At 71.8% G+C, this 49792-nt stretch carries 41 protein-coding genes, 3 tRNA genes and 1 other RNA gene (1 of these 45 cut by a window edge); 23 read left to right on the forward strand and 22 right to left on the reverse strand.

The features are described 5' to 3' along the window. From BN1197_RS15495 to BN1197_RS15510, 4 genes are all read right to left on the reverse strand, one after another. Positions 1 to 302, reverse strand: partial view of a cytochrome P450 gene (locus BN1197_RS15495; RefSeq protein WP_245851978.1) — the start only. Its footprint begins 841 nt before the window's first position; the window shows 302 of its 1143 coding nt (coding positions 1-302); its start codon is at positions 300 to 302; its stop codon lies off the left edge, out of view. Positions 303 to 389: 87 nt separating this feature from the next. Then, positions 390 to 760: RNase P RNA component class A (gene rnpB, locus BN1197_RS15500), an RNA gene on the reverse strand. 67 nt (positions 761 to 827) lie between these two features. Next, positions 828 to 3521: a YhgE/Pip domain-containing protein gene (locus BN1197_RS15505; protein WP_040161089.1), complete on the reverse strand. Its 2694-nt coding sequence runs from the start codon at positions 3519 to 3521 to the stop codon at positions 828 to 830. Beyond that, positions 3521 to 6916, reverse strand: coding sequence for an MMPL family transporter (locus BN1197_RS15510; protein WP_052466813.1), 3396 nt, complete (start codon positions 6914 to 6916; stop codon positions 3521 to 3523). Before BN1197_RS15510 ends, BN1197_RS15505 begins: the two co-directional genes overlap by 1 nt. A 133-nt stretch (positions 6917 to 7049) precedes the next feature. Here BN1197_RS15510 and BN1197_RS15515 point away from each other — a divergent pair, with 133 nt between their 5' ends. Both BN1197_RS15515 and BN1197_RS15520 read left to right on the forward strand, forming a co-directional pair. Further along, complete coding sequence (locus BN1197_RS15515) at positions 7050 to 7742, forward strand: TetR/AcrR family transcriptional regulator (protein WP_052466814.1); 693 nt, start codon at positions 7050 to 7052, stop codon at positions 7740 to 7742. Between the two features lie 127 nt (positions 7743 to 7869). Then, the gene (locus tag BN1197_RS15520) at positions 7870 to 8730 is read left to right on the forward strand and encodes a GDSL-type esterase/lipase family protein (protein WP_040161092.1); all 861 of its coding nucleotides are present in this window, start codon (positions 7870 to 7872) and stop codon (positions 8728 to 8730) included. Positions 8731 to 8950: 220 nt separating this feature from the next. Here the strand turns inward: BN1197_RS15520 and BN1197_RS15525 are convergent, their stop codons facing one another. The 5 genes from BN1197_RS15525 to BN1197_RS15540 form a co-directional block, all read right to left on the reverse strand. Then, positions 8951 to 10399 (reverse strand): RNB domain-containing ribonuclease, encoded by a 1449-nt coding sequence (locus BN1197_RS15525; protein ID WP_040161094.1) that lies wholly within the window; start codon positions 10397 to 10399, stop codon positions 8951 to 8953. A 207-nt stretch (positions 10400 to 10606) separates the two neighbouring features. Next, the gene (locus BN1197_RS15530) at positions 10607 to 11914 is read right to left on the reverse strand and encodes a bifunctional RNase H/acid phosphatase (RefSeq protein WP_040161096.1); all 1308 of its coding nucleotides are present in this window, start codon (positions 11912 to 11914) and stop codon (positions 10607 to 10609) included. Further along, complete coding sequence (locus BN1197_RS17450) at positions 11911 to 12648, reverse strand: zinc ribbon domain-containing protein (protein ID WP_040161099.1); 738 nt, start codon at positions 12646 to 12648, stop codon at positions 11911 to 11913. Before BN1197_RS17450 ends, BN1197_RS15530 begins: the two co-directional genes overlap by 4 nt. Before the next feature lie 63 nt (positions 12649 to 12711). After that, entirely contained in the window at positions 12712 to 13584 is an 873-nt protein-coding gene (locus BN1197_RS15535; RefSeq protein WP_040161101.1) for a Nif3-like dinuclear metal center hexameric protein, read from the reverse strand. Positions 13585 to 13867: 283 nt separating this feature from the next. Then, positions 13868 to 13940, reverse strand: a tRNA-Val gene (locus BN1197_RS15540). Between the two features lie 226 nt (positions 13941 to 14166). Here BN1197_RS15540 and BN1197_RS15545 point away from each other — a divergent pair. After that, entirely contained in the window at positions 14167 to 15102 is a 936-nt protein-coding gene (locus BN1197_RS15545; RefSeq protein WP_052466815.1) for a hypothetical protein, read from the forward strand. A 113-nt stretch (positions 15103 to 15215) separates the two neighbouring features. After that, a complete protein-coding gene (locus BN1197_RS15550; protein ID WP_040161104.1) occupies positions 15216 to 16172 on the forward strand; it encodes an endonuclease/exonuclease/phosphatase family protein in 957 nt (318 codons plus the stop codon). 24 nt (positions 16173 to 16196) lie between these two features. On the opposite strand, the gene BN1197_RS15555 is transcribed toward BN1197_RS15550, so the two are convergent. Together BN1197_RS15555 and BN1197_RS15560 are read right to left on the reverse strand one after the other, a co-directional pair. Then, positions 16197 to 16667 (reverse strand): peroxiredoxin, encoded by a 471-nt coding sequence (locus BN1197_RS15555; protein WP_040161109.1) that lies wholly within the window; start codon positions 16665 to 16667, stop codon positions 16197 to 16199. A 49-nt stretch (positions 16668 to 16716) separates the two neighbouring features. Next, a complete protein-coding gene (locus tag BN1197_RS15560; protein ID WP_040161112.1) occupies positions 16717 to 17133 on the reverse strand; it encodes a DUF3052 domain-containing protein in 417 nt (138 codons plus the stop codon). A 164-nt stretch (positions 17134 to 17297) separates the two neighbouring features. On the opposite strand from BN1197_RS15560, the gene fdhD reads away from it, so the two are divergent. Next, on the forward strand, positions 17298 to 18161 hold the full coding sequence (fdhD, locus tag BN1197_RS15565) for a formate dehydrogenase accessory sulfurtransferase FdhD (RefSeq protein WP_040161114.1): 864 nt from the start codon (positions 17298 to 17300) through the stop codon (positions 18159 to 18161). A 129-nt stretch (positions 18162 to 18290) separates the two neighbouring features. Further along, positions 18291 to 21059 carry a pyruvate dehydrogenase (acetyl-transferring), homodimeric type gene (gene aceE / locus BN1197_RS15570; protein ID WP_040161117.1) on the forward strand — a complete coding sequence of 923 codons (2769 nt, stop codon included), beginning with the start codon at positions 18291 to 18293 and terminating at the stop codon, positions 21057 to 21059. A gap of 102 nt (positions 21060 to 21161) precedes the next feature. Here aceE and BN1197_RS15575 read toward each other — a convergent pair whose 3' ends face one another. Next, positions 21162 to 22361, reverse strand: coding sequence for a glycerophosphodiester phosphodiesterase (locus BN1197_RS15575; RefSeq protein WP_052466816.1), 1200 nt, complete (start codon positions 22359 to 22361; stop codon positions 21162 to 21164). 218 nt (positions 22362 to 22579) lie between these two features. Here BN1197_RS15575 and BN1197_RS15580 point away from each other — a divergent pair, with 218 nt between their 5' ends. The 5 genes from BN1197_RS15580 to BN1197_RS15600 all read left to right on the forward strand — a co-directional run bounded on the left by BN1197_RS15580 (position 22580) and on the right by BN1197_RS15600 (position 27621). Next, on the forward strand, positions 22580 to 23803 hold the full coding sequence (locus BN1197_RS15580) for a PucR family transcriptional regulator (RefSeq protein WP_245851979.1): 1224 nt from the start codon (positions 22580 to 22582) through the stop codon (positions 23801 to 23803). Positions 23804 to 23902: 99 nt separating this feature from the next. Beyond that, positions 23903 to 24856 (forward strand): ACP S-malonyltransferase, encoded by a 954-nt coding sequence (locus tag BN1197_RS15585; protein ID WP_040161119.1) that lies wholly within the window; start codon positions 23903 to 23905, stop codon positions 24854 to 24856. Beyond that, the gene (locus BN1197_RS15590) at positions 24853 to 25905 is read left to right on the forward strand and encodes a beta-ketoacyl-ACP synthase III (protein WP_040161122.1); all 1053 of its coding nucleotides are present in this window, start codon (positions 24853 to 24855) and stop codon (positions 25903 to 25905) included. Before BN1197_RS15585 ends, BN1197_RS15590 begins: the two co-directional genes overlap by 4 nt. A gap of 85 nt (positions 25906 to 25990) precedes the next feature. Beyond that, entirely contained in the window at positions 25991 to 26236 is a 246-nt protein-coding gene (locus BN1197_RS15595) for an acyl carrier protein (protein WP_040161125.1), read from the forward strand. A gap of 134 nt (positions 26237 to 26370) precedes the next feature. Continuing rightward, positions 26371 to 27621 (forward strand): beta-ketoacyl-[acyl-carrier-protein] synthase family protein, encoded by a 1251-nt coding sequence (locus BN1197_RS15600; protein ID WP_040161127.1) that lies wholly within the window; start codon positions 26371 to 26373, stop codon positions 27619 to 27621. Positions 27622 to 27859: 238 nt separating this feature from the next. On the opposite strand, the gene BN1197_RS15605 is transcribed toward BN1197_RS15600, so the two are convergent. Next, positions 27860 to 28369 (reverse strand): DUF3145 domain-containing protein, encoded by a 510-nt coding sequence (locus BN1197_RS15605; protein WP_082043962.1) that lies wholly within the window; start codon positions 28367 to 28369, stop codon positions 27860 to 27862. A gap of 416 nt (positions 28370 to 28785) precedes the next feature. On the opposite strand from BN1197_RS15605, the gene BN1197_RS15610 reads away from it, so the two are divergent. Then, positions 28786 to 29049: a hypothetical protein gene (locus BN1197_RS15610; protein ID WP_040161129.1), complete on the forward strand. Its 264-nt coding sequence runs from the start codon at positions 28786 to 28788 to the stop codon at positions 29047 to 29049. A 73-nt stretch (positions 29050 to 29122) separates the two neighbouring features. Here the strand turns inward: BN1197_RS15610 and BN1197_RS17905 are convergent, their stop codons facing one another. Next, on the reverse strand, positions 29123 to 29659 hold the full coding sequence (locus BN1197_RS17905) for a VldE C-terminal domain-containing protein (RefSeq protein WP_052466817.1): 537 nt from the start codon (positions 29657 to 29659) through the stop codon (positions 29123 to 29125). A 284-nt stretch (positions 29660 to 29943) separates the two neighbouring features. Between BN1197_RS17905 and BN1197_RS15620 the strand changes: the two genes are divergently transcribed. Genes BN1197_RS15620 through BN1197_RS15630 form a run of 3 tightly spaced genes read left to right on the forward strand, consistent with a single transcriptional unit; the run spans position 29944 to position 31041 of the window. Further along, the gene (locus BN1197_RS15620) at positions 29944 to 30285 is read left to right on the forward strand and encodes a WXG100 family type VII secretion target (RefSeq protein ID WP_082043963.1); all 342 of its coding nucleotides are present in this window, start codon (positions 29944 to 29946) and stop codon (positions 30283 to 30285) included. 11 nt (positions 30286 to 30296) lie between these two features. Next, complete coding sequence (locus BN1197_RS15625) at positions 30297 to 30584, forward strand: WXG100 family type VII secretion target (protein ID WP_052466819.1); 288 nt, start codon at positions 30297 to 30299, stop codon at positions 30582 to 30584. A gap of 10 nt (positions 30585 to 30594) precedes the next feature. Beyond that, entirely contained in the window at positions 30595 to 31041 is a 447-nt protein-coding gene (locus tag BN1197_RS15630; RefSeq protein ID WP_141397307.1) for a hypothetical protein, read from the forward strand. On the opposite strand, the gene BN1197_RS15635 is transcribed toward BN1197_RS15630, so the two are convergent. Beyond that, positions 31014 to 32339 (reverse strand): EsaB/YukD family protein, encoded by a 1326-nt coding sequence (locus tag BN1197_RS15635; RefSeq protein ID WP_040161135.1) that lies wholly within the window; start codon positions 32337 to 32339, stop codon positions 31014 to 31016. The genes BN1197_RS15630 and BN1197_RS15635 overlap by 28 nt on opposite strands. 183 nt (positions 32340 to 32522) lie before the next feature. Between BN1197_RS15635 and eccCa the strand changes: the two genes are divergently transcribed. From eccCa to BN1197_RS15670, 7 genes are all read left to right on the forward strand, one after another. Continuing rightward, positions 32523 to 35120: a type VII secretion protein EccCa gene (gene eccCa, locus BN1197_RS15640; protein ID WP_040161137.1), complete on the forward strand. Its 2598-nt coding sequence runs from the start codon at positions 32523 to 32525 to the stop codon at positions 35118 to 35120. Continuing rightward, entirely contained in the window at positions 35074 to 36378 is a 1305-nt protein-coding gene (locus BN1197_RS15645; protein ID WP_342743888.1) for a hypothetical protein, read from the forward strand. The genes eccCa and BN1197_RS15645 overlap by 47 nt, the downstream gene beginning before the upstream one ends. Before the next feature lie 29 nt (positions 36379 to 36407). Further along, on the forward strand, positions 36408 to 37622 hold the full coding sequence (locus tag BN1197_RS15650; RefSeq protein ID WP_141397310.1) for a PQQ-binding-like beta-propeller repeat protein: 1215 nt from the start codon (positions 36408 to 36410) through the stop codon (positions 37620 to 37622). After that, positions 37619 to 38338: a hypothetical protein gene (locus BN1197_RS15655; RefSeq protein WP_040161145.1), complete on the forward strand. Its 720-nt coding sequence runs from the start codon at positions 37619 to 37621 to the stop codon at positions 38336 to 38338. Before BN1197_RS15650 ends, BN1197_RS15655 begins: the two co-directional genes overlap by 4 nt. Before the next feature lie 67 nt (positions 38339 to 38405). Further along, positions 38406 to 39632: a glycoside hydrolase family 26 protein gene (locus tag BN1197_RS15660; RefSeq protein ID WP_052466820.1), complete on the forward strand. Its 1227-nt coding sequence runs from the start codon at positions 38406 to 38408 to the stop codon at positions 39630 to 39632. An 855-nt stretch (positions 39633 to 40487) separates the two neighbouring features. Beyond that, positions 40488 to 41225, forward strand: a complete 738-nt coding sequence (locus BN1197_RS15665; protein WP_141397311.1) for a hypothetical protein — start codon at positions 40488 to 40490, stop codon at positions 41223 to 41225. Between the two features lie 119 nt (positions 41226 to 41344). Further along, on the forward strand, positions 41345 to 42268 hold the full coding sequence (locus BN1197_RS15670; protein ID WP_040161151.1) for an alpha/beta fold hydrolase: 924 nt from the start codon (positions 41345 to 41347) through the stop codon (positions 42266 to 42268). 60 nt (positions 42269 to 42328) lie between these two features. On the opposite strand, the gene BN1197_RS15675 is transcribed toward BN1197_RS15670, so the two are convergent. From BN1197_RS15675 to BN1197_RS15695, 5 genes are all read right to left on the reverse strand, one after another. Next, positions 42329 to 42405: transfer RNA gene (locus tag BN1197_RS15675), tRNA-Ile, on the reverse strand. A 47-nt stretch (positions 42406 to 42452) separates the two neighbouring features. Further along, a tRNA-Asn gene (locus tag BN1197_RS15680) sits at positions 42453 to 42525 on the reverse strand. Positions 42526 to 42617: 92 nt separating this feature from the next. Continuing rightward, positions 42618 to 43139: a hypothetical protein gene (locus BN1197_RS15685; protein ID WP_040161153.1), complete on the reverse strand. Its 522-nt coding sequence runs from the start codon at positions 43137 to 43139 to the stop codon at positions 42618 to 42620. Between the two features lie 22 nt (positions 43140 to 43161). Further along, positions 43162 to 45075 carry a DNA primase gene (dnaG, locus tag BN1197_RS15690; protein WP_040161702.1) on the reverse strand — a complete coding sequence of 638 codons (1914 nt, stop codon included), beginning with the start codon at positions 45073 to 45075 and terminating at the stop codon, positions 43162 to 43164. 114 nt (positions 45076 to 45189) lie between these two features. Then, positions 45190 to 46446, reverse strand: a complete 1257-nt coding sequence (locus BN1197_RS15695) for a deoxyguanosinetriphosphate triphosphohydrolase (RefSeq protein ID WP_040161155.1) — start codon at positions 46444 to 46446, stop codon at positions 45190 to 45192. A gap of 100 nt (positions 46447 to 46546) precedes the next feature. Here BN1197_RS15695 and BN1197_RS15700 point away from each other — a divergent pair, with 100 nt between their 5' ends. Beyond that, on the forward strand, positions 46547 to 47416 hold the full coding sequence (locus BN1197_RS15700) for a sulfurtransferase (protein ID WP_040161158.1): 870 nt from the start codon (positions 46547 to 46549) through the stop codon (positions 47414 to 47416). Between the two features lie 47 nt (positions 47417 to 47463). On the opposite strand, the gene dusB is transcribed toward BN1197_RS15700, so the two are convergent. Together dusB and BN1197_RS15710 are read right to left on the reverse strand one after the other, a co-directional pair. Next, entirely contained in the window at positions 47464 to 48693 is a 1230-nt protein-coding gene (gene dusB / locus BN1197_RS15705) for a tRNA dihydrouridine synthase DusB (protein WP_040161161.1), read from the reverse strand. A gap of 79 nt (positions 48694 to 48772) precedes the next feature. Then, positions 48773 to 49759, reverse strand: a complete 987-nt coding sequence (locus BN1197_RS15710) for a WcbI family polysaccharide biosynthesis putative acetyltransferase (RefSeq protein WP_052466821.1) — start codon at positions 49757 to 49759, stop codon at positions 48773 to 48775. Positions 49760 to 49792 lie beyond the last annotated feature (33 nt).

Below are 49792 nucleotides of genomic sequence, written 5' to 3' on the forward strand. Positions count from 1 at the left end.
CGGCGGACGCCCGGCTCGAGCTCGGCGATGCGTTCGGCGCCGAAGAAGGGGTCGGTGGCGGCCCGGTAGGCGGCATGCTCGGGAGGATCGAGGCTGTTCGGCACCTGCCGCCGCTCGGAGGCGCCCGACGAGAAGGTCACCGGGTCCGCTGCCACGGCGACGACGTCCTCGTGCCGGAAGACCGTGACACCCCGCGGGGATCGGGCCAGCGGGGTGTCCTCGCGGTACGCGTCGTACATCCTGACCTGGTCGGCCTGGGCCGCGTCGTCGAGCGGCTCCCAGTCGGGGATCGAAGAGCGCATACGCCCATCTTGCCGGTCGCGCTTCGCGGCCGGACGAGGGGTGAGTCGTCGGCGCCGAGCGCCCGGACCGCGCCCTCGAGCGTGAAGCGGATGAGCCGGCCGATACGCCGGGTTCTGTCGTTGAGCGGTCATCCATCTAGGCCATGCGTTGCCGCATGGCTCGAGCGACCTACCCGTGTGCTCGGGCGGGCAGCCCTCGAACGCACACTGTCTGGTCTTGCTCCGGGTGGGGTTTACCGAGCCGCCTTCGTCACCGAAGGCGCTGGTGGTCTCTTACACCACCGTTTCACCCTCACCCACGCCTGCTCGCACGCGAGTGGTTCGTGGGCGGTCTGTTCTCTGTGGCACTGTCCCGCGGGTCACCCCGGGTGGCTGTTGGCCACCACCCTGCCCTGTGGAGCCCGGACGTTCCTCGGCGGCGACCCGAAGATCACCGACGCGACCGCCTGGCCGACTCATCCACGCCCCAGTCTACCGGCCGCACACGCACGTCGACGCGCCCGACCGCGCCCGTCAGTGTGCAGGTCAGAGCGCGAGCTGGGGACGCAGTCGCTGCGGGGTCCAGGTGCGTTGTGCGCGAGCGGCGAGGACGGTGACGACGAACGATGCGAGGATCCAGGCGAGGAGGGCGAACACCGCCGATCCCACGTGCAGCCCTCCACCCGCGATGAGCGAGCGGAACGCGTTGACGCCGTAGGTGAGCGGCAGCAGCGGGTGCAGCCACTGGAAGAACGCCGGGGAACTCTCGATGGGATACGTCGCCCCGGCGGCCGAGAGCTGCAGCACGACGATGATGAGCGCCACGAACCTGCCCTTGGTGCCGAGCGCCGCGACGAGCGCCTGGTTGATCGCGACGAACGCCAGCGACGTGAGGGCCGCCAGAGCGAACAGCGCGGGCAGATGCGCGACCGTGAGGTGGACCCAGTAGCGGACGACGAGCACCTGCAGAATCGCCTGGCACAAGCCCAACAGGGCCGGCGGCGCGAACCCGGCGAGCGCGACCCGCCACGACGGTGCGGTCGAGGCGATGGCGCGCCTCGAGATCGGCCGGATGACGAAGAACATGCCCATCGCTCCGACCCACAGGCCGATCGCCATGAAGTACGGCGCGAGTCCGTGACCGTACCCGGGGACGGCGTTGAGGCGGCTCACGTCGGCGCGCACCGGGTCGGGGACGACGTCTTCGAGCCGCTCGCGGTCGCTCTTCGAGTACGACGGCGCCTTCTCGGCACCCTCCTGCAAGCCGTCGGCCAGCTTCTCGGTGTTCGTCGACAGGGTCTTCGAACCCTTCGCGAGTTGGTCGGCGCCGCCGTCGAGCTTGCTCGCGCCGTCACGGGCGCCATGGGCTCCGGTGGCGAGCTGGTCGGCCCCACCTGCCAGTTGCTGAGCGCCCTGCGCGGCCGAGCCGGCGCCGTCGGAGAGCGACGTCGCCCCCGAGGCCACCTTGGCCGAGCCGTCGGCCAGTTGGTTCGCCGCCGACGAGGCCCGGTCGATACCGCCGACCAGTGCCGGCGCGGCGTCCGCGAACCGCTGCAGGCCGCGTGCGAGACGCTCGGCGCCCGTCGCCAACTGGTCGGTGCCGGAGGCGAGGCGGTCGGCACCCGTCGAAGCGGCCGTGATGCCCTCGGAGAGGGCGGGGATGCCCTGGGCGAGCTTCGTCAGCCCGTCGCGCAAGGGCACCGCGCCCTCGCCGAGCTCCGTCGCTCCATCGGCGAGCGCGGTCGCACCCGCCGCGTACTTCGCGGCGCCGTCGGCGTACTTCGTGGCAGCGCCGGCGAACTCGCTGGCGCCCTTCGAGAGGGTGTCTGCGCCCGTGGCGAGGGGCGCCGTGCCGGTGGCCAGCTTCTCTGCGCCGGTGGCGACTTCGCGACTTCCCTCTCGCACCGCGGAGCCCTGCTCGGCGACCGCGGCGAGCTGAGCGCAGTACTGCGGGGCCGCCCCCGACTTCTCGCACGACTGCGAGAGCTGTGAGACCGCACCGGTGTACTTCGCGACGCCGTCGGAGGCATCACGTGCCCCGGTCGAGAGCTCCCGTGTCCCCTGCGCGAGGACGGTCGCTCCGGCGCCGAGCCGATCGGAGGCGTCGGAGAGCTTCTCGGCTCCGGTCGTGAGCCCGGCCGCGCCCGTCTCGAGAGCCTCCGCTGCCGGAGTCAGCTGCCGACCACCCTCACCGAGCCGGGCGGCGCCGTCGGTGAGCTTCGTGGCGCCGTCGGCCAAGGCCTTGGTCTGGGCCGGCAGCTGCGTCACCGGTCCCTGGGCCTTCTTCAGCCCGTCACGCAGTTCGGCAGCGCCGTCGGCGAGCTCGCGGTTACCGGCGGCGAGTCGCGTCGCCCCGGCCTGGAGCTGCCCGATCTGTTCGGGCAGCGCCGAGGCGCCGTTCGACAACTGGCCGAGGCCCTGCGAGAGCTGCGCGTTGCCGCTCGCGACCTGACCGGCCCCCGAGGCGAGTTGGTCGGCGCCACTGGAGAGGCGTCCCACGCCGCCCGCGAGGTCACCGGTGCCGGCGGCGAGACGGTCGGCACCGGAGGCGAGGTCGGTCAGCCCGACGGTGAGTCGACCGGTGCCGGCGTCGAGCTCGCTCGCGCCGTTCGCGAGCTTCTTCGAGCCGTCGGCGAGCTTGCCGGCACCGTCGCCGGCCTCGGTGAGGTTCTTCTTCACCGAGTTCAGTCCGAGGTAGACCTTGTCGAGGTACTGCGCACTAAGGCTGTCGCCCACCTCCGAGGCGACGACGCGGCCGATCGTCGCGGCGATGTTGCCGGACAGGTAGCTCACGGCGTCGTTGGTCTGCAGATCCATCGTGGCCGCTCGCACGGTCTTGGCGTCCTGCGTCGAGACCGCGGCGGCCGAGAAGCCCTTCGGGATCGTCAGGACGGCGTAGTACGTGCCGTCCTCGAGCCCCGCCCGCGCCTTCTCGGCGTCGGTGAGTTCCCAGTTCATGTTCTGGGGGTCGTCGCTCGTCGTCAGCCGCCCCGCCACGAGACGACCGACCATCACCGGTTGCTTCTTGCCCTTCGAGTCGGTGATCTCGACCATCTCGTCCTGGTTGACGACCGCGGCACGCATGCCGTCGAGGTGCGTCGTCACGTCGCGGTTGGCCCACACGAGCAGACCGCCGTAGAGGCTCGGCACGACCATGATCGCCACGAGCACGATGCGGCTGAACCACCCGCCGGTGAAACGGGCGAGCTCGGAGCTGCTGAGCGAGGGGAGCAGAGGCATCAGCGGGTCACCTTCGCGTATCCGTCGTGGTCGTCGTGTCCGTCATCGCCGTATCCGTCATCGCCGTCGTATCCGACGTGGCCGTCATGTCCGTCATGGCCGTCGCGGTCAGCGTGGTGGTCGTCAGCGTGGTGGTCGTCGGAGCCTCCGTCGCGGCCGCCATCGTCGCCGTGATGAGCGTGATCACCCCGCCCACCACCGGCCGGACGATCGTCGATCGCTTCCCCGGGGCCGGCACCGGCGACGGTGAACGAGCTGCGGTGACCGAGGTCGAGGGTCACGATCGACACGTTCTCCAGGGGCACTCCGGCGAGTCGGGCCGGCGCGGCCGGATCGACGGGCGCGGTCGTCGCACCGATCACGGAGACGACGCGACCCGCCTCACGCTCGGTGCGCAGCAGGTGTCCGACGGCCGTCATGACGGCGAGTCGGTCGGCATCGGAGCGCAGTTCGCCGTTCTCGTCGATGACGAGCACCCGTGGGCGCTCGACGAGGGCGAGCACGATGCCGAAGAGCTCGCGCTCGACGCCGTTGAGGTCGCCGACGACCCAGCGCGGATCGATCTCGGTGCGCGGCACGGAGGAACCCTTGACGCCCTTGGCCGCGACGAGCGCTGCCGTGTACTGGTCCATGACCCGCTCGACGTCGCGGGATCGCGCCCAGGGCATGAGGGTGCGCGCCGAGAGCCGCTCGGCGATGTGGTCACCCAGCTTGAGGGAGTTGTCGAGGTCGTTGACGTTGCGCATCTCCGCGAGGGCGACTCGGCGTTGGACGGCCGCCGCCTGCTCGGGCAGCACGTATCCGGCGATCTCGATGCATCCCGACTCGAACGGCATGCGGCCGGCGAGGGTGAGGAGCACCGACGTCTTTCCGGTGCCGTCGGGCCCCTGCACGATGCAGACCCCCGGCTCGTCCACGTGCAGGTCGAGGCCGGTGACGACCGGCCCACGCGCTCCGCGGATGTCGACGTCGCGGGCCTCGACGACGCGGCGGGGATGCTCTCGGATCTGCCGGGATCGCTCGAGGTGATCGTGCACGATTCCGCCTTCGACGTCGACGTGCGGGAGGATCCGGTCGAGCGCCGCCGGGATCATCCAGGTGTGACGACCGCACAACGTGAGAGCCGCGGGGATGAAGATCATCCGGATCACGACCGCGTCGAGCAGCACGCCGATGGCAAGGCCGGCGGCGATCGGCTTGAGGTTGGCGTCGGCGTGCGGGACGAACGAGGCGAAGACCGCGACCATGATTGCGGCGGCCGCGGCGACGACCGGGCCGGAGGAGACGAAGCCGTCGACGACGGCCGCCTTGGGTGAGGCGCCACGCACGTAGGCCTCGCGCATCCGGGAGACGAGGAAGACCTGGTAGTCCATCGCGAGGCCGAAGAGCACGCCCATGACGATGATCGGCATGAAGCTGATGACTGGCCCGAGACGGGTCACGCCGAGCATGTCGGCCAGCCACCCGTGCTCGAAGACGAGGGTGATGACGCCGAATGCGGCCGTCGTCGAGAGTACGAAGCCGATCGTCGCGGTGAGCGGCACGAGCAGCGACCGGAAGACGATGGTCAGCAGCAGCAACGACAGCCCCATGACCACCGCCGCGAAGGGCAGGACGGCCTTGCCGAGCCGGTCGGAGACGTCGATCTGAATGGCGGTGTGGCCGGTGACCGCGAGCGTGGTGTCGTACTTCTCGCCCAGGCCAGGCAGGCGACCGCGCAGGTCTCGCACGAGATCGGCGGTGCGCGCGTCCATCGGGCCGGTCTCGGGCACCGCGACGATCACGCCGGTGTCGGCGTCGCGGTTGGGGGTGGCGAGCGAGATGCGTTCGATGCCCGACACCGCGGCGATCTCCCTCTCGAGGTCGTCCACGAGGCCGACGGGGTCGTCGGAGCCGATGATGTCGGCCGTGACGAGCAGCGGGCCGTTCGCGCCCGGGCCGAAGTGCTCGCCGATGAGGTCGTAGGCACGGCGGGGAGACTCCGTCGTCGGTATCGAGCCGTTGTCGGGCAGCGCCAGGCGTAGACCCAGCGCCGGAACGGCGAGTGCGACGAGACCGGCCGTGACGACGACGAGGGTCAACGCGGGGACCGCGGTGACGGTCCGGGCCCACGCACCCGCCCAGCCGCCCGTCCTCCGCCGGGCCGATGCCCCCGGACCGGTGTCGTCGTCGGCGTTCGTGCGCCGGCCCGGCTCGTGCGCGGCCGACTCGCCGTCCGCGCCCGGACCGGACTCGGGCTCGTCGTCGTGTTCGTCGTCGTGTTCGGGCTGGTCAGTCTGTGTATGGACGTCGCCCTCACGCGACGGCTCCTGAGCGTCGGCCCCTGCTCGAGCGACGGCATCGCGACTCCGGCGGTCGTCCTCGCGGAGGCGCCCGCGGCCCCGCGTGCGCGGTGCGAGTCGCTCTCCCAGGAGGCTCATGAGCGCGGGCAGGAGGGTGATCGACGCGAGGACGGCGACCGCCACCCCGCAGGACCCCGCGATGCCCATCGCCGTGAGGAACGGCAGGCCGGCGAGGCCGAGACCCAACAGGGCGATGAGCACGGTGAGGCCCGCGAAGACGACGGCGCCACCGGCCGTGGCGTTCGACAGTGCGACCGACTCCTCCAGGTCGAGGCCGTCCGCGAGCTGTTCGCGATGACGAGCGAGGATGAAGAGCGCGTAGTCGATCCCCACCGCGATGCCGATCATCAGCGCGAGCAACGGCGCTGTTCCCGGGATCTTCGCGACCGACGTGGCGATCATGACGAGACAGGCCGTCGTGCCGGCTCCGGCCAGCGCGGAGACGACGGGCAGGGCTGCGGCGCGCACCGAACGGAACGTCAGGTACAGCACGAACATCGCGATCCCGAGGCCCACGGCCTCCATCCACGAGATCGTCGGCGGCGGCAGCATGAAGACGCCCCCACCCACCTCGGCGACGTACCCCGCGCGACGCAGTGGATCGACCGAGTTCAGCAACTTCTGCCGAGTCGCCTCGTCGACGTCGGTGGCCTGCGCGTCGAGCTGGGCCTCGACGAGCACCGCGCGTCGGTCGTCGCTCACGGCGACGTTCTCGTCGTAGGGGTCGGCGACCTCAGACACGCCGTCGATACGCTCGAGACGCTGCACGAGGGCGGCGACATCGTGGCGTGTGCGCTCGTCCGCCGCGGTGCGCCCTTCGGGCACCTGGACGACGACCTGCGCTCCGGCGCCGCTCAACTCGGGGAATCGGCCTTCGAGATCGTCGATCGCCTCCTGCCCTTGCGACCCCGGAACGGTGTAGACCTCGCTCGTGCCCTTGGACAGCAGGCCCATTCCGGCGCCCAGCAGGATGAGTAGCACGAACCACACGCCGAGCACCTGCTTGGCGTGTCGGTGGCAATAGCTCCCCAGGTCGAACAGTGACGACGACACGGGCGACTCCTGAATGGCGGGTGGATACGAGTGTGTATCCGAAACGGAACTGTACTGGATACGGTTGTGTATCGTGAACTCAGATCATCGGGATCCCCCGCACGAAAGGCGCCCCGCCAGGGGCTGAATCGCCGTGACACAGTCGAATTCGGGCCTGCCGGCCTCATCGTCGCAGGACGACGTCGCGATCTCCACGCGTCGACTCGCGACTCGCACCCGCCTCCTCGACGCGACGCGAGAGGTCGTCGCCGCCAAAGGAGTGCACGGCGCGAGCGTCGAGGAGATCTGCGAGGTCGCGGGGTTCACGCGCGGTGCCTTCTACTCCAACTACGCCGACAAGGACGAGATCCTGCTGGACCTCGTGCGGCGCGATCAGAGCCGGATCTTCGACCCCGTCGCTCTCGGGGGCGAGGAGGAAGGGATCGATGCGATGGTCGAGGCCGTGCTGGCCGCCGTCGCACAACCCGACCTCGACTACTTCCTCGTGCACGCGGAGATCGCCCTGCACGGTATCCGCACGCCGGAGTTCGCCCCGGTGGCGACGGCCACCGACGGAGCCATGCGTGACCGGATCCGCACGATCCTCGCCGCCGGCCTGGCGCGACTGGACCGTGAACCCCTCGTGCATCTGGACGATCTCGCGGAGTGCGTGAGCGCGGTCAACGAGCGGTCGATCCGGCACGCCGCCCTCGCCGGTGAGCGCGACCTGCGGCGGATGGCCCGCGCCACGCTCCCCCACGTGCTGCGGGGACTCACCCGCCCCCGACAGCACGCGCATTCGCGGGATGACGGCGACGCCGACCGCACCGTGACCGACGACGCCTGACGCGAGCAGGCGCCGGCCGTCGCGTCACGAGCGGTTCGCCTGTGGCACAAGGAGCCTCACGGCTGCCCGGAGACGACGGCATTCCGATTCCCATTGATTCGGCGGCGACGAGGCCGATGGGACGGCGATGGCCGCGAACCCTCCTCCTCGTCTCGGCGCGCACCGGCTCCCGGGAAACCCGAGCCCGCCCGCGCGTCGCTCGGTGCTGCTCGGCGGTCTCGGCGCCGGAGTGCTCGTGCTCGGATCCCGTCTCGCACCGGGCCTTGTCCCGCCGCAGGCCCCCTCTGCCGCCGGTTCCACGACTCCCCTGGCTTCGACGACGAGACGCACCGGGGCAGCTCTGCCCGCTCCACCGCCGCCCCCACCCGCGGGCGCGCGACCGCGGGAGCCGTGGTCGTCGGGCGCGATCGGCGACTGGCGTGCCTCGGCGCACTCCGCCTCCACACCCGAGGAGGACGCGCGAGCCGCGGCGCAGGCCGGGGTCCATCTCGTCGGCGACTCGATCGCGACGCGGCTCCTGCCCGCCCTCCGCAGCCGGCTCGGGAAGCGCCCGCTGTCTCACGACGTGTGGAACGGACGCCCCACCGCCCCCGCGCTCGATCATCTCGAACAGGCCGCCGCCGAGGGCAGACTCGCCCCCACGGTCGTCGCGGTCCTCGGCAGCAACGACATCTTCGACCCATGGGAGTTCGAGAACCAGGTGCAGCGGTGCCGCACGATCGTCGGCGAGCGACGCCTACTGTGGGTCACCCCGTACGTGAGCCGCCCGGCGGCGCCGTCGGCCGACGTGCGCAACTGCGCTCCTCTCGGCCTGGTCCTCGAACGCGCCGCTGCCGGAGGCGGAATCGAACTCGTCCGGTGGTTCGAGTTGCTCGCGCGCACGGCCGACCGCCTCGAGGACCACCTCGACGACGGCGTCCATCCCACCGCTCGCGGCGCCGCCGCGCTGGCCGACCTCGTGACCGCCGTCCTCACGCGCTCCGCCTGAGTCACCCACACCCCTGCGCCCCCGGACGCTCGAACAGGCGGTTCCACCCCACGTCTGCCGCTCGAACAGGCGGTTCCACCCACGCTTGCCGCTGGGACAGGCGGTTTCACCCACGCTTGCCGCTGGGACAGGCGGTTTCACCCACGTTTGTCGCTGGGACAGGCGGCTCCGGCCGGGCGCACGCCGGGTGTCCGGTGGAACCGCCTGTGTGGGCGAAGAGCTACCGGATCGCGAAGCGGATGCGGCGGGTCATGATGTCGGCCTTCGTCAACCGAACCCGCACCCGGGCTCCCGGTTCGGCGGTGCCGTCGGCGACACCCACCACCGCGGGGTCGGCGAGCTGGACGACGAGACCCTTCTCGCCGCGGTCCTCGACGACGACCGCGTCGAACGTCTCGCCGACGCGGCGGGTGAGTTCGGCGGCCTCGGCGGCGTCGGTGCACGCCCGGGCGACCCCCGACGCGCGGCGGTCTCCGTCCTTCATGGCCTCCGGCAGACCCGGCAGTGCCTCGCGCACCCACGCCGGCACCTCCTCGCCGGCGTCGAGTGCGGCGCACACCGCGAGCCCGAACCGGTCGACCAGCCGCCGCAGCGGGGCCGTGACGTGCGCGTACGGCGCCGCGATCGCGGCGTGCTCGGTCTGTTCGGGCGCCTCGCCGTCGACGGCGGTGTACCCGGCGCCGCGAAAGAGACTCGTCGCCGCGTGGAGCAGCGCGAGGTGGCGCGGGTCGTCCCCGTCGAGGGTGCGCAGGAACGCGCCGTACGGCTGATCCGCCGGCCAGTCGAGCCCGAGGGCGCGGGCCTGCAGCCGAAACCGGCGCACGTCCTTCTCGCTCGGGGGCGGCATCGTGCGCAGGATGCCCACGCCCCCGGCGAGCATCATGTCGGCGGCGGCCATGCCGGTGAGCAGGGAGATCTGCGCGTTGTGGTCCTCCGCGGGCACGACGGGCCGGAACTCGAGGCGGTAGGAGCCGTCCTCCTCCCGGACGATCTCCTGATCGGGCATCGGCAGGCTCGCGCCACCCCGCCGCAGCTCGGCCTCCGCACGAAGTTCACCGATGCGCGCGAGCAGCGGCAGTTGCGCGTCGGTCTCCGGCGTCACCCCGCTGCCGTGGCCGTCGAGCAGCTCCTGGACCTGCCCGTAGTCGTAACGGGCGACGCTGCGCACGCGCATGCGGGTGACGTGGGCCTTCGTGAGCTCACCACGCGCGTCGAGCCGCAGGTCCCAGACGTACGCGGCGCGTTCGACACCGGGAAGGAGGCTGCAGGCCCCTTCGCTGAGCACCTGCGGATGCAGGGGGGCCTTCTCGTCGGGCAGATAGATCGTCTGCCCGCGGCGGCGCGCCTCGGCGTCGATCGCGCCGCCGGGCCTCACCGCGTCGGAGAGGTCGGCGATCGCGTAGCGGATGCGAAAGCCCTCCCCCTCGGAGGCGAGGTGCATGGCCTGGTCGAGGTCCATGCTGCCGGGCGGGTCGATCGTGAGGAACGGCAGCTCGGTCGCGTCGGGTAGCGCCGCGGCCACGGCGTCGGCGCGTTCGGCCGCGGCCTGCGCCTCGGTGAGGACGTCGGGCGTGAACTCCCCCGGTACGTCGAACTCGGCACGGATCGCGTCGAACGCCGCCTCGAGGGTGGCGTCCGCGGTGGCCAGGCGATAACTCGGCAGCGGCATGGGGCCAAGGCTACGGAACCCGAGGTCAGGACACGAGACGATCGTCGGGCCGCGACGCTTGCGCTGGCCCTCCCTCACCGCCGGAGAACCCGGGACAGAACCCGTCGAGCACCTCCCCCGACGCGGTCCCCGCTGCGACGTCGAGCACGGAGGCCGGTACCTCGGAGCCGGCGCGACAGCCGAAGAACGTCTGCCCCGGCGCCGGCGTCAGCGCAGGTGAGAGGTGTCGTTGACGAACTCGACGACGACGCCCCCGTCCTTCCACCGGCGGATCGAGGTCATCGAGCACGGGTTGGTGGCCATCCGCCACACGTGGGGCAGGTCGAGCCCGAGGGCCTCGGCGAGGATCACGCCGATCGGCCCGCGATGGGTCACGAGGACGAGCGTGGGGGCGGCCCCCTCGGCGGCGTTCCTTCGCGACTGCTCCACGAGCCGCGCGACGGCAGGCCGCACCCGGTCGGTGAGCTCGCCGTAGCTCTCCCCACCGGGAGGCGGGACGTCCTCGGCGTTGCGCGAGCGCTGCAGCGCCTCCGGATCCGCTCGGGAGATGTCGGCGACCGTGCGCCCTTCCCACTCCCCGAAACACAGTTCGTCGAGGTCGGGCTCGACCTCGGTGCCCACGCCGAGTCTCGCCGCGATGAGCTGGCCGGTCTGCCGGGCCCGTTGCAACGACGAGGTGACGACGCGCACGCCGTCGCCCGTTCCGAGGAACGCCTCCACTCCCTGCCCGGCTGCTCGCGCCTGCGCCGCCCCCTCCACGGTGAGCTGGGGGTCGGCGCCGCCGCGGCCGTCGAGACGTCCTTCGCGGGTGTATTCGGTGACTCCGTGACGCACGAGAACGATGCGCACCGGAGGCGACATGTCCGGCGCCTCGCCCGACGTCGGGGCACCCGGCATCGCGGACAGCGGTGCGGGCGGCGGCACGAGATCCTCGGTGTCGGCCTCGCGTTCGTCGGCGGCGCGGCCCTCCTCGGTCACCTCGGGGCTCGTCCCAGCCTCCTCGCCGACGAGCGCACCCTCCACGGCTGCCGCGTCGGTCGCGCTCGTGCTCGCCGCCTGCTCGTTCGGCGTGCGATCCACGTGGTGCCCGTCCATCCCCTCGTTGGAGAGGGCGTCGGCGTCCTTGTTCCGGGCACGTGGGATCCACGTGAACGTCACCGACCCGCCGTCGTCGCGGATCTCGGCGACGATCTCGCGCGCCTGCGCCGCGAGCCGCTGCATGTCGGCGTGCTTGATCTTCCAGCGGCCCGACATCTGCTCGACGACGAGCTTGGAGTCCATCCGCACGTCCACGGTCACCGGCTCTCCGGCGGCGAGGTCGCGGGCTGCCTCGAGGCCGACGATGAGGCCGGTGTACTCGGCGACGTTGTTGCTGGCCCGCCCGAGAGGGGCGGCAAGCTCGCGCAGGATCCGGCCGTCCTCGCGCACGAGAGCGCCGTAGCCCGCGACGCCGGGGTTGCCCCGAGAGCCGCCGTCGGCCTCGACGACGAGTGTGCGCGTCGAGCGGGTGGTCACAGTCCCGACTCGGCGGTACGCACGAGGATGCGGCGGCACTCGTCGCAGCGGACGACCTCGTCCTCGGCCGCTCGACGGATGCGGTCGAGGTCGGCGGACATGAGTTCGAGGTTGCAGCCCTCGCAGCGACGCTGGGTCAGCGGGGCCGCGCCCATGCCCGTGGTGGCGCGGATCTTCTCGTAGAGAGCGAGCAGTTCTCCGCCGACGCCCGCCGCGATGTTCTCGCGTCGGGTCGCGACGTCGGTGCGCTCCTGGTCGAGCCCGGCAACCGCTGCGTCGCGGGCGTGTTCGGCCTCGGCCAGGGCGGCATCCAGGGGCGCGCGTCGCTCGGTGAGCGCCGTCAGGCGACCCGTGGCCGCCTCGGCCCGTTCCATGATCTCGAGCTCGATCTCCTCGAGCTCGCTCTGGCGCCGGGCGAGCGACTGCAGTTCGTGGGTGAGCGCCTGCATGTCCTTGGCCGAGCCCTGGCCGGCATCGAGTCGCTGCCGGTTGCGTGCGGCGCGATCGCGCACGAGTGCGACGTCGTTCTCGGCCTTGGTGAGTTCTCGCTGCACGTCCTCGTCGTCGACGCGGGCCCGGGCGATCTCGGAGTCGAGCGTGGCGATCTCGGCGGTGCGGGCCTCGACCGCGGCGGCTTCGGGGAGGTTCTTGGCGCGGTGCGCGATCTGGGCGAGGCGCGTGTCGGCGGTCTGCAGGTCGAGCAGGCGCCACTGGAGCTGTGGATCGGCCTTCACCGGGGTCCTTTCGTCGGGCGGGTGTCGCAGGTGCCGGGGGCGTCGGTCACGCCGACGCCGGTTCTATGTCGGGGAGTCGAGGTCGTCGAGGTCATCGAGATCGACGGCGCCGACCGTGAACGTCCACGGGTCGGTGACGAGTTCGCTGATGTGGTGCTCGACGTCCGTGCCCGCCGGGCCGAGGTCGGCGAGGGCGGTGGCGAGCCGGTCCCGCACGTCGGCGAGCCAGAGGTACTCGGTGGCGTAGTGGCCGGCGTCGACGAGGTACGGGGTGCGTCCGCGCGCCTCCTCACGAGCCTCGAGGGCCGGATGATGCCGCAGGTCGGAGGTGACGTAGACGTCGGCGTCACACGCCCGGACGGCGTCGAACAACGAGTCCCCTGCCCCGCCGAGCACGGCGATGCGTCGCACGGGAGCGGCGGGCGGGCCGGAGACGCGGATACCCCCGGCCGTGGCCGGCAGACGCGAGACGAGCCGGCGGGCGAGATCGCCGAGCGAGATGGCCTCGGGCAGGTTGCCGACGCGGCCGAGATCGGCGCCCTCGGAGACGGTGAGCGTCTCGAGCTCGTCGAGCCCGCAGGCGGCGCCGAGCGCGTCGCACACCCCGGGCCACGCGACGTCGGCGTTGGTGTGGGCGGTGAAGAGGGCGATGTCGGCGACGACGAGCGCGGTGACCGTCGCCCCCTTGGCCGTCGTGGTGGCCACCGAGTGCACCCCGCGCAGCAGCAACGGGTGGTGCGTGACGAGCAGGTCGGCACCGGCGTCCCGTGCCTCCTCGACGACGGCGAGCGTCGGGTCGACCGCGTAGTGGACGCGCCGCACGGGCTGCTCGGGGTCTCCGGTGGTCAGCCCGACACGGTCCCACGACTGCGCCGAGTCGTGCGGGTAGAAGCCCTCGAGCACCTCGAGGACCTGCCGCAGGGTCACGGTCTGCATTGCCGGCGCACCTTTCTGTCGGGGTCGGCCCAGCCTACGCAGGACCCACGGGTCACCGCGTCACCGCCGATCACCACCGATCGCCGCCGATCGCCGCGACGCATCGAATCGGGTGATTCGCTCCATCCACCACCGCGCCCATCCGAGACGGCAGACGGGATGGCGACCGGACCGGGGTCATCACCCCACCCTCGCCGCCATCCCATTTCCCATCTCGTGGGAACGGATGACCGGACGCGAGACGGCGGGGACGCCGCACGGTGGGGTGAGGAGAGAACGTGAGTGGGCCCGGCCGGGCTCGAACCGACGACACCCGCGGTGTAAACGCGGTGCTCTACCAACTGAGCTACAGGCCCTCCCACCCGGAGTCGCCGGGTGACCTCGGCCATTGTGACACCTCCGCCCGGTCGCGACGGACGCCACGCGGCCGGATCCCGCTCCGCCACACCACGAACGTCCCTCGAACGCCCCCGACGAGCGTCCCGCCGGGGGATGCGGGGGTGATCACACCGACTTCACCGCGTCACGGCTAGCCCACCTGGGAGGATCGGGGTGGAGGATCGGGGTGGAGGTGGAGTCGGCATGGCCATCACGACCGCGCAGGCCCTCGCACGGGCCGCCGTGACCGGAACGGGTGAGCTGTTGCTGCACGCCTTCACCCCGCCGCGGGTCGGGACCACACCGGCGAGGCAGTCGGGTGCGGCGAACAGACTGCGCCGCCGACTGGCGCTCATCCGCCCGGACGCCGTCGTCGCCTACGACCTCGTCGACGAGTCCGAGCGCACCGCCGCCGAGCGACCTTGCCCCTTCTCCCCGGTCGTCGATCCCGCGGAGTTCGCCCGGATCCACCTCACGGGCTGCACGACGCCACGCGTGCTCTACCGCGGCATCGGCTCCCGCACCGAGCAGGAGTTCACTCGGTGGCTGGCCGGTCTGCCCGCGGGCACCGCGGTCGTACCGGTCGGCGCGGTCGCCCCGGACGCGCGCATGATCACCTCCTTGCCTCGAGCGCACGAGATCGTCCGCATCGCCCGACCCGACATCCTGCTCGGCGGCATCACCGTCCCCGAACGCCACACCCTGGGCCGGGACGAGGACCGTCGTCTGCTGCTCAAACAGCGATCGGGCTGCTCCTTCTTCATCTCCCAGCTCGTCTACGACCCCCTCCCCGCGGCCGCCGTCGCCGAGGCGTACGCGGTACGGGTGCGGGCCGACGGCCTGCGACCGGCCCCGCTGATCTTCGCCCTGGCACCGTGCGGCTCACCCCGTCAGCTGGACCTGCTCCATTGGCTCGGGGTCGCCGTGCCACCGCAGGTCGCGCGCCGTCTGCGTACCTCTCGCGACCCCCGCCGCGACTCCTCCGAGCACTGTCTGGCCGTCGCCCGCGAGTTGGCGGTCGTCTGCCGGGGATTGGGCCTCCCGTTCGGGTTCTCCGTCGAGGGTCTCTCGCAGTCCCCGGCCGACACGGACGCGGCCGTGCGTCTCGCCGCCGAGCTCGGGAGCGTTCTTCGACGGTGAGGCAACCGATGGCACCCGCCCGGCGGCGCCACCTTCGCCTTGCCGTCGATCGTTCCGGCCGTCCAGGACATCCTCAGGTGATCACGGAAGCATCGGGCCCCAAGGGGGTTCGGATGAACTGGTCTGCGGTCGGTCGCGTGCTGGTCTGGCTGCTCGTCGGATGCGGTGTGCTGCTCGCGCCGCTGCCGTACGTCGATGCCGGTGGCCCGCTACCGACCGTGCAGGCGGTGCTTCCGGTCGTCGGACTGTTCGGACTCGCGGTGGCCGCCCTCGCGCTGCTCGTTCGCGCGAGGCTCGCGGCCGCGCTCGCCGTGGTGGCCGCCCTCGCGCTGCTCGCCCCGGCGCTGCCGCTGGCACCCCGCCCGGACACCCCGGCGGCGGGAGGTGACCTGCGGGTCGTCACCCTCAACACCGAGTTCGGTCAGGCCGATCCGACCGGCGTCGTCAAGGCCGTCCACACCCGCGATGCCGACGTACTCGTGCTGCTGGAGGCGACCCCCGCGCACTGGGCGGCGTTGAAGGCCCACGGACTGCGCAGCCTGCTGCCCCACGCCACCGGGACGGTCCACGGGAGCGCCGCCGGGACCGTCGTCGCGACGCGAGAACCCGTCACCTGCCCCGACCCCGCCACCGCGTGTGGCCGGGTCGTCACCGCGACACGGGCGGCGGACGAACCGTTCTCGCAGGTGGACGTGCGCCTGCCCGACGGCACAGTCGTGCGGGGAGCCCACCCGTTCCCGCCCGTCGGCCAGGGCGAGAGATCCTGGCGACTCTCCCTCGGCCGGCTCGACCGATGGATCCACCAGGTTCATGCCGGGGAGCGGATCGTCGTCACCGGCGACTTCAACGCCGGGCCCGTGCACCCCGCCTTCCGCCGAATCGCGGACGGGCTCGTGCAGGCGCCCCGAGCGTGGCCCTGGCAGCCGACATGGCCGCAGGAATCCGGGGTTCCCCCGTTCGTCCAGATCGACCACGTGCTCGCCCGCGGGTTCGCCGTCGCCGAGGAGGGGACGTTCCTCGTGCCCGGCACCGATCACGCGGGGGTGAGCGCCACCCTGCGCCCCCGGTGAGAGGCGGGGTGCCGCGCGGACACCTCAGTCGCCGATGAGCTCGGCGAGGGTGGAGTGAAAGCCCGAGAAGTCGCGTCGCTCACCGGGATCCGTCGTGAGGGTCCAGGCGATCGTGCCGTCGGGCAGGACGAGGAAGGTTCCGCGGGTGGCGAATCCGCCCTGCTCCTCGAACACGCCGTAGGAGCGGGCGACCTCGCCGTGCGGCCAGAAGTCGGAGAGCAGCGGGAAGAAGAACGCCTCCCGGTCGTCGTAGGCGCGCAGGGCGAACATCGGGTCGCAGCTGATCGCGACCGTCGTGACGTGCTCGCTCTGGAACTTGGCGAGGTCGTCGCGGATCTCCTGCAGTTCCCCGGTGCAGATGCCCGAGAACGCGAACGGGTAGAACACGAGTAGGGCGGCCCGCTCGGCCGTGAGCTCCTCGAGGGTCACGACCTTGCCGAACTGGTTCGACAGGGAGAAGGCGGGGGCGTCGTCGCCGACCGTGAGAGGCGTCATGCGCCCAGTGTGCCAGCGCGCGAGCCCGATTCGAGGCAGCTCGAACCGGTCAGCGACGCGCGGTCTTGGGTGCGACGAGCCGCGTGGCCGACCACTCGGGAGTGAGGTTGACGCTCGCGGAGGCGTGCAGCCCGGCGGTGTCGGCGGCCTCCGCCACGTCGCTGGGGTCGACCTCGCCGTTGCGCCCCACCTTGGGCGTGAGCAGCACGATGAAGCCGTGGTCCTCGAGGGTGACGAGGGCGTCGACGAGGGCGTCGGTGAGGTCACCGTCGTTGTCGCGCCACCAGAGGAGAACGGCGTCGACCACGTCCTCGTAGTCCTCGTCCTCGAGCTGGCCGTCGATGACGCCCTCGATCTGCGTGCGGAGCTCGTCGTCGACGTCGTCGTCGTACCCGAGCTCGAGAACTACCTGGTCTTCGGTGAAACCCAGCTTGGAAACCGGTCCCGCCGTGGACGTGCCAACCACGCGTGTCTACCTCTCTGGAGTGGGCGGCATGGCCGTCCCGATGTACCGTTTCGACTCTAGTGCAGCGGCTCACGTGCGATCTTGCAAGCACGTGGGCGTATCCGACGCGGTGATCAACCGGCTCGCAGGGCCCTCGCACCCCTCCCGACAGGACTGAAAGACACATGGGTCGACGCACCACACGCACCCCGTCGGTGCGTGTCGAGCTCACCGACTCCGGCCCCCGACTGCACCGGCGACCCGACACCGTGGCCGTCGAGGAGCCGCTGGAGATCCGCGTCGATGGCGAGTCGCTCTCGACGACGATGCGCACGCCCGGCGACGACTTCGACCTCGCGCTGGGCTGGTTGCTCGGCGAGCGCGCGATCTCCGACGCCGAGGCGGTCGCGGCCATGCGCCACTGCACCGACCTCGACGAATCCGGCCGCCCGACGTTCAACGTCGTCGAGGTGAGCCTGGCCCCCGGCGCGCGACTCGCGCCGGGCGTCTCGGCGCGTCGCTCGTACACCTCCAGCGCCTGCGGCATCTGCGGCACCGAGAGCATCGAGGCCGTGATGCACGGCGACGTGCCCGATCTCCACGCCGACGACTCGTCGGTCGCTCCCGAGGTACTCGCCGGCCTCGTCGAGACGATGCGCGAACACCAGGCGAGCTTCGACCGCACGGGCGGGGTGCACGCGGCGGCCCTCTTCACCGCCGACGGCGAGTTGCTCTGCCTGCGCGAGGACATCGGTCGCCACAACGCCGTCGACAAGGTCGTGGGCTGGGCCGCGCGCGAAGTCGGCCGGATCGGTCGCGCCCCCGCCGATCGCACCGGGCTGCCACACGTGCTGCTCGTCAGCGGGCGCGCCGGGTTCGAACTCGTGCAGAAGTGCGTCGTCGCGGGCATCCCGGTCATGGCCGCGGTCTCGGCGCCCTCGAGCCTGGCCGTCGACCTGGCCGAGCGCGCCAGCCTCACCCTCGTGGGATTCCTCCGCCCTCCGACTTTCACGGTATATTCCGGTCAATACCGTCTCGGCCTCGGTTGACGCGCGCTGCCCATCCGATCGGAGTGCTCGCCCCCTCCAGGGGGCATGCCGCAGTGCGACAACTATTGTGACTGTGACGAAGGTCGCTCGTCGGCGACCGCTGGCTTCACCGGCAGAAAGGACACCCACGTGCGCCCGGTTGATGCAGGCCCGATCATCAACGGCCTTCCGAGCAACTTCCCCGACATCGATCCCGAGGAGACGCAGGAGTGGCGTGACGCCCTCGACCAGCTCATCGCGGCCTACGGCCAGGAGCGGGCTCGCTACATCATGCTCAGCCTCCTCGAGCATTCGCGGGTGCGGCAGGTCGGTGTCCCTTCGCTGACCACGACCGACTACGTCAACACCATCCCGTTCGAGGCCGAGCCGTGGTTCCCCGGCGACGAGGACATGGAACGCTCCTTCCGCCGCCTCATCCGCTGGAACGCCGCGGTGCTCGTGCACCGGGCCCAGCGTCCCGGCATCGGCGTGGGCGGCCACATCTCGACGTACGCCTCCGCGGCGACGCTGTACGAGGTCGGCTTCAACCACTTCTTCCGCGGGCAGGACGCCCCCGGTGGTGGCGACCAGGTGTTCTTCCAGGGTCACGCCTCCCCCGGCATGTACGCTCGCGCGTTCCTCGAGGGCCGCATCCCCGAGGCGCAGATGGACGGGTTCCGACAGGAGCACAGCCACCTCGTCGACGGCAAACCGCTCGCGCTGCCGAGCTACCCGCACCCGCGGCTCATGCCCGACTTCTGGCAGTTCCCGACGGTGTCGATGGGTCTGGGCCCGATCAACGCGATCTATCAGGCGCAGTTCAACAAGTACCTCACCAACCGCGGGCTCAAGGACACCTCCGACCAGCATGTGTGGGCGTTCCTCGGCGACGGCGAGATGGACGAGATCGAGAGCCGCGGCGCCCTGCAGTGGGCGGCGATGGAGGAGCTCGACAACCTCACGTTCGTCATCAACTGCAACCTGCAGCGTCTCGACGGCCCGGTCCGCGGCAACGGCAAGATCATCCAGGAGCTCGAGGCGTTCTTCCGCGGCGCCGGCTGGAACGTCATCAAGGTCATCTGGGGCAGCGGCTGGGACGAGCTGCTCGCCGCCGACAACCAGGGCGCACTGCGGCACGTCATGAACAGCACGCCCGACGGCGACTACCAGACGTTCCGCGCCAACGACGGCAAGTACGTGCGCGACTTCTTCTTCGGCCGCGACCCGCGCACCCGCAAGCTCGTCGAGAACTGGAGCGACGACGACATCTGGTGGAAGCTGCGCCGCGGTGGCCACGACTACCGCAAGGTGTACGCCGCCTACGACCGCGCGGTGCGCCACACGGGCCAGCCGACCGTCATCCTCGCCAAGACGATCAAGGGCTTCACGCTGGGCTCCTCGTTCGCCGGCCGCAACGCGACGCACCAGATGAAGAAGCTCGCGCTCGACGACCTCAAGGCGCTGCGCGACACCCTGCACATCCCGCTCACCGACGAGCAGCTCGAGGCCGACCCCTACCAGCCGCCGTTCTACAACCCCGGGCCCGGCGACGAGCGCATCCAGTACATGCTCGAGCGGCGCGAGAAGCTCGGCGGCTTCGTACCGGAGCGTCGGCACGGTCAGCAGCACATCCACCTGCCCGACTCCTCGGCCTACAACTCGGTCAAGAAGGGCTCGGGCAAGCAGCAGGTCGCCACGACGATGGCGTTCGTGCGTCTGCTCAAGGACCTCATGCGCGACAAGGAGTTCGGCAAGCGCGTCGTGCCGATCATCCCCGACGAGGCCCGCACGTTCGGCATGGACTCGTTCTTCCCGACGGCCAAGATCTACAACCCGCACGGGCAGAACTACACCGCCGTCGACGCCGAGCTGATGCTCGCGTACAAGGAGTCGACCCAGGGCCAGATGCTGCACCTCGGCATCAACGAGGCCGGCTCGGTCGCGGCGTTCACCGCCGTCGGCACGAGCTACTCCACGCACGACGAGCCGATGCTGCCGGTGTACGTCTTCTACTCGATGTTCGGGTTCCAGCGCACCGGTGACGCGATCTGGGCGGCTGCCGACCAGATGGCCCGCGGGTTCCTCATCGGCGCCACCGCCGGACGCACCACCCTGACCGGTGAGGGCCTGCAGCACATGGACGGCCACTCCCCGATCCTCGCGGCCACCAACCCGGCCGTCGTGCACTACGACCCGGCGTTCGCGTTCGAGATCGCCCACATCATGGAGTCGGGCCTGGAGCGCATGTACGGCGACGACCCCGAGGACGTCATCTTCTACCTCACGGTCTACAACGAGCCGATGCAGCAGCCGGCCGAGCCCGATGAGGTCGACGTCGAGGGCATCCTTCGGGGCATGTACCTGTTCCGCGCCGGTGACGGCGAGGGCCTGGACAACCCCGACTCGGCTCCCCACGCGCAGCTCCTCGCCTCGGGCGTGGGCGTGCCGTGGGCCCTCGAGGCGCAGAAGCTCCTCAAGGAGGACTGGGGCGTGATCGCCGACGTCTGGAGCGTCACGAGCTGGGGCGAGCTGCGTCGCGAGGCCCGGGCCTGCGACGAGCAGCGGTTCCTCCACCCCGAGAGTGACGAGCGCGTGCCCTACGTCACCCGCTGCCTGCAGGATCGGCCCGGTCCGGTCGTCGCCACCAGCGACTACGCCAGCGAGCTGCAGGACTTCATCGCCCCGTGGGTGCCCGGTGACTTCTCGGCACTCGGCGCCGACGGCTTCGGGTTCTCCGACACCCGCCAGGCCGCCCGCCGGTTCTTCCACATCGACGGCCCGTCGATGGTCGTGCGCACGCTGCAGATGCTCGCCGAGCGTGGCGAGGTCGAGGACTCGGTGCCGCACGCCGCGGCCACCAAGTACAAGCTGCTCGACGTCACCGCCGGAGCCTCCGGCAACGCGGGCGGGGAGTCCTGAGCCACGGACTGCTCACCCGGCACGACGAAGGCGGGGCCTCCACCGATCTCGGTGGGGGCCCCGCCTCGTGTGCGGTGCTCGCGTCGCGTGGGAGTCAGGGCGTCACTTGGACGACCAGAAGTCGTTGCGCGCGGCGACGCCGGTGTCGGGGTTGTCGGTGAACAGCCCGTCGAGGCCGGTGCGCAGGTAGACGACCTGCTCCTCGATCGCCTTGCCGTGGGCGTTGGGGTCGGTGCCGTTCCAGAAGTCCTTGGCCATGAACTGGTTCTCGTTGCGGAACGTCCAGGGGATGACCTTGAGGCCGACGCGGTGGGCGTCGGCGACGAGGGTCGTGGGTGCGCCGAGGGTGCCGTCGGCCTTCTTGGGGATGACGAAGAACTTCTCCGGGCCGATGCCGTCGGCGAAGCGGGAGATCTCCGCAAGTCCCTTGGGCGTCATCCAGTCGCGGTACTTGCGGGTGTCGCCCTTGGAGATCAGGTCGTACGGGCCGTCGTACTTGCCGTCGCCGGTCCAGGCGAGGAACGTCGACCTGCCGCGGTAGCCCATCGTGCGCACCGACTTGAGGTTGGTGATCTCGAAGGACTGCAGCCAGATATGGGCGCGCTTGGAGTTCAGGCGGTGCTTGCGCACGAGCTCGACGAACGGCTTCTCGGGGTTGAGGCCCTTGTCGTGGAAGTACGTCGAGTGCTTGATCTCGGGGATGACGCCGATCGCGCGGCCGTACTTCTTCGACAGCCGTTCGCGCAGCTCGAGGACCTCCTCGAAGGTGGGCACCTCGTCGCGACCGTCGTAGACGGTGTTGTGCTGACGCACCTTGGGCAGACGTTCCTTGGCCCGCAACGTCTTGAGCTCGGCGAGGGTGAAGTCCTCGGTGAACCAGCCCGTGACGTCGGTGCCGTCGACGTTCTTCGTCGTCTTGCGCGACGCGAACTCGGGGTGAGCGGCGACGTCGGTGGTGCCGGAGATCTCGGGTTCGTGCCGGTCGACGAGGACGCCGTCCTTCGTCATGACCAGGTCGGGCTCGATGTAGTCGGCACCCATCGCGACGGCGAGCTCGTACGCGGAGACGGTGTGTTCGGGGCGGTAACCCGACGCGCCGCGGTGCGCGACGACCAGCGGGCTCGGCATCGAGGAACGATGGGTCATCCGGTCATGATGCCTCCGGTCGTGGCCCCGGTCGTGACCCCGGGAATGTCCGCGGTCGCGGTCGGCGGTAGCGGCCTGGGACGACGTGGCGGCGGCAGGCGTGGCGAGGAGCGCGATGGCCGTCGAGGCGGCCACGAGGGTGAGGAGTCGGGTCATGGGCGCGATCCCACACCCGCACAGGGACTTTCGGGCGTCGAGTGGGCGGCGCTCCGGTGGCGCGTCGGAGAACGGCCGGTGCGACCCACTTCTCACGGCCCGACGCGCCCGGTACGGTCAGCACCGCATCCCGCGGCCCCTGACCCGCCGGCCTCACCTGCGCCTGTCTGCGCACCTGCACGGATTCTCCGCGGTGAGGGCGGGTTAATGTGGCGCTCATGGCCGAGTCGATGGGCGAGACGGCGGGCGAGAGACCGGGCGAGACGAGGTGCAGCGAGGAGACCATCGTCCGGCTCGAACGCTCGATCGGGGCGCTGACCACCGCGGCCAACCGCCATCTCGAGGCGAGCCTGCCCTGGTATCGCGCTCTACCGGCGCAGGAGAGGTCGTGGATCTCCGACGTCGCCCACACCGGCATCACCTCCTTCGCCCGCTGGTGCCGGGGCAGCGACGAACCGGCGCGGCTGCAGTCGGTGGTCTTCGGCGCCGCGCCGACCGAGCTCACGCGATCGATCTCCCTGTCGCAGACCCTCGACCTCATGCGCGGTGTGCTCGAGGTCGTCGAGTCGCGCGTCGGGCAGATCGCCACTCCGGGTGACGAGCCCGCGTTCACCGAGACCGTGCTGCTCTTCTCACGCGAGGTCGCGTTCGCCGCGGCCCACGTCTACGCGCGGGCCTACGAGCGTCGGGGTGCCTGGGACGCCCGGCTCGAATCCCTCGTCGTCGACGCCCTCGTGCGCGGTGACGCCGACGAGGACGTCGCCCTGCGCGCCAATGCCCTGGGCTGGGCCGACACCGCACCCGTCCTCGTCGCCGTGGGCCGCTCCCCCGGCCGCGCGGACGTCGAGATGGACGCCCTCCGCCAGGCGGCGGCCCGACGACGGCTCGCCTGCCTCCTCGCGGTGCAGGGGCGCACGCTCATCGCGGTCGTGGGCGGGCCGGAGGCACGGGCCTCGGTGGGTGCGCTCGCGGAGTACTTCGGTGAGGGCCCCGTCGTCGTCGGTCCCGTCGTCCCCCGCCTCTTCGCGGCCGGACGCTCGGCACGCGCCGCGCTGTCCGGGCTCCTGGCGGCCCCGGCCTGGCCGGGCGCACCGCGCATCGTCGACGCCGACGACCTGCTGCCCGAGCGCGTGCTGCTCGGAGAACGCCCCGCCCGCGCGCAGCTGGTCGAACGCACCTTCACCCCCCTGCAGGCCGCCGGCGGCGGGCTGCTGGAGACCGTCGAGGCCTATCTCGCCTCGGGGCGCGTGCTCGAAGCCGCCGCTCGCAGCCTCTTCGTCCACGCCAACACGGTGCGCTACCGCCTCGGGCGCGTCGCCGAGCTCGTCGGCCTCGACCCCATGACACCGCGGGAGGCGCACACCCTCGCGACCGGTATCGCGCTCGGTCGCCTGGCCGCCTCCGAGCCGCGGTTCCGCCGTTCCCTCCACCTCGAACGCTGACCCGCCCCTGCCGTCGTTGTAGGAATCCTCCAAAAGACCGGCTGGTAATTGTCGTCGTCGGAGGCTGCTCCCGGGTCGAGCGTCCGAGAGGCTGATCTGGTGCTCGTCATCGTCTGCCCTGGACAGGGCGCTCAGGTTCCCGGACTGCTCGCGCCGTGGCTCGAGGTGCCCGGCCTCCGTGAACGGCTGGAGTCGTACGCCGACGCCGCCGGGGTCGACCTCGTCGCCCACGGGACGACCTCCGACGCCGACACGATCCGCGACACGGCCGTCGCCCAGCCACTCATCGTCGCGAGCGGGTTGTTGAGCTACTCCGCTCTCCTCGATCCCGAGAGCTCGAGCGACACCGTTCCCGCGCCCCCGGCCGTGGCCGTGGCCGGGCACTCCGTGGGCGAGTTCACCGCCTCCGCGCTCTGCGGCGCGCTCACCCCCGTCGAGGCCCTCACGCTCGTCGGTGTGCGCGGCCGGGCGATGGCGCAGGCGAGCAACGCGCACCCCACCGGCATGAGCGCCGTGCTCGGCGGCGTCCCCGAGGAGGTGCTCGCCGCGATCGAGGAGCACGGGCTCACCCCCGCCAACGTCAACGGCGCCGGCCAGGTCGTCGCCGCCGGTGATCTGGCCGCGCTCGAGGCGTTCGCCGAGAACCCGCCGGCCCGCGCCCGGGTCAAGTCGTTGGCCGTGGCCGGCGCCTTCCACACCACGTACATGGCCCCCGCGGTCGAGGCCCTCGACGAGGCGGCACAGTCGGCCACCGTCGCCGACCCCGTCGTCCCCCTCGTCTCCAACCGCGACGGGGAGCTCGTCACCAGCGGCACCGACCTCGTCGCCCGCCTGGTCGACCAGGTGAGCAACCCGGTGCGCTGGGACCTGTGCATGGAGCGCTTCGCCGATCTCGGAGTCACCGGCATCCTCGAGCTCGTCCCTTCGGGCACCCTCGTCGGCCTCGCCAAGCGCGCACTCAAGGACGTCGACCGGTTCGCCCTGACCGGCCCCGACTCCCTCGACGAGGCCCGCGCGTTCGTCGAGGCCCACCAGACCAGCGAGGAGTCGTGAGCGAGCCCACGACCCCCCTCGCCCAGCGACGGGGGCACGAGTTCACGGCCATCCTCGGGCTCGGTGACCACCGCCCCGAGCGGATCGTGCCCAACAGCGAGATCGTCGAGGCGATCGACAGCAGCGACGAGTGGATCAAGGAGCGGTCGGGCATCGCCTCGCGCCGTCTCGCCGGTCCCGACGAGACGATCGTGACGATGTCGGCCTCGGCCTCGCGCGCGGCCCTGGAGAACGCCGGGATCACCCCCGAGCAGGTCGACCTCGTCATCGTCGCCAGCGTCACGCACCCATGGCAGACCCCGGCCGCGGCTCCGATGGTCGCCGACGCCCTCGGCGCCACCAATGCGGCCGCCTACGACCTCGGCGCGGCCTGTGCCGGCTTCTGCTACGCCCTCGCGGTGGCCGACGACGCCATCCGCGCCGGCTCGGCCACCCACGCGCTCGTCATCGGTGCCGAGAAGTTCTCCGACTTTCGTGATCCGCACGACCGCACGACGGCGTTCATCTTCGGCGACGGTGCGGCGGCCGCCGTGGTCGGGCCGGCGGACTCCCCCGGCATCTCGGCCTCCGTGCTAGGCGCCGACGGCACGGGGGCGATGCAGATCGCCCAGACGCGCGACTGGACCCGCGTGCGCCACGACTGGGAGCAGATCGCAGCCAGCGGTGAGGTGCCGGCCGACCTCTCCCCGTTCCCCTCGATCGGCATGGAGGGCCCCTCAGTGTTCCGCTGGGCGGTGACCAAGATGGCGCCGGTCGTGCAGCAGATCCTCGACACCGCAGGCGTCACGGCCGACGATCTCGCCGTGTTCGTCCCCCACCAGGCCAACGTGCGCATCATCGACGCGATGGTCAAGCGCGCGCACCTGCCCGAGCACGTCGTCGTCGCCCGCGACGACATCGTCGACATGGCCAACACCTCGGCCGCCTCCGTGCCGCTCGCCCTCACCCGCCTCGTGCGAGAGGGACGCGCCAAGAGCGGCGACCTCGCACTCCTCATGGGCTTCGGCGCCGGCCTCGCGTGGGCGGGCCAGGTCGTCCGCGTGCCATGAGGCCCCACGAACTCCCGCCGTGCGTCGGGTTCCACACGCACGACCCGCAGGACCATCGTTGACACACATCCACAAGGAGAACCCCATGGCTTCCGAGCAGGAGATCCTCGCCGGCCTCGCCGAGATCATCAACGCCGAGACCGGCATCGAGACCGACGCCGTCGAGCCCGGCAAGTCCTTCCAGGAGGACCTCGACATCGACTCGCTCTCGATGATGCAGATCGTCGTCGAGGCCGAGGACAAGTTCGGCGTGAAGATCCCGGACGAGGCGGTCAAGGACCTGCGCACGGTTCAGGACGCGATCGACTTCGTCAAGAACGCTCAGAACTGACCGTCGGTTCACCGCACGACCCGGCCGGGCGAGGTCACACCGACCACGCCCGGCCGGTCTCCACACCGAACACGACCCACCACCGACATTCGACTCGCACCACACCCCGCACCGCCCAGCAGGAGGAACCGACCATGTCCACCACCCGCGACCGGATCGTCGTCACCGGCCTCGGCGCGACGAGCCCGCTCGGGGGCGACGTGCCCTCGACCTGGGATGCGTTGCTCGCCGGCACCTCCGGCGCCCGCCGGCTCGAGGCCGACTGGGTCACCGAGTACGACCTGCCGGTCACCATGGGAGCGCCGCTCGCCGTGCCGTCGGCCGAGGTGCTCACGCGAGTCGAGCTGCGCCGTCAGGATCCCTGCGCCCAGTACGCCCTCATCGCGGCTCGTGAGGCGTGGGCCGACGCCGGGGCTCCGGAGATCGAGCCCGAGCGTCTCGCGGTGGCCATCGGCTCCGGCATCGGCGGCATCGACACGCTCATCACCGCCTGGGAGGCCCTGCGCACGCGCGGCCCGCGGCGCGTCATGCCGACCTCGGTGCCCATGCTGCTCGTCAACAGCCCCACCGGCGCCGTCGCCATGGACCTCAAGGCCCGCGGCGGTGGCCACACCCCGGTGAGCGCCTGTGCCTCCGGCGCCGAGGGCATCGCCAGCGCGATCCGCACCCTGCGCGAGGGTCGTGCCGACATGGTCGTCGCCGGCGGCACCGAGGCCGCCATCCACCCGCTGCCCATCGGCGGTTTCGCGGCCATGCAGGCCCTCTCCACACGCAACGACGAGCCCGAGCGCGCCTCGCGGCCCTACGACGTGGGCCGCGACGGTTTCGTCATCGCCGAGGGCGCCGCCATGCTCGTCCTCGAGACCGAGGAGCACGCCCGGGCGCGTGGCGCGAAGATCTACGCCGAGCTCGTCTCTGCCGGGCTCACCAACGACGCCTTCCACGCCGCCGCCCCCGAGCCGGAGGGCCTCGGCGCCTCGGCCGCCATGCGCCAGGCCCTCGAGATCGGCGACATCGACCCCCGCGAGGTCGTGCACATCAACGCCCACGCCACCTCCACCCCGGTCGGTGACATCGCCGAGTGCAAGGCCATCCACCGGGCCTTCGACGACAAGATCGACGACATCGCCATCAGCGCGACGAAGTCGATGACCGGTCACCTGCTCGGCGCCGCCGGAGCGCTCGAGGCGATCTTCACCGTCAAGGCGCTCGCCGAGCGCCTCGCACCGGCGCAGATCAACCTCGACGAGAAGGATCCGGCGATCGATCTCGACGTCGTGGCCGGCAAGCCCCGAACCCTGCCGGAGGGGGACATCGTCGCGCTCGACAACAGCTTCGGCTTCGGCGGATGCAACGTCGCCCTGGCCTTTCGCAGCATGAGCTGACACGCCTGTTCCGACGCTGCCGCGGACACACCGCGGCGCCGGAACGGCCGACGAGGCCGCCCGGAATCCCCCGAGGGTTCCGGGCGGCCTCGTCGCGTCGGGCCGACCGAAGGGTCGGCCGCGGATCACGCGGGACCGGCCCCATCCCCATGGGCCGGTCGACGCGTGTCGCCGGAGTGACTCACGCAGTCAGCACACCCCGGCGGCGACCCCGGCATCACCGAAGCCGCACGAGGGGTCAGCTCACGCGGTACAACCAGCGCGTGGGCGCGCCGTCGCCGGCGTGACGGAACGGGTCGAGCTCGGCGTCCCAGGCCGTGCCGAGCGCACGATCGATCTCGTCGCGCAGGTGGGCACCGTCGGCCGAACGCAGCACGGCCCGCAGGCGGTCCTCGTTGATGACGGCGTCACCGTTGGCGGCCAGCCACGTGTGATGGATGCCGAGGCTCGGCGTGTGCGTCCACCGCGAGCCGTCGCAGCCCGGGCTGGCGTCCTCGGTGACCTCGAAGCGCACCTGCTCCCAACTGCGCATGCCGCTGGCCAGGCGCGCGCCGGTACCCGCTTCACCGCCCCAGGCGAACTGGGTGCGCATGAGCGAACGACCGAGCGGCTGGGGCTGCCAGTCCAGACGGACGGGCTGACCCAGCACCGATTCGAGTGCCCACCCGATGTGTGGGCACAACGCCACCGGGGATGAGTGCACGAACACCATCCCGGTGGTCATGAGCGTCGACGGCGCGACAGACATCCGGACCTCCTGCGTGTGAGGGACGTCTTCCCCAACGACCTCGATGCAGGACTCCGATGAACTCGACCCGTGGCGGACCCGGCTCATGACTCTCGGATATGGCAGCCGGGCTGCGGCTGCGTCTATGACGAGGGCACGAATGCCATCGATGTCGTTTCATTGTGCCCCAGCGCCCCCGGCAGAACCAAGCCCACCGATCGTCAAGATTCGGCATGTCCGATCCGGTTGCCCACAATCCCTCGACGGGTCATCCTGAACGCCTGACCAGGTCGAATGTCCCGATGCATTCAAAGTCGTCGATCCATGCTGGACAGGCGATCAAGACGTGCGCTTCACTGCTTCTCGACGGGCGACGGCAGGGCCACCTGCACCGCTGGGGAACGGAACGCCCGATAATCCGGGGAGGGAATCATCCGATGAACGAGCACACCACGCCTGCGCCGGGGATGCAGAGCGCCATGGCCATCCTGACCGCACGGCTGCAGAGCATGGACGGCGGCTGCACGGTCAACGAGTACGTCGACGTGCTGCGCGACGAGATGGACGAGCAGGATCCGCTCATCCTCACCTCGGCGATGGCCAGCCTCGCCTCCGCGCTTCTCGCGATCGCCTCCGGCGGCACGAAGATCCCGCCGTACGAGTTGCTCTCGACCATCGGCCTCACCTTGGCCGACGCCTGAGCCCCGCACGACGTTCGCACGACGACGGCCCACCCGGTGTTCCGGGTGGGCCGTCGTCGTCACCGTGGGGGGATCAGGGGCAGGAGCCGCTTCCCGGGTGGAACGAGACGTGAACGTGGTCCCAGTGGTTGGCCGTCTCGCTGCCGCGGTCGGCCATCGGGCGGTAGGAGGTCATGCCCGGGTGCCAGTAGCCCTGCTCCCAGATGACGTACTTGACGTTGAGGGTGCGGGCGTTGGCGCGGAACCAGTCCGCGATCTCGGTGCCGCGCTCCCCGCGAACCATGACGTCGATGGCGTGGCCGGAGTGGTGGTCGCTCGTGCCGTGACCGGGGCGGTAGCCACCGATCTCGGTGATGCCGAACTGGGCGGCGACGCGGGCGCGCACGGTCGAAGGCCAGGCCTGAAGGCCGGTGCTGCCGGGGCCACCGGAGAGGGTGCAGGCCATGGCCTGGGAGTGGGCGGCCGCGACGTGGTTCGTCAGGGCCGAGGCTCGGGGGACGGCGGAGGCGGGGGTCGCTGCGGTCAGGCCCGCGGTCAGCGCCAGGGCAGCGGCGGACACCGCGGCCAGGGCCGAAGGACGGACGAGACCGCTCAGAGGAAAGCGGCTCATGGGCACGAGTGTGATCGGCGTGATGCGTTCGTGACTACCCCGATATCGCAGCGTTATCCGAAGTCGGGTGAAGTCTTGGCCGTCTCGTTGCCTCCCAGACCATTTGGGGAGGCGGCGCTGACCGGCGACTCACCGAACGCTGAGCAAGTGGCGAGGCGCTCGTCCACAGGGTTGGGCGCCGCGTCCGCGTTTTCTCGGCGTCGTCCACAGGCCCGGATTCCGGTCGACCGCGGTGCTGTCTGCGGCTCTAGCGTCGAGGCCCCAGACACCCCGAAGGAGAGATCATGAGTACCAGCAGCAGATATTCGGTGACCGACGGAGCCATCGCCCGGCACGCGGCGGGGCTCGAGAGCACCCACCAGTCCATGAACCAGGCCCTGCAGAAGTTCGGCACGTCGCTCGCGACGCTGCCCGGAGTGTGGCGCGGCGCCTCGTTCGCCTCGTTCGCCGAGGTGCAGGCACGCTGGCAGAACGCGGCCGGCGAGCTCAACCGCGCCCTCGACGACATCAGAGGGCGGGTGGCCACGTCCGCCGCGGTCTACGACGCCGGTGAGGCGGGTCAGGCCGAGGCGCTGCGACAGGTCGGCCGGTCGGTCGACTGGTCCGCCGGGTCCTTCAAAGGCTGAGGAGACGCGCCATGACGATCAGCTACGACTCCGCCGTCGCCACCGAGGCCGAGGGCGGTCTGCGGGCCACCGCCGCGCAGATCGACCTCGCCCTGCAGGAACTCTCGGGTCACGTCACCGCTCTCTGCTCCGGATGGGAGGGCGACGAACGAGTCGCCTACCAGGACATCCAGCGTCGGTGGGATTCGGCCGCTCGCGAGATCCACGAAATCCTCACCCGCATCACGCTCGCTCTCGGCGCCAACACCGAGGCGGTCACCCGCATGCGTGCCCAGGTTCGGGCGACGTTGGCCGGGTGAGGTGAACCGCGTGACCACAGCGGAGACGCTCCTCTCCCCGCCGTCCGGATCGGGCGGCGGGGACGGGTGGCGGGCGCTGCCCGACGCCGACGTCCTCGACGAGCACCGCCTTCGTCGGGCGCGGCTGAGTGCGGCGTTGTGTCGCGGTTCCGCACCGACCCGTCGGGCTGCGGCATGGACGCCGGCGGTCGCCGGGGTCGTGCTCACCCTCGTCGCGCTCGGAGGCACCGCGGTCGGCGCCACCGTGCACCGGCACCTGCCGCGGACCGCGTTCTCGACCCCCGCCGCGGGTGCCGGCGGTGCGTCCATCGAGGCGGATACCGCCACCTCGGCCGCGGGCGACCGGAACGATGACGGCCGGGATGCGGACGCCCGAGGCGAGAGGACGACCGACGAAGAGGTCGCGCGGCCGTACGGGCCGTGGCTGCGTCAGACCATCTCCCACACGGCCCGATAGAGGTCGAAGACCCCCGCGAGCAACAGGGGCACGGCCAACAAGGCCGCCCTCTCCCCCAGGTCGGCGAGCCGCCTCAGGCGGCTCGCCGTGACCGGATGCAGGCCGGCGATCGTGCTCCCGGCGGCACCGAGGAGCACGGTCAGCCCCACGACGAGAGCCGGGACCGCACGGGCCTCGGCGTGCGTCACTCCCGTCACGACCACGACCACCAGGGCGATCACGCCCCCGACCGCGAGGGGCACGACGTGCCGGGCTCGCAACATCGAGCGTGCGCGAGCCGCGACCACCGAAGCGACCGCGGTCGCCAGGCCGGCAGCGCCCGGTCCCCCGTCGGCGAGCGTGAACGCCGTGCCCACCGTCCCGGCCGCGACGACGAGGAGCAACGCGGTGAGGTCGTCGGAGGCGCGGGCGACCGCGGCGAAGACCGTCGCCTCGCGCACCTCTTCGCCGCGGGCGACCCGGTCGTCGAGGAGGCCGAGGCCGGAGACGAGAAGCGCCATGCGAGGTGCGGCCAGGACCGTGACGACGACGCCCACCGCCGCGAGGGCGTTGGCGCGGGTCTCGTCCAGCCCCACGGCAGCGCCCCCGACTCGGATCGCGAGGATCCCGGAGGCGCAGGTCAGAGCGGCAGCAACGGGTCGGGGCCAGGGCAGCGACGACGAGAGGAGCAGCCCGGTGACGACAAGTGCGCAGGCAGTCGCCACGAGCAGCGCCTGGGACGAGGTGCCACCCGCGGCGACGACGGCGAGCGCCACCGACCACACCGCCGCGAGCAGACCCGGCACCGCCGCGACCCGCAGCAGCGCCGGACGAGTCCGCACCGTCAGCAGGCAGGCGAGAACGACGAACGGCGTGGATGCCGCCGGCACGAGCACCGCTCCGCCCTGCACGAGGACGACCGCCACGGCCACCGGTGAGACGAGGACCGCGAGCAGGACGGCGACGACCGACCCGTGGTCGCGGGTCGCCGGAGCGGCGGCGCGCGTGCGTTCGGCGACGTCGTCGACCGGCAGCGTGGGTCCCGACTCCTCACGCGGCCGCAGGTGCAGCACCGATCCGTCCACGACACCGGCCACCTCGTCGACGCGTCGGTCGAGGTCGAGGGGGCCTGCGGCCGGATGTGTCAACAGCCACCCCGCGTCGTCGCCGTCGAAGGACGCGACCGAATGTCGCGCGACGCTCTGCCTCGTCACGCGGACGATCTCGGCGACAGCAGCGTCCGACGCCACGGCGAGATCGACCGCGTCGTCAGGCGTGAGAACGGTGAGGCGGACCACTCGGCGAACGGGGGAGATCATACGGCGGCCTTCGTCGTGGGGGCGGGAACGGCTACCGGTGGGGGCACCGGCCCGGCGAGGACGCGAGCGTATCCCCAGGCCTTCCACTCGTGGTGCCCACGAAAGGCGGCCCCCGACCGATCGTGGGGATCGCGAACCTGCCCTCGGCCGGATCCGCCTCTCGTGTCCCCGTCAGGAGCAGCCATGACCGTGATCGCCCGTCCCGCGCGCCGCGTGACGCCGGCCCCCACGCCGCGCCGGCGCACGCTCGACCGTCCGCCGACGCCACCGGACCCGAGCGCCGCAGGCGGCCTCGTCCAGGTCATCCTCCCCGCCCTCGGCGGCCTGGGAATGGTGCTGTTCATGATCGCGGGGGGCAACCCGCTCCTGCTCGTCGCCGGGCTCGTGATGCTGGTCGTCACGCTCGGGGGCGCGATCGGCATGGCGGTCTCGACACGGTTCGGCCCCCGCCGCCGGTTCGCGCTCGCACGCGAGCGGTATCTCGCGGAGCTGGACGAGGTCCGCGCGGAGCTGCGAACGGAGGCCGCCCGTCAGCGCCGTCACGACGACGACCTGCATCCCGACCCCGTTGCCCTCCTGGCACGGGTGCCGGCGGGGCGGGTCGGGGTGCGTTCGCGTCGCGACCCTCACGCGGCGATGGTGCGCATCGGTGTCGGCCCTGCCGCGCATCCCCTTCAGATCGCTCTGCCCGACGGCGATGCGGATCCCGTCACGTTCCGCGCGATGGCGGCACTCGCCCGCTCCGGCCGCGTGCTGGCCGGAGCTCCACTCGTGGTCGACCTCATGGCCGGGCCATACCTGCTCCTCGGCCGGCTCGACGACATCCGCCTGCTGGCCCGGGCGATTCTCCTCCAGAGCGCGGCTGCGCTGGGCCCCGAGCAGCTCACCCTGGCGATCGTCACGCCGGATCCACAGGCTTACGCCTGGGCACGCTGGCTGCCGCACCTGGCCACCGCCGACGAAGGCGTGTGCATCGGGCCACTGCCGCCCGAGCCGTCCCGCATCCCGGAGACCGGCCCCGACGGGCGCCCCCTCCTGCACCGGATCGTCGTGGTCGAGCACCCCGAGACGGGTGATCTGCCGGCTCCGGCGCCCGGAGGTAGCAGCACCCAGGCGTCTCCGGGCACGTGCGTGCTGCATCTTGCCGCAGGCGACGACATCGATCGGTTGCGGCAGCGCAGCGACCTTCCCGCCTCCGCGATCGAGATCGTCGTCGAGGCCGGCGCTCATCGCGTCCACGTCCTCGCCGATGGTGAGGTCCCCCGGTCGGGCGTGCCCGACCGCGTCGGTATGCCGTTCGCCGAGACTCTCGCGAGGGCGGTGGCGGCCGCGGCCGGGGCACGGCCGCCGCTGGAGGAGGCCGCGAGCGGTCCGCTACCACCAGCCCGCGTGCTCGGCGTCGACCGGCTGGAGGAGTTCGATCCGGGCGTCGCCTGGGCTCGCTCCTCGGCCGGTGAGCTGCTCACCGTGTGTATCGGACGAGATGAGACCGGCCGTGAGGTGCGGCTCGACCTCAAGGAGTCGGCCCGCGGAGGCTCGGGGCCGCACGGGGTCCTCGTCGGCGCGACCGGCTCCGGAAAGTCCGAGCTTCTCCGCAGCCTCGTGTTGGGCCTCGCCGCGACGCACCATCCCGACGACCTCGCGTTCGTCCTCGTCGACTACAAGGGCGGAGCGACGTTCTCGGGTCTCGAGCGCCTCCCCCACGTCGCGGGCGTCGTCACCAACCTCGGCGAGGATCTCGGCCTCGTCGACCGCATGCACGCCGCCCTGCTCGGCGAGATCCGGCGCCGCCAACAGGTGCTGCACGACGCGGGCCGACTCACCGACGTGTACGCGTACCGCGAGGAACGACGCACGTCCGCAGGGCCGGGCCGTCTCGCCCCGCTGCCGCACCTGCTCGTGGTCATCGACGAGTTCGCGGAGTTGCTCACCGCGATGCCCGAGGTCATCGACCTGTTCACGACGATCGGTCGCATCGGACGATCGATCGGGGTACAGCAACTCCTCGCCTCCCAGCGCCTCGACGACGGGCGCCTCAGAGGGCTGGAGGCGTTCCTCTCCTACCGGATCGCGCTGCGCACCTTCACCGCTGAGGAGTCCCGGGCCGTCATCGGTTCGAGCCTTGCCGCCGAGCTGCCCTCGGTGCCCGGATCGGGGTATGTGCGCACGGATCGCACCGTCCGGTTCCGGGCGGCGTACGTCGCCGCGGCGGAGCCCGATGTGAGACGAGGCCGGCCGGCCGCGGAGGTGATCCGGTGGTTCGAGCGGCCCGGCAACTCGGGGCGATTCGGCCCCGACGGCACCGAGGAGCATCACGCGGATCGGGTCGAGGCGCCCCCGCCGCCGGCCCCCGCATCCGTCCTCGAGGTGGCCGTCGACCGCATGGAACACGCCGGCCCGCCGGCGCGTCGGGTGTGGTCCGACCCGCTGCCGGAACGCGTCGGGGTGGACGACGTGTGGTCGCGCTTCGGCGAGCCGGAGCCCTACGTCGCCCGCATCGGCCTCGTCGACCTGCCCTCCGAGCAGACCGTGGCTCCCCTCGATCTCGACCTGCGCCGCGGTAGTTGCCATCTCGCGATTCTCGGAGGCCCCGACACGGGCCGGTCCACCTCGTTGCGCACGCTCGCCTACGCTCTGGCCCGCCGGCACACGCCGGACGAGGTCGTCGTGCACGGGATCGACCTCGACCGGCGATTCCCTGCGGTCTCTCGAGGCGCTGCCGCACGTCGGCTCGATCGCGGGGCGACGCGACGACGAACTCGCGCACCGCACGGTGCGTGAGCTGGTCCGTGAGATCGACCGCCGATCGAGTGGGCGCCTGCCCGGTGCGCCGGAGCTCGTCCTCCTCCTCGACGGCTACGCCACGCTCAAGGCCGACGACCGCCTCCACGACCAGATCCTCGCCATCGCCGCGCGAGGCGTCGACGCCGGTGTCCACCTCGTCCTCACCACCTCTCGCTGGCACGACCTGCGCCCCGCGCTGCAGACCGCGTTGCACGCCCGACTCGAGCTGCGCCTCGGCGACCCCATCGACTCGGTCGTCGACCGTCGCCTCGCGACCCACCTGCCTCCAGACACGCCCGGACGCGCGGTCGTCGGGACGGGGCGGCTCGCGCAGCTCGCCCGGCCGGGTGACGGCCTCGACGAACAGCACGCGTACCGCGTGATCGCCGACCGCCACGGTCGGCGAGCTGCGCCGATTCCTCTGCTTCCCCGCGACCTGCGTCTCGACGCGCTGACCCGCGCGGTGGAGGCGTCGGCGAGTAGCCCGAAGACGGCGAGCGAGGCGATGCCCGAGGCGACGAGCGGGGAGATCCGCTGGTGGATCGGCCTCGACGAGGATCTCGTGCCCGTCGGCCTGGGCCCCGACGAACCCCACCTGCTCGTCATCGGTGATCGGCGTAGCGGACGTACCTCGCTGCTGCGTTCGCTGTTGCGGCAGCATCTCGCCCGGCCCGATGCCGTCGTGGCCCTCGTCGATCCCCGCCGCACTCTCATCGACGAGGTCCCGGCCGACCGGCTCGCCGCCTACGCCACGAACTCCTCCGACGCCCACGAGCTCGTGCTCTCTCTCGCGAGCGAGCTCGACGCGCGTTCCGATGCGGGGCGGAACCCGGGGCGATCTGGGGGGCCGATCACGGTGGCCGGCCCGTCGCCGCACGACCCGGCGCGTGTGGCGTCGTCGGTGCCCGGCGGCCCGCCTCCGGCCGACTCACACATCCTCCTCGTCGTCGACGACGCCGAACTCGTGACTGCCGCGTTGTCGCCGTTCGCGCCGCTCGAACCGCACCTCGCACGCGCCGAGGAACTCGGGTTCTCCCTCGTCGTCGCCCGGCACAGCGGTGGAGCCGCGCGGGCGCTCTACGACCCCGTACTCGGGCGCATCAAGGAGCTCGGCTGCCCGGGGCTCCTCCTCTCCGGCGACCCCGACGAGGGTCCGCTGTGGCCTTCGGCGGCGCTGCGTCCTCTGCCACCCGGTCGTGCCGTCCTCGCCCGCCGCGGACGGTCGCCGGCCCTCGTCCAACTCGCCCGTCCCTGATGCCGTCCACGCCGACCCCGGAGACCCTCATGACCCTCTCGCCACCGATCGCGGCCCGCTCGAGTGGGCGCCACCGCGCCCCAGGAGAGCGACGGCGCCGCCCGCCGCACCGACGTTGGGCGACGCTCATCGCCGCCGTCGTCATCGTCGCGATCGCTCTCGGGCTCGCGGTGTGGTCGTTCCTGCGCGACGAGGACCGCATGGACACCACGTCCACGCGCTATCCGGGCACCGCGCCCGCGGAGTGGGGGCCGCAGGCCTCCTGGTCCTCACCGCCGATCCATCCCGGCACGCGGCCGGTGCCCATCGGCACCGATCGGATCGCGATGCTCACCGCCGACCGGCAACTCGTGCTCGTCGAGGCCGCCGACGGGCGAGTGACGTGGCGGGCGCCGTTGCCGGAGGGCGACGTCCTGGCCCCGCCCACCGCGACCCGCATCGACGGCCGGCAGGTGATCGCTGCGCACGTCGGGTCACGCCTGCTCTGGTGGTCCCTGACCGACGGGAGCCGGGAGTCCGTCGAACTTCCCGCCGGTGCGGTGTTCTCGGCGCTCGGCGAGGTTCCGCTCGTCGCGCTCGGCCCCCAGCGTGTGCTTCCGGTCGCGTCGAAGCGGTCGACGCCGGTGACCGTCCCTGACGGAACCACCGCTCTCGCGGCACACGCCGACGGGCAGGTCACCCTGGCGGGTCCGAACGGGTGGCTGCACGTCGGTCCCGACGGATCGACGCGATCGAGCGGACCGTGGGAGAACCGCAGCCGCACGGCACCGACCGTCGTGGGTTACACCGGTGGGTTCATCCTCCTCGTCCGACCCGGTGACCCGGCGACCGTCGAGGTTCACGCCGATCGAACGACCGACGTCCGCTACGTCTTCTCGGCGCCGATCGTCCTCGCGACCGGTGGTCGCATCACCTGGAGCCCCTCCCCCTCGGGCACGTGGGGAATCCTCGGCCGAGCCCTCGTCGACCTGCGCGACGGCCGTGTGGAGGACCTCGGCGCGTGGAGCACCCGCACCGTCACCGCCGACCGCGCGTACGGCCACATCGACGGGCAGACGGTCGTCGTGGGACCGGGGATCCCGCGCGGCGTCGTCGCCCCCGGCGAGGCCGTGCCCGCCGCGCTCACCGACGCGGGGGCACTCGTCCGCGGGCCGAGCACCGCTGCCACCGCAGACGCCGGAGCCGATCCGCGCCGGCCCGACGACGTCGTCTACCTCCTCCCGGCTCGAAGGAGCGCCTCGTGACCCTGCCACCTTTCCCTCCCCTCCCCGACGTTCCTCGCGGGAGGTCCCTCCGTCGTGCTCTCGACACCGTCGCCGCCCGGCGCACGAGCGTCACGGTGCGCACCCTGACCGCGGTGGTCTCCTGCGCCCTCGCGATCCCCTTCCTCGCGGGCGGAGCGGCCGAGGCGGACGACACCGACGCGGCCACGACGCCGCAGGTGCAGGTCGTTCTGCCGGTCGTGGACGGAGGCATCACGGTCGTCGTCGCTCCCGGCGCCCCGACGACACCCGTCGCTCCGACGGCACTCCCCGGCCCGGTCCACTCGCCGACCCCACCCGGCGAACGCGCCGGGGACGCGCCCCCTCCCGCTTCGCCGGTGAGTCCCGCGACGCCGGCCACAGGGGCGCAACCCCCGGCCGCGACGACGAGCCCACCCGACGCCCCCAGTTCTGCGTCGACCGAACCCGCCACCTCTGCCGGTCCCCCGCCGACGACGGGTCCTACGCCGGCTCCGCCCGGGCGCGACGCCGGCCACAGGGGCGCAACCCCCGGCCGCGACGACGAGCCCACCCGACGCCCCCAGTTCTGCGTCGACCGAACCCGCCACCTCTGCCGGTCCCCCGCCGACGACGGGTCCTACGCCGGCTCCGGCCGGGCCGGATCCATGGCCCGCGTTGCCGAGCGCCCGCCCGACGTTCGTCTCACCCGCGCCGCGGCCGGCTCCGACATCGACTGAGCGGCCGCAGACGCCGGCCGGCGCGGCGTCACCTGCGGCCGGCGCGAACGGCTCGTTCCTGCTCGGGGTGTTCGCCCACTCGACCGACCGGGTCGAGCGGTTCCAGGAGAAAGTCGGGCGGCCGGTCGACGTCCTGGGCGTGTTCCCCGCCCGCGGCTCGTGGGAGTCGATCATGGACACCTGGTGGCTCGATCGGGCACCTGCGGGCTTCACGGGAATCCTCGACGTGGGCGTGCCGCTGTGGCAAGACGACGGCGATCTCGCCACCGCCGCACAGGGCGGGTACGACGCGAACTGGGAGCAGCTCGGCCGCACGATCCACGAGCGGTACCCCGGCTCCACGGTGCGCATCGGCTGGGAGTTCAACCTCGGCGGCTGGAACCATCACGCGACGGACGAGAACGTCGAGCAGTGGAAGCAGGCGTTTCGCAAGGCATCCGTCGCGCTCAAGCGCGGCGGGCCCAGCCTGCTCGTGACGTGGAACCCGAACAAGGGCCGTGGCGACTCCCTCGCCGACGCCGCCAAGGCGTGGCCCGGTGACGATGTCGTCGACATCGTCGCGATCGACGCCTACGACTGGTGGCCCGCCTACAGCGACGCCACGTGGCCCGAACATCGCGACGGCGATCAGGGATGGAAGCAGTGGGTCGACTTCGCCCGCGCCCACGGCAAGAAGTTCGCCGTGCCCGAGTGGGGCGTCGCCCCGGGCAACGATCACGGCGGCGGAGACAACCCCTATTACATCGGCGCCGTCATGGATTTCCTCGCCGCCGAACACGCCAAGGACGGCATCGTGCACTCTGCCGTGTACTTCGACGAACCCGCGGACTACATCCGCAACTCCATCGGCGACGGTCAGGTACCCCTCGCGGGTGAGGCTCTCGCCGCCCGCCTGGCCGGTCTCGAAGCGCGTCCCTCGGCGCCTCCGGCCACGAGTGACGAGCCGGCCCCCTCGACGCCGGCACCCGCCACGGCGACCACGCCTCGGCCCTCGGGCGCGCCCGACTCCCCGCCGAGCAGCGCGACCGAGCGGTCCGAGAGCGGCCGCGCCTCGGAGGACTCCTCGACGGGTGATGCACCGGGCGCGGCCGCCACGGCCGCGCCAGGGCACCCCGACCCGACCAGCCCTGACCCGACCAGCACTGACCCGACCAGCACTGATCCGACCAGCGGTGACCTGTCCAGTACCCACCCGCCCCGACCGGAGGAGTCCCGACGAGAGACCGTGGATTCCGGTGGCGCGCCGGCCGCCCCGTGGATTCCGGCGGACGGCCACGGACCGGTTCCGCGATGAGCACGACGCTCGCTCTGGCGTTGGCGTGGTCGCTCGGCGCGGCCAGGCCGGCCCCTGCGAGTCCGGCGGCCCCGGTCACCGGCCCGGAGGTCTGCGTCGCGGGCCAGTCCTGCGAGGAGCCGGACACCCGCGCGCCACACGACGTTCGTTCCGTGTCCGAACCGGCGCCGGAATCGACGGGACGTGCGTCGGTGCAGGTCCTCGTGCCCGTGCGGCTCGATCGTCCGGTCTCGGTCAGCGTGTTACCCACGGAGCAAGGGGCGAGCCGTGAGCCGGGATCGCTGCCGCCCGCAGCCACTCGCGGCGGCACGAGCACGCCTTCGTCGACGGCGACCGCATCGGAGACGTCGCAGGACACGACCCCGGCAGAGGGCCCGGTGGTGCCCTCGTCCACGTCCCCGAACCGACCACCGAATGCGACGGAACGGCCGTCGGCCCCGCCCGCACCGCGCGCGTCGACACGTCCTTCGCAGACCGAACGCGACGTCATCGAGTCACGTGGTGTCGCCTCGTCCTCCCCCACCGTCGCCTCTGAGACACGCACGCCCGAGGAGACCCGCCCGGCACCGACCTCCCCGACCGCCTCCCCCTCGCAGGAGACTCCGTCCGACCCCCGGTTCCCCGGCTCCTCAGTGGGCGTCCGACGACGTGCCGCGTCCGTCTCCCGAGGATCCCCGCGGCAGCGGCCCGTCTGCGGTCACTCCCACGTTGCCCGACTCCGAGATGACACGCTCCTCGACGCCGTCCGAGGCACCGGCACCGCGCGAGGTCACCGGCCCTCGGGTCGATCGGCGCCCACCGCGCGACCCTCGCGGCGGTGAGCCGCGCCGGTTCCCCGGCCGCTCCCGCGTGAACATGCCTCAGTGGGCGTCGGGAGTGCAGGTCGCGGCGGCGGATCTGACGCAGCCCACGGGACCGCTCGTGCCACCCCGCGATGTCGTGGAGGTGCGCCTGCCCGGCCGCCGGTGGGACGAGCTCACCGCCGCCAACGGCGCGTTCGACCTCTTGCGGACCCGCGCCCCGCAGACGGTGTGGACACTGCCGCTCGCCGTTCAGCGCACACCACTGGAGGAGATCGCGAGTGGCGCGCACGACGTCCGCTGGGCCGAACTGGGACGACTCGTCGCCCGTCCCGGCCGCACGACCGTCGTGCGCATCCTCGTGCCGGACAACGCGGATCCCCGACAAGCCGCAGCGGCATTCCGTCGTGCCTCGGCCGCAGTTCGACAGACGCCCGGGGTCGCCGTCGAGTGGTCACCTCCGAGCGGCGCCGACGCCACCCGTCTGACGGAACTCTGGCCCGGGGCCGGCGCGGTCGACATCGTCGGCGTCGAGCCCGCGGCCACCGGATCCTGGTCGGCGCAGGTCGCAACGGCCGGGGGTCTTGCCGACCGGGCGGAATGGGCTCGCAGGCATGGTGTGCGTCTGGCCCTGCACTGGAAACTCGACCGGGCGACCGACCCCGTGCGGGTGCGTACGACTGCCGGCTGGTTGGACCTCGCCGCTCGCGACTCCCTGCTCGCCTACGACACCATCTCTCCCGAGGACGACACTCGTTCGGAGGCCCTGGCCGCCTACCGCGAACTCTGGTGAACCGAGGGGAGCTCGCGCGAGGCTCTCGAACCCGCACGTCCACCCGGGGGTAGGCCGGTTCGGGCAGTCCCCGAGACAAGGAATCGTCAAGAGCGCACGCAACCCGCCGACAGGAGGGCGTGAACATCACCCGGCACGAGATCCCCTACGGCAGCGGGAGTCTGACCGTGCGCGACTACGGCGGAGACGGCGCCTCCGTGCTCCTCGTCCACTCGCCGGGCTTCTGCGCGTTGTCGTGGGACCAGGTGGCGGAGTCCCTCGAGGGGCACGTGCGCGCGCTGGCCATCGACCTGCCGGGCCATGGTGCCTCCACCGCAGCCATGCGCCGTCCCGAGGACGCCTGGCGCAGCGTCGTCGCCGTGAGCCGGGCGATGGAGCTCTCGTCTCCGCTGCTCGTCGGCCTGAGTCAGGGTGTCCACACCTGCCTGGCGGCCACCATCGAGGCCCGAGACACCTTCGCCGGGGTGGTCGCTCTGGGCGGCTCGTGCGTCCGGTCCCAGGACGGCGCCCTCGACGAGATCGCGTTCTACACCTCGCCGCAGTTCAAGGAGATGCTCCGCCACCGCTTCGCCTTCGGGTTCTCCGTCGAGACCGAGCGCGAGGCCGAGGACCTCATCGAGCACATGGCCGCGCGGCTCGCCACCGACTGGCGGGTCGTGGGGTTCAAGGGGCTCCGCGACGAGATGCGTTACTCGATCCGCCCCGATCCCATGGGGGGTGGCTGGGTCAACCTGCCCACACCCGAGACGATCCAGACGACGTTGGGGCTGGACCCCGAGAGCCGCTACTTTCCCTCCGAGGAGTTGTACCGGCACGTCGACGTTCCCGTGGTGATCGTGCAGTTGGCCGACGGGCTGGACCAGGAGCTCTCGCAGCGCGAACGCGACCTCGCGATCGCCAACGACCTGGTCAGCGTCCGTGGTCTCGACGCCGGCGAGTACCCCCACTACACCCGCCACCACGAGGTCGCGGCCATCATTCGCGAGACGTGCACCATGCTCGAGCACACCCCGCACTCCCCCACGGTCGCCGAGGCCGGATGAACCGGTCGCGCGACATCGGCGGATCACGCCGGGCATCGCGTCGGACCGCCCCGCCCCGATTGGTGGGCCTGGTCGGGCTTGAACCGACGACCGACGGATTATGAGTCCGCTGCTCTGACCGACTGAGCTACAGGCCCGGGAGACAGTGACGGCCCCGACCGCAGTGGTCGGGGCCGTTGTCGTGCTCCCCCGGTTGGACTCGAACCAACAACCCTCCGGTTAACAGCCGAATGCTCTGCCAGTTGAGCTACAGGGGAATGGCGCTCCGCCAATGTAGCAAACATCCTGGCCTGCGACGAAACCGGCAGGCCGACATGGCGGCGGCCTCAGAGCGCCACCTGTCGAGCGGTCAGAGCCCCACCTGTTCGGTGAGTTCGGCCAGGGTCTGTTCGGCGATGAGATGGGCCACGGCGTCGTCGCGACGCACCCGACGACCGAGGACGAGTTGCGGCACGAGTTCGCCCGTGCGCAGGTCCTTGCGGACGGCCGCTCGCCCGAGATCCCGGTCGCCGTCGACCACCGGGGCGTCGATGACCCGGCTCGCTTCGACGCGGTCGCGGAAGGCCTCAGGAAAGCGCATCTCGTCGGTACCGAACGTCCACTGGGTGCCCCGGCTGCCGTCGACCCAGGTCACCGACACGGTGCCGGTGGTGTTCTCCCAGCTTCCCGCGTCGACGTCGAGCCACCGGCGGCGGGAGAACTCCGACCCGTCCGGGGCGAGCACGATGAGTTCGTGGGCGGAGGCCACGACGATGGAGCCGGTGACGACGTCCGTCGCCACCGCGAGGATCGAGTCGCCCTTCTCCAGCCGCGCCTTCTTCGCCATCGCCTCGCTCGGGTTGTCGGCCCGTCGCTTCCACCACGACTTCATCGGTGCCGCCTCTCCAGCCTCGTCATGCGTCGCGCCCTCTCAGCGCCGCCAACTCGAACTGCAACTCCTGCAGTTCGACGCCGAGCTCGTGGGCACGCCCAGGGTCGGCCTGCTCGGCGCGCTGAAAGGCACTCGCCGCGTCCGCGATCCGCGCCTGCAGGCGCGACTCCCAGAGGCGCGTGAGCAGGTCGTCGATGTACCGGCCGTCGGGTTCCCCCGTCTCCGGGTCGGTCCTCGCACGGATCTGTTCCATCGCCAACGCGCCGACGAGCCCGTCGACCGGCAGAGGGCTGCTGTCGATGATCGCGTCGACCCACTCGTTCGGCCGATCGGCCGACCCGCCGACGAGCGCGGTGAGCGCGCCGAGGAACACCGCGCGGTGGGCGGGCGACCGGAACGCCTCCTCCTCGACCCGGTACAGGTCCTCCGGTCGGATCGCGCGCGGGAACTGCACGAGGACCTGCAGAAACAGGTGCCCGAGGACGACGACCGGATCGCGCATGTCGGGCGCCGGCAGAGTCGACGCAGTCGTCGCTTCCTCACCGTCCGAGCCCTCCTGATCGGCGGTGATGCGAGGCCGCGCCGGAGGCTCGACGATGTCGGGCATGCCCTTGGGAGCGTGGGCGACGACGTCACGCATCTGTTCGACGTCGACGCCGATCCACCCCGCCACGGTGCGCGTGTACTCCGGCCGCAGCGCGGGGTCGCGGATCTCGGCGATGATGCGCGCGACGTTCTTCATGCCCGCGACCCGGCCCTCGGCGGTGTCGAGATCGAAGCGGGCCAAGGTCGTGCGCACGGCGAACTCGAACATCGGCACCGCGTCGTCGACGAGCCGCCGTACGGCATCGTCGCCCTGCTGTTGACGCAGCTCACAGGGGTCCATGCCCTCGGCCGCGACGGCCACGTACGACTGCGAGGCCCACCGTTGATCGAGCTCGAACGCCCGCATCGCCGCCTTCTGCCCGGCCGCGTCGCCGTCGAAGGTGAACACCGTGCGCGCTCCGCCCGCGGCGTCGTCGCGCAGGATGCGTCGCAGGGTGGAGACGTGGTCGGAGCCGAACGCGGTGCCGCACGTCGCGACGGCCGACTCCACTCCGGCGAGGTGACAGGCCATGACGTCGGTGTACCCCTCGACGACGACGGCTCGGCGCCCGGTGGCGATGGCCTTCTTGGCGAGGTCGAGCCCGTAGAGCAGGTGGGTCTTCTTGTAGATCGGGGTTTCGGCGGTGTTGAGGTACTTGGCGCCGATGCGGTCGTCGTCGTAGAGCCGGCGCGCTCCGAAGCCGACGGTGTCGCCGGTGATGTCGCGGATCGGCCAGACGAGCCGACCCCGAAACCGGTCGTAGAGACCCCGTGACCCACGCCCGCCGAGGCCTCCGAGGGTGATCTCCTCCTCGGTGAACCCCTTACCGCGCAGGTGGCGCACGAGTTCCTCGCCGTCACGCGGGGCGTACCCGACCCCGAAGCGCGTGGCCGCGGCGCTGTCGAAACCGCGCTCGCGCAGGAAGTCGCGACCGATGCGGGCGTCACGCGTGCGCAGCAACGCCTCGTGGTAGAACTCCTCGGCGACGCGGTGAGCCTCGACAAGCCGCGCCCGCCGCCCCACCGGCTCGCGCGGACCGCCGCCCTCCTCGTACCGCAGCTCCACCCCGGTCGACGCGGCCAGTCGCTCGACGGCCTCGGTGAACGTGAGGTGATCGATCTGCTGCACGAACGAGATGACGTCTCCGCCCTCGCCGCAGCCGAAGCAGTGCCACCGCCCGACGGCGGGGCGCACGGTGAACGAGGGGGTCTTCTCGTCGTGGAACGGGCACAGGCCCTTGAGCCGCCCGGCACCCGCGCGGGTGAGCGTGACGTGTTCGCGTACGACCGATTCGATCGACGCCTTGTCCTTGACGGCCTCGACGTCCTCGGCGTTGATGCGTCCCGCCACGAGCACCTCCTCTCCCGATGAGAGTCTAGGCGGCGTACCCGGTCTGCCCCGGTTGCGGTCGGCGTGCCTGTGGAGGAGCTGTCGGATCGCGACGCGCCGGAGCGATCTTCGACCTCACCAGCTCGCCGGTCCCGGCGCCTCGCACCACCGCCGGTGGAGCACGCGTGCCCGAACGTCGGTGAGGCTCGCGACCTGATCGACCACGGCGCGCAACCGCCCGGCGTCGTCCGTCGCGTCACGGTGGTCGGCCAGGTGGAGCGGATCCAGGGTGGCCTCGGGCTCCGCGCGGAAGACCGCGAGCAGGTCCTCGACGATCCGGCGTTCGGCCGCCAGGGCGTCGGCACGCTCGGGGGCGAACATGACGAAGTGGGCGGCGAGCGCCTTGAGCAGCGCGCATTCGGCCCGGGTCGCCGCCGGGACGACGAGATCGGCGGCGTACCGCGTCAACTGCCCCTCGCCCGCCCGGGCCCGCGTGGCCTGCTCGGCAGACCGGACGAAGCGACCGATGAGCGTGCTCGTCATGTCCTTGAGGGCGGCCAACGCGACCCTGCTGCCGTCACTGCGCTCGACGACGACGCCCGTGCCGAGCAAGCGTTCGCCCGCGGCCGCGATGTGCTCCTCGTCGAGGTCGGGCGCGTAGAGCCGCACGGCCACCGCGAACACCGGCTCGAGTGCTCGGGGGTCGCGGAGAACCGCGAGATCCAACCGCCCGGCCGCCACCGCGTCCTCGACGTCGTGGACCGAATACCCCACGTCGTCGGCCCAGTCCATGACCTGGGCCTCGAGACACCGTCGAAACTCCGGGGCGCCCTCCCGCAGCCACGTGAACACGTCGAGGTCGTCGTCGTAGGCGCCGAACTTGACGGTACCCGCCGGCATCTGCGAGGCCGTCCACGGGTACTTCGTCGCCGCGTCGAGCGCGGCCCTCGTGAGGTTGAGTCCGGCCGACCGGCCGTCGGGGCGAAAGCGCTTGGCCTCCAGCCTCGTCAACAGCCGCAGGGTCTGCGCGTTGCCCTCGAAACCCCCGATGCCGGCGCACGCCCGGGCGAGCGCGGTCTCGCCGTTGTGCCCGAATGGCGGATGCCCCAGGTCGTGCGCGAGACAGGCCGTGTCGACGAGGTCCCCGTCGCAGCCGAGGGCGGCCCCGAGTTCACGGCCGATCTGGGCGACCTCGAGCGAGTGCGTGAGGCGATTGCGCACGAAGTCGTCGCTGCCGGGCTCCATGACCTGCGTCTTCGCACCCAGGCGGCGCAGCGCCGAGGAGTGCAGGAGACGCGCCCGATCCCGTGCGAAGTCTGATCGGTGCGCCGTCTTGCGCGTAGGGTCCTCCCCGACCCACCTCGCACGGTCCCACGGCTCGTATCCGGTCACCCCCGCACTGTAGAGTCCGGGGTCGATCCTCGCGCGGATCGACCCATGCCGCCCGTCCCCCCGGAGCCAAGCCGGCCCCGTCCTCTCGTAAGGTCAGGACATGGATCGCCATCCCCTCATCTCCCCCAGCGAGCTCCACGAGCGTCTGCGCAGCCGCCCCGGCGAGGCCCCCCTGCTCCTCGACGTGCGATGGACCCTGGGCGCGGACGACGGATACGACTCCTACCTGCAGGGACATCTGCCCGGGGCCGTCTTCGTCGACCTCAAACGCGACCTCGCCGGGGAGACGACCGAGAGCGGCGTCGGCGGTCGCCACCCGATGCCCACGGTCGACGACTTCGAGCTCGACATGGCCGAGTGCGGAGTCGACAACGACCGCCCGGTCGTCTGCTACGACGACAGCGGTTCTCTCGCCGCGGCGCGGTGCTGGTGGCTCCTGCGGCATTTCGGAAAGTACGACGTGCAGGTGCTCGACGGCGGCATCGCTCAGTGGAAGGCGCACCGCTACCCGCTGGAGTCGGGCATCCGCCTCGTCGAGGAAGGCGACTTCTCGGTGCGTCGTGGCAACAGCCGGGTCCTCGGCCCCGACGAGGCGAGGATGTTCGCCGAACAGGGCCTGCTCCTCGACTGCCGCCCGGCCGACCGGTTCCGCGGCGAGAACGAGATCATCGACCCCGTCGCCGGTCACATCCCCGGAGCCGTGAACGTGCCCGCACGTTCGCTCACCGACGAGAACGGTCGGTTCCTGCCGGCCGAGGAGCTGCGCCGGGTGCTCGAGGCGGCGGGCGTCGACGGTGAGACCCCGGTCGCGACGTACTGCGGCTCCGGCGTCCAGGCCTCCCACGTCGCTCTCGCCATCGCGATCGCCGGGCTCGGCGACGGCGTACCCGTCTACATCGGATCGTGGTCGGACTGGATCACCGACCCCCAGCGCCCCATCGCCCAGGGCGATCACACCCCGACGTCCTGAGCTTCTGTCGCCGACCGCTCGGCCGCGCCGCCGGCGGCCTCTCCCCGTCAGCCTCCGGAGACCGAGAGCTCGGCCTGGGCGACGATGCGCGCCGATTCGCCGGTGAGCTCCCGGCTGTCGAGCCAACCGTCGGGCAACGCGACCTGACGTGGTGAACCGGCGCGGCCACGAGGACCTTCCGCCGGGGCGCCTGGCCAGGGGGCGTCCGCGGGCAGCGAGGCGATGAGTTCGTCGACGTCGCTCAGCGCGTCGACGAGCGCGAGCCGGTGGCGGATCTCGTGCCCGGCCGGGAATCCCTTGAGGTACCAGGCGATGTGCTTGCGGATGTCGCGGCAGGCGCGGTGCTCGTCGCCGTCGTAGAAGTCGACGAGGTAGACGGTGTGCCGGCGCAGCGCGGCCCCGACCTCGGCGAGGCTCGGCCGCACCCGTGAGGCTCCCCCGGCGAACGCCGAGACGAGGTCGGCGAACAGCCATGGCCGTCCGAGGCAGCCGCGGCCCACGACGACGCCGTCGACACCGGTGCGCGCCACCATGTCGAGCGCGTCCTCGGCCGACCAGATGTCGCCGTTGCCGAGGACGGGGATGTCGGTGATCGTCTCGCGCAGTCGGGCGATCGCGCTCCAGTCGGCCTGGCCGGAGTACGACTGCGAGGCCGTACGACCGTGCAGTGCGACGGCGGCCACGCCGGAGTCCCGGGCGATGCGGCCGGCGTCGAGGTAGGTGAGATGGTCGTCGTCGATGCCCTTGCGCATCTTCACCGTGACCGGCACGCCGTACGGCTCCGCCTCGGCGACCGCGCCCGCGACGATGCCGCGGAACAGCTCGGTCTTCCACGGCAGCGCCGAGCCGCCTCCCTTGCGCGTGACCTTGGGCACGGGGCAACCGAAGTTGAGGTCGACGTGGTCGGCGCGGTCCTCGGTGACGAGCAGCCGCACCGCGGCCCGTACCGTGGCCGGGTCGACGCCGTAGAGCTGCACGCTGCGCGGGTTCTCCTGCGGGTCGTGCGTGATGAGCCGCATCGACTCCGGGGTGCGCTCGACGAGGGCACGAGAGGTGATCATCTCGCTGACGTAGAGGCAGCGCCCGGCCTCGCCGTTGCCGGCGCTCTCGCCGAACTCGCGGCACAACCGGCGGAAGGCGCGGTTCGTGATTCCCGCCATGGGCGCGAGGACGACCGGTGTGGGGATCGTCACCGGTCCCAGACGCAGCGGTGGCAGCACGGGACGCCGCGCGGCGTGGTCGCCGGGGGCGGTCGGGGAGTCGATCACGGCAGTCATCGCCGACCATTCTCCCAGGCAGAGACCGTGAGGCGAAACGCCCGGATCGGGACGGGGGCGCAGATCGTGGAACGGTGTGTCACGCACGCAGTTGTGCGAGGGTCTCGGCGCGAGCGGCGAGGACGTGCTCGGCGAGGCCCGGGTGGTGGGCGTACCAGGCGAGGTGGGCATCGCGAATCGCCTCGTCGGGCACCGCACGTCCGTCGATGGTCCATCCCTCGCGGACCGCGGCGCTCGGCAGGTCCAGTGCAGCACAGACCCCCTCGGTGAGCGGGGCGTGGATCGAGCGCAGCAGGGTGCGACCGGGGTCGGCAGCCTCGGCCGGCAGCCCGAGCCGCTGTTGCACCCGGCGGGCCAGCCCGATGAGCACGGTGTTGCCCGGGTGGTTGATCGTGTGCGCGGTGTCGGCGCCGGCGGGTGCGATCAGATCGCTCGCGACGACCGTGCCGTGACGTCGCTCCCGCCGCTCCACCTCCGCGATCGACGTGCGCGCGACGGCTCGGATGCCGGCGGTGGACGGCTGGCTCACCACCCGCACGAGCGCGTCGGACTCCCCCGCCGCGATCAACGCGGTCGCGAGATCGTGGTACGGCGCGAGCGGCGGATCACCGGCGTCGCCGGCCGGCCCGGAGCGCACGATGACGTGCCGTGGGTACAGGCCCGCGTACCTCAACGGCGGCACGAGCACGAGCCGCCCACCGCGGCGAAGACCGGCCATGATCTGCGCGGTGCCGATGGGCAGGTCACGGTAGTCCGCACGCACGGGCTGACTCACGAGCACGTCGACCCGATCGAGCAGCCGCGCGAGGTGCGGGAGGTCGTCGGCGGTGAGTTCGAACACCGGCGGAACACGCACGGTACGCAAGGATGCCTGCGGGTCCTCCCCGAGCAGCACGCGCAGGCTCTCGGCCTGGCAGTTGCCGAGAACGATCGCGAGGGGGCGGCCGTCGTCCTCCGGCAGGGGGTCGAGGCCGTAGAACGCGCCGTAGTGCCGCCGACGCGCGGCCTCGACCGGGGCGATCGGGGCGTCCGCGGCCGAAGGCGGCGTCGTTCGTGGCTGCGTCACCGGGCACCTCCGATCTCGGGGGGGGGGGGGGGG

Source organism: Mobilicoccus massiliensis (assembly GCF_000826525.2).
In the GTDB taxonomy this organism is placed as follows: Bacteria; Actinomycetota; Actinomycetes; order Actinomycetales; family Dermatophilaceae; genus Mobilicoccus; species Mobilicoccus massiliensis.

Coding starts and splice junctions, on each gene's coding strand:
- BN1197_RS15555 (WP_040161109.1), bottom strand. CDS start 16,667: ATGACGCCTCTCACGGTCGGCGACGACGCCCCCGCCTTCTCCCTGTCG.
- fdhD (WP_040161114.1), top strand. CDS start 17,298: ATGGGTCGACGCACCACACGCACCCCGTCGGTGCGTGTCGAGCTCACC.
- BN1197_RS15575 (WP_052466816.1), bottom strand. CDS start 22,361: ATGACCCGACTCCTCACCCTCGTGGCCGCCTCGACGGCCATCGCGCTC.
- eccCa (WP_040161137.1), top strand. CDS start 32,523: ATGACCGTGATCGCCCGTCCCGCGCGCCGCGTGACGCCGGCCCCCACG.
- BN1197_RS15545 (WP_052466815.1), top strand. CDS start 14,167: ATGGCCATCACGACCGCGCAGGCCCTCGCACGGGCCGCCGTGACCGGA.
- BN1197_RS15595 (WP_040161125.1), top strand. CDS start 25,991: ATGGCTTCCGAGCAGGAGATCCTCGCCGGCCTCGCCGAGATCATCAAC.
- BN1197_RS15635 (WP_040161135.1), bottom strand. CDS start 32,339: ATGATCTCCCCCGTTCGCCGAGTGGTCCGCCTCACCGTTCTCACGCCT.
- BN1197_RS15550 (WP_040161104.1), top strand. CDS start 15,216: ATGAACTGGTCTGCGGTCGGTCGCGTGCTGGTCTGGCTGCTCGTCGGA.
- BN1197_RS15580 (WP_245851979.1), top strand. CDS start 22,580: ATGGCCGAGTCGATGGGCGAGACGGCGGGCGAGAGACCGGGCGAGACG.
- BN1197_RS15685 (WP_040161153.1), bottom strand. CDS start 43,139: ATGAAGTCGTGGTGGAAGCGACGGGCCGACAACCCGAGCGAGGCGATG.
- BN1197_RS15650 (WP_141397310.1), top strand. CDS start 36,408: ATGACCCTCTCGCCACCGATCGCGGCCCGCTCGAGTGGGCGCCACCGC.
- BN1197_RS17905 (WP_052466817.1), bottom strand. CDS start 29,659: ATGAGCCGCTTTCCTCTGAGCGGTCTCGTCCGTCCTTCGGCCCTGGCC.
- BN1197_RS15620 (WP_082043963.1), top strand. CDS start 29,944: ATGAGTACCAGCAGCAGATATTCGGTGACCGACGGAGCCATCGCCCGG.
- BN1197_RS15625 (WP_052466819.1), top strand. CDS start 30,297: ATGACGATCAGCTACGACTCCGCCGTCGCCACCGAGGCCGAGGGCGGT.
- BN1197_RS15610 (WP_040161129.1), top strand. CDS start 28,786: ATGAACGAGCACACCACGCCTGCGCCGGGGATGCAGAGCGCCATGGCC.
- BN1197_RS15505 (WP_040161089.1), bottom strand. CDS start 3,521: ATGCCTCTGCTCCCCTCGCTCAGCAGCTCCGAGCTCGCCCGTTTCACC.
- BN1197_RS15665 (WP_141397311.1), top strand. CDS start 40,488: ATGCCTCAGTGGGCGTCGGGAGTGCAGGTCGCGGCGGCGGATCTGACG.
- BN1197_RS15525 (WP_040161094.1), bottom strand. CDS start 10,399: ATGCCGCTGCCGAGTTATCGCCTGGCCACCGCGGACGCCACCCTCGAG.
- dusB (WP_040161161.1), bottom strand. CDS start 48,693: ATGACTGCCGTGATCGACTCCCCGACCGCCCCCGGCGACCACGCCGCG.
- BN1197_RS15520 (WP_040161092.1), top strand. CDS start 7,870: ATGGCCGCGAACCCTCCTCCTCGTCTCGGCGCGCACCGGCTCCCGGGA.
- BN1197_RS15600 (WP_040161127.1), top strand. CDS start 26,371: ATGTCCACCACCCGCGACCGGATCGTCGTCACCGGCCTCGGCGCGACG.
- BN1197_RS15700 (WP_040161158.1), top strand. CDS start 46,547: ATGGATCGCCATCCCCTCATCTCCCCCAGCGAGCTCCACGAGCGTCTG.
- BN1197_RS15535 (WP_040161101.1), bottom strand. CDS start 13,584: ATGCAGACCGTGACCCTGCGGCAGGTCCTCGAGGTGCTCGAGGGCTTC.
- BN1197_RS15605 (WP_082043962.1), bottom strand. CDS start 28,369: ATGTCTGTCGCGCCGTCGACGCTCATGACCACCGGGATGGTGTTCGTG.